Annotated in this window: 50 protein-coding genes and 1 pseudogene; 29 read left to right on the top strand and 22 right to left on the bottom strand. The window is 63.6% G+C overall.

The window, feature by feature from the left end; genetic code table 11:
* Nucleotides 1-467 precede the first annotated feature (467 nt).
* A complete protein-coding gene (locus DIE15_RS23900; protein WP_124834515.1) occupies nt 468-1,418 on the top strand; it encodes a GlxA family transcriptional regulator in 951 nt (316 codons plus the stop codon).
* Between the two features lie 152 nt (nt 1,419-1,570).
* Nucleotides 1,571-2,560, top strand: coding sequence for an SLAC1 anion channel family protein (locus DIE15_RS23895; protein WP_057927641.1), 990 nt, complete (start codon nt 1,571-1,573; stop codon nt 2,558-2,560).
* A gap of 308 nt (nt 2,561-2,868) precedes the next feature.
* Here DIE15_RS23895 and DIE15_RS23890 read toward each other — a convergent pair whose 3' ends face one another.
* The 3 genes from DIE15_RS23890 to DIE15_RS23880 form a co-directional block, all read right to left on the bottom strand.
* Nucleotides 2,869-3,132, bottom strand: coding sequence for a hypothetical protein (locus DIE15_RS23890; protein WP_124834514.1), 264 nt, complete (start codon nt 3,130-3,132; stop codon nt 2,869-2,871).
* 70 nt (nt 3,133-3,202) lie between these two features.
* Nucleotides 3,203-4,417, bottom strand: a complete 1,215-nt coding sequence (locus DIE15_RS23885) for a cyclopropane-fatty-acyl-phospholipid synthase family protein (protein ID WP_057927643.1) — start codon at nt 4,415-4,417, stop codon at nt 3,203-3,205.
* Between the two features lie 79 nt (nt 4,418-4,496).
* Complete coding sequence (locus DIE15_RS23880; protein ID WP_057927771.1) at nt 4,497-4,811, bottom strand: multidrug efflux SMR transporter; 315 nt, start codon at nt 4,809-4,811, stop codon at nt 4,497-4,499.
* 278 nt (nt 4,812-5,089) lie between these two features.
* Between DIE15_RS23880 and DIE15_RS23875 the strand changes: the two genes are divergently transcribed.
* The gene (locus tag DIE15_RS23875; RefSeq protein ID WP_057927772.1) at nt 5,090-6,094 is read left to right on the top strand and encodes a GlxA family transcriptional regulator; all 1,005 of its coding nucleotides are present in this window, start codon (nt 5,090-5,092) and stop codon (nt 6,092-6,094) included.
* Nucleotides 6,095-6,678: 584 nt separating this feature from the next.
* Here the strand turns inward: DIE15_RS23875 and DIE15_RS23870 are convergent.
* From DIE15_RS23870 to DIE15_RS23850, 5 genes are all read right to left on the bottom strand, one after another.
* Nucleotides 6,679-7,713 (bottom strand): DedA family protein/thiosulfate sulfurtransferase GlpE, encoded by a 1,035-nt coding sequence (locus DIE15_RS23870; protein WP_242431859.1) that lies wholly within the window; start codon nt 7,711-7,713, stop codon nt 6,679-6,681.
* Nucleotides 7,710-8,981, bottom strand: a complete 1,272-nt coding sequence (locus DIE15_RS23865; protein ID WP_124834513.1) for a patatin-like phospholipase family protein — start codon at nt 8,979-8,981, stop codon at nt 7,710-7,712. Before DIE15_RS23865 ends, DIE15_RS23870 begins: the two co-directional genes overlap by 4 nt.
* A gap of 10 nt (nt 8,982-8,991) precedes the next feature.
* The gene (locus tag DIE15_RS23860) at nt 8,992-9,774 is read right to left on the bottom strand and encodes a 3-hydroxybutyrate dehydrogenase (RefSeq protein WP_124834512.1); all 783 of its coding nucleotides are present in this window, start codon (nt 9,772-9,774) and stop codon (nt 8,992-8,994) included.
* Nucleotides 9,775-9,789: 15 nt separating this feature from the next.
* Nucleotides 9,790-10,569, bottom strand: a complete 780-nt coding sequence (locus tag DIE15_RS23855) for an acetoacetate decarboxylase (RefSeq protein WP_124834511.1) — start codon at nt 10,567-10,569, stop codon at nt 9,790-9,792.
* A gap of 328 nt (nt 10,570-10,897) precedes the next feature.
* Entirely contained in the window at nt 10,898-11,899 is a 1,002-nt protein-coding gene (locus tag DIE15_RS23850; RefSeq protein ID WP_057927648.1) for a bestrophin family protein, read from the bottom strand.
* Nucleotides 11,900-12,168: 269 nt separating this feature from the next.
* Here DIE15_RS23850 and DIE15_RS23845 point away from each other — a divergent pair, with 269 nt between their 5' ends.
* Nucleotides 12,169-13,377, top strand: a complete 1,209-nt coding sequence (locus DIE15_RS23845; protein WP_057927773.1) for an NAD(P)/FAD-dependent oxidoreductase — start codon at nt 12,169-12,171, stop codon at nt 13,375-13,377.
* A gap of 116 nt (nt 13,378-13,493) precedes the next feature.
* Here the strand turns inward: DIE15_RS23845 and DIE15_RS23840 are convergent, their stop codons facing one another.
* Nucleotides 13,494-13,994 carry an Ohr family peroxiredoxin gene (locus DIE15_RS23840; RefSeq protein ID WP_057927649.1) on the bottom strand — a complete coding sequence of 167 codons (501 nt, stop codon included), beginning with the start codon at nt 13,992-13,994 and terminating at the stop codon, nt 13,494-13,496.
* 313 nt (nt 13,995-14,307) lie between these two features.
* A complete protein-coding gene (locus DIE15_RS23835) occupies nt 14,308-15,828 on the bottom strand; it encodes a PLP-dependent aminotransferase family protein (RefSeq protein WP_124834510.1) in 1,521 nt (506 codons plus the stop codon).
* Between the two features lie 194 nt (nt 15,829-16,022).
* On the opposite strand from DIE15_RS23835, the gene DIE15_RS23830 reads away from it, so the two are divergent.
* The 4 genes from DIE15_RS23830 to DIE15_RS23815 all read left to right on the top strand — a co-directional run bounded on the left by DIE15_RS23830 (nt 16,023) and on the right by DIE15_RS23815 (nt 20,398).
* On the top strand, nt 16,023-16,766 hold the full coding sequence (locus DIE15_RS23830; RefSeq protein WP_057927651.1) for an SDR family oxidoreductase: 744 nt from the start codon (nt 16,023-16,025) through the stop codon (nt 16,764-16,766).
* 84 nt (nt 16,767-16,850) lie between these two features.
* Nucleotides 16,851-17,888, top strand: a complete 1,038-nt coding sequence (locus tag DIE15_RS23825; protein WP_124834509.1) for a LysR family transcriptional regulator — start codon at nt 16,851-16,853, stop codon at nt 17,886-17,888.
* A gap of 378 nt (nt 17,889-18,266) precedes the next feature.
* A complete protein-coding gene (locus tag DIE15_RS23820) occupies nt 18,267-19,319 on the top strand; it encodes a proline racemase family protein (RefSeq protein ID WP_124834508.1) in 1,053 nt (350 codons plus the stop codon).
* 107 nt (nt 19,320-19,426) lie between these two features.
* Nucleotides 19,427-20,398 carry an Ldh family oxidoreductase gene (locus tag DIE15_RS23815; RefSeq protein WP_124834507.1) on the top strand — a complete coding sequence of 324 codons (972 nt, stop codon included), beginning with the start codon at nt 19,427-19,429 and terminating at the stop codon, nt 20,396-20,398.
* Between the two features lie 90 nt (nt 20,399-20,488).
* Here DIE15_RS23815 and DIE15_RS23810 read toward each other — a convergent pair whose 3' ends face one another.
* The 3 genes from DIE15_RS23810 to DIE15_RS23800 all read right to left on the bottom strand — a co-directional run bounded on the left by DIE15_RS23810 (nt 20,489) and on the right by DIE15_RS23800 (nt 22,893).
* On the bottom strand, nt 20,489-21,418 hold the full coding sequence (locus tag DIE15_RS23810; RefSeq protein WP_185734538.1) for a DMT family transporter: 930 nt from the start codon (nt 21,416-21,418) through the stop codon (nt 20,489-20,491).
* A gap of 46 nt (nt 21,419-21,464) precedes the next feature.
* Complete coding sequence (locus tag DIE15_RS23805; RefSeq protein WP_057927775.1) at nt 21,465-21,662, bottom strand: tautomerase family protein; 198 nt, start codon at nt 21,660-21,662, stop codon at nt 21,465-21,467.
* A 310-nt stretch (nt 21,663-21,972) separates the two neighbouring features.
* Entirely contained in the window at nt 21,973-22,893 is a 921-nt protein-coding gene (locus tag DIE15_RS23800) for a LysR substrate-binding domain-containing protein (RefSeq protein WP_124834505.1), read from the bottom strand.
* A gap of 335 nt (nt 22,894-23,228) precedes the next feature.
* On the opposite strand from DIE15_RS23800, the gene DIE15_RS23795 reads away from it, so the two are divergent.
* The 3 genes from DIE15_RS23795 (at nt 23,229) to DIE15_RS23785 (ending at nt 26,757) form a co-directional block, all read left to right on the top strand.
* Nucleotides 23,229-24,488 (top strand): SRPBCC family protein, encoded by a 1,260-nt coding sequence (locus DIE15_RS23795; RefSeq protein ID WP_124834504.1) that lies wholly within the window; start codon nt 23,229-23,231, stop codon nt 24,486-24,488.
* An 8-nt stretch (nt 24,489-24,496) separates the two neighbouring features.
* A complete protein-coding gene (locus DIE15_RS23790; protein ID WP_124834503.1) occupies nt 24,497-25,648 on the top strand; it encodes a hybrid-cluster NAD(P)-dependent oxidoreductase in 1,152 nt (383 codons plus the stop codon).
* A gap of 179 nt (nt 25,649-25,827) precedes the next feature.
* Nucleotides 25,828-26,757, top strand: coding sequence for a GlxA family transcriptional regulator (locus DIE15_RS23785; protein WP_124834502.1), 930 nt, complete (start codon nt 25,828-25,830; stop codon nt 26,755-26,757).
* A gap of 105 nt (nt 26,758-26,862) precedes the next feature.
* Here DIE15_RS23785 and DIE15_RS23780 read toward each other — a convergent pair whose 3' ends face one another.
* Nucleotides 26,863-27,927, bottom strand: coding sequence for a polyamine ABC transporter substrate-binding protein (locus tag DIE15_RS23780; RefSeq protein ID WP_124834501.1), 1,065 nt, complete (start codon nt 27,925-27,927; stop codon nt 26,863-26,865).
* A 416-nt stretch (nt 27,928-28,343) separates the two neighbouring features.
* Between DIE15_RS23780 and DIE15_RS23775 the strand changes: the two genes are divergently transcribed.
* Nucleotides 28,344-29,147, top strand: coding sequence for an N-formylglutamate amidohydrolase (locus DIE15_RS23775; protein WP_124834500.1), 804 nt, complete (start codon nt 28,344-28,346; stop codon nt 29,145-29,147).
* 77 nt (nt 29,148-29,224) lie between these two features.
* Complete coding sequence (locus tag DIE15_RS23770) at nt 29,225-30,235, top strand: LysR family transcriptional regulator (protein ID WP_124834499.1); 1,011 nt, start codon at nt 29,225-29,227, stop codon at nt 30,233-30,235.
* Here the strand turns inward: DIE15_RS23770 and DIE15_RS23765 are convergent.
* Nucleotides 30,214-30,921, bottom strand: a complete 708-nt coding sequence (locus DIE15_RS23765) for a TetR family transcriptional regulator C-terminal domain-containing protein (RefSeq protein WP_124834498.1) — start codon at nt 30,919-30,921, stop codon at nt 30,214-30,216. The genes DIE15_RS23770 and DIE15_RS23765 overlap by 22 nt on opposite strands.
* A 419-nt stretch (nt 30,922-31,340) precedes the next feature.
* On the opposite strand from DIE15_RS23765, the gene DIE15_RS23760 reads away from it, so the two are divergent.
* From DIE15_RS23760 to hutG, 8 genes are all read left to right on the top strand, one after another.
* Nucleotides 31,341-32,489, top strand: a complete 1,149-nt coding sequence (locus DIE15_RS23760; RefSeq protein WP_057927661.1) for a branched-chain amino acid ABC transporter substrate-binding protein — start codon at nt 31,341-31,343, stop codon at nt 32,487-32,489.
* A 73-nt stretch (nt 32,490-32,562) separates the two neighbouring features.
* Complete coding sequence (locus DIE15_RS37775; RefSeq protein WP_260428319.1) at nt 32,563-32,685, top strand: hypothetical protein; 123 nt, start codon at nt 32,563-32,565, stop codon at nt 32,683-32,685.
* 12 nt (nt 32,686-32,697) lie between these two features.
* A complete protein-coding gene (gene pruA, locus DIE15_RS23755; protein WP_057927662.1) occupies nt 32,698-34,308 on the top strand; it encodes an L-glutamate gamma-semialdehyde dehydrogenase in 1,611 nt (536 codons plus the stop codon).
* A 229-nt stretch (nt 34,309-34,537) separates the two neighbouring features.
* Nucleotides 34,538-35,611, top strand: a complete 1,074-nt coding sequence (locus DIE15_RS23750) for an ABC transporter ATP-binding protein (protein WP_057927663.1) — start codon at nt 34,538-34,540, stop codon at nt 35,609-35,611.
* A 215-nt stretch (nt 35,612-35,826) separates the two neighbouring features.
* The gene (locus tag DIE15_RS23745; RefSeq protein WP_260428318.1) at nt 35,827-37,128 is read left to right on the top strand and encodes an ABC transporter permease; all 1,302 of its coding nucleotides are present in this window, start codon (nt 35,827-35,829) and stop codon (nt 37,126-37,128) included.
* Between the two features lie 4 nt (nt 37,129-37,132).
* Nucleotides 37,133-37,963: an ABC transporter permease gene (locus DIE15_RS23740; protein ID WP_082664783.1), complete on the top strand. Its 831-nt coding sequence runs from the start codon at nt 37,133-37,135 to the stop codon at nt 37,961-37,963.
* 86 nt (nt 37,964-38,049) lie between these two features.
* Entirely contained in the window at nt 38,050-41,793 is a 3,744-nt protein-coding gene (gene putA, locus DIE15_RS23735; RefSeq protein ID WP_124834497.1) for a bifunctional proline dehydrogenase/L-glutamate gamma-semialdehyde dehydrogenase PutA, read from the top strand.
* 322 nt (nt 41,794-42,115) lie between these two features.
* Complete coding sequence (gene hutG, locus DIE15_RS23730) at nt 42,116-42,919, top strand: N-formylglutamate deformylase (protein WP_057927666.1); 804 nt, start codon at nt 42,116-42,118, stop codon at nt 42,917-42,919.
* Between the two features lie 125 nt (nt 42,920-43,044).
* On the opposite strand, the gene DIE15_RS23725 is transcribed toward hutG, so the two are convergent.
* From DIE15_RS23725 to DIE15_RS23710, 4 genes are read right to left on the bottom strand one after another with little or no spacing between them, the layout of a single operon-like run.
* Nucleotides 43,045-43,974, bottom strand: a complete 930-nt coding sequence (locus tag DIE15_RS23725; protein ID WP_124834496.1) for an electron transfer flavoprotein subunit alpha/FixB family protein — start codon at nt 43,972-43,974, stop codon at nt 43,045-43,047.
* Nucleotides 43,975-44,724, bottom strand: a complete 750-nt coding sequence (locus DIE15_RS23720; protein WP_124834495.1) for an electron transfer flavoprotein subunit beta/FixA family protein — start codon at nt 44,722-44,724, stop codon at nt 43,975-43,977.
* A gap of 13 nt (nt 44,725-44,737) precedes the next feature.
* A complete protein-coding gene (locus tag DIE15_RS23715; protein ID WP_260428317.1) occupies nt 44,738-45,349 on the bottom strand; it encodes a HutD family protein in 612 nt (203 codons plus the stop codon).
* Nucleotides 45,350-45,356: 7 nt separating this feature from the next.
* Entirely contained in the window at nt 45,357-46,544 is a 1,188-nt protein-coding gene (locus DIE15_RS23710) for an FAD-binding oxidoreductase (protein ID WP_124834494.1), read from the bottom strand.
* Between the two features lie 196 nt (nt 46,545-46,740).
* On the opposite strand from DIE15_RS23710, the gene DIE15_RS23705 reads away from it, so the two are divergent.
* The 6 genes from DIE15_RS23705 (at nt 46,741) to DIE15_RS23680 (ending at nt 53,097) form a co-directional block, all read left to right on the top strand.
* Nucleotides 46,741-46,941: a hypothetical protein gene (locus DIE15_RS23705; RefSeq protein ID WP_124834493.1), complete on the top strand. Its 201-nt coding sequence runs from the start codon at nt 46,741-46,743 to the stop codon at nt 46,939-46,941.
* A 295-nt stretch (nt 46,942-47,236) separates the two neighbouring features.
* Nucleotides 47,237-48,475: an MFS transporter gene (locus DIE15_RS23700; protein ID WP_124834530.1), complete on the top strand. Its 1,239-nt coding sequence runs from the start codon at nt 47,237-47,239 to the stop codon at nt 48,473-48,475.
* Between the two features lie 231 nt (nt 48,476-48,706).
* Nucleotides 48,707-50,380, top strand: a complete 1,674-nt coding sequence (locus tag DIE15_RS23695) for an electron transfer flavoprotein-ubiquinone oxidoreductase (RefSeq protein ID WP_124834529.1) — start codon at nt 48,707-48,709, stop codon at nt 50,378-50,380.
* A 49-nt stretch (nt 50,381-50,429) separates the two neighbouring features.
* Entirely contained in the window at nt 50,430-51,200 is a 771-nt protein-coding gene (locus DIE15_RS23690) for a pyrroline-5-carboxylate reductase (protein WP_124834528.1), read from the top strand.
* A 180-nt stretch (nt 51,201-51,380) separates the two neighbouring features.
* The gene (locus tag DIE15_RS23685) at nt 51,381-52,706 is read left to right on the top strand and encodes an FAD-binding oxidoreductase (RefSeq protein WP_260428322.1); all 1,326 of its coding nucleotides are present in this window, start codon (nt 51,381-51,383) and stop codon (nt 52,704-52,706) included.
* 40 nt (nt 52,707-52,746) lie between these two features.
* Entirely contained in the window at nt 52,747-53,097 is a 351-nt protein-coding gene (locus DIE15_RS23680) for a RidA family protein (RefSeq protein WP_124834492.1), read from the top strand.
* Between the two features lie 207 nt (nt 53,098-53,304).
* On the opposite strand, the gene DIE15_RS23675 is transcribed toward DIE15_RS23680, so the two are convergent.
* Together DIE15_RS23675 and DIE15_RS23670 are read right to left on the bottom strand one after the other, a co-directional pair.
* Nucleotides 53,305-54,054 (bottom strand): creatininase family protein, encoded by a 750-nt coding sequence (locus DIE15_RS23675; RefSeq protein ID WP_124834491.1) that lies wholly within the window; start codon nt 54,052-54,054, stop codon nt 53,305-53,307.
* Nucleotides 54,055-54,066: 12 nt separating this feature from the next.
* Nucleotides 54,067-55,353, bottom strand: a complete 1,287-nt coding sequence (locus tag DIE15_RS23670; RefSeq protein ID WP_124834490.1) for an MFS transporter — start codon at nt 55,351-55,353, stop codon at nt 54,067-54,069.
* 168 nt (nt 55,354-55,521) lie between these two features.
* Here DIE15_RS23670 and DIE15_RS23665 point away from each other — a divergent pair, with 168 nt between their 5' ends.
* On the top strand, nt 55,522-56,445 hold the full coding sequence (locus tag DIE15_RS23665; protein WP_124834489.1) for a LysR family transcriptional regulator: 924 nt from the start codon (nt 55,522-55,524) through the stop codon (nt 56,443-56,445).
* 18 nt (nt 56,446-56,463) lie between these two features.
* Here DIE15_RS23665 and DIE15_RS23660 read toward each other — a convergent pair.
* Nucleotides 56,464-56,718: pseudogene (locus DIE15_RS23660) on the bottom strand (molybdopterin dinucleotide binding domain-containing protein); the annotation flags it as partial.
* 59 nt (nt 56,719-56,777) lie between these two features.
* Between DIE15_RS23660 and DIE15_RS38170 the strand changes: the two are divergent.
* Nucleotides 56,778-56,993, top strand: coding sequence for a hypothetical protein (locus DIE15_RS38170; RefSeq protein WP_409364314.1), 216 nt, complete (start codon nt 56,778-56,780; stop codon nt 56,991-56,993).
* The last annotated feature ends 477 nt before the right edge of the window (nt 56,994-57,470 follow it).

Raw genomic sequence — 57,470 nt, 5'->3', positions numbered from 1 at the left:
ATACGTGCCGACCGGAACGAGAGAGGGCACACGGTCGACAATCCGCCTCAATGCGAACGCTTGGCGCGTCCGCTCTGAAACTCATTGCGTCGATGCGATTCGCAGTCGCCTCGTTGTGGTGATCGGCATTTCGAGCGTGATCGGCATGGTCATCGAGCAGGACCAGTCGTACAACGAACGTCTACGTGAATCAGTTGGCCGTTCTGGGCCGCGATATTCCGTGAGTTTTCCGTGTTTTCGATTTATTCGGCGGGCTGGTACCTGACGCTCATCGGTCTGATGGTCACGCTCCCGACAAAATCACTCGATAAACGGCCATTTCTGCAGGCTGCGAACGGCTCGCCGCGTTCGAGCGGCGTTCCTTGATTTGCAATTCGGGACAAAAAGCGTCATGCAAGCGACACGACCCAAATCGTTCGCTCCAATCGCGCATAGACTGGGTTTGGATCAGAGAAGCAAGACCAACAATGCACATCGGAATCCTTGTTCTTCCGCACCACAGAAGCTCCGACGTTGCCGCGCCCATGGACGCGCTCAGCGTCTTTCGCGGCGACTCGGCGAGTGATCCGTACTCGTTCGAACTGGTCGGCACGACCGCCGGTGCGATCCGCGGCACGAGCGGAGTGGCGCTCATCCCGGATTCGACCACCACGGGCAGTCCGCCCAGCTTCGACACGCTGCTCGTCGCCGGCACGGACGACAGTGCTGAACCGCAGACCCATCCCGGGCTCATCGAATGGATCGCAACGGCGGCAAGGAGCGCTCGCCGAATCGGCGCGATGGGCTCGTCCGTTCACCTGCTCGCCCACGCGGGGCTGCTCGACGGCCGCATCGTGGCCGTTCATCCGGCTGCTGGGCCGGGGTTCTCGCAGCTCTGGCCGAGTGTCAATGCGAACACCATGCACGCGCTGGTCCGCGACGGGAACATACTGACTGCCGTCGGCGGGCAAGCGGGTCTCGATCTCGCGCTCGAGCTCGTGGCCGACGATTTCGGCGTGCCCGCCGCAAAGCAATTGGCCGAGCAGTTGCAGACCTGCCGGCACCGCTGCGGGCCGTGGCGGCTGCCGGCCTGTCTGCGTGTCGGCATGCGCTGGTGCATTCGAGAGATCCAGGCCTATGTGCAGACGAATCTGACTGCCGATCTCAGCGTTGGCGCGCTCGCCGCCCGCGCGGGCATGAGTGATCGCAATTTCGCGCGGGTCTTTTTGCGTGAAACCGGGGTGACACCTTCACAGTTCGTCCGGAACGAGCGCGTTGCCATGGCAATCCAGCTGCTTTCGCAGCCTGCCTATTCAATGGTGCAAGTTGCGCAGCTATGCGGTTTTGCCGAAACGGCGGCGCTGAGACGAAGTGTCACCGCGCGTCTCGGCGTGACGCCGCGAACGCTCAAGGCGAGGTCGATCCGCGAACGACGGTAGCTAAAACGGCCACCGACGCCTGACCGTTTTTGCCCTGACCATGTCCGTAAATTAACGTGTATGCAACTTTCGGCCAACCCATTCCTGCAACAGAATTCAGGCAAGTCCTCGAGCATTCCCGCCCGAGCCCCGCCAAGTTCTGGAGAATTGTCGTGTCTACTCTTTCAAGCCCCAATTCGCAGTCTGTCCGAAATCGCGCGTCGATCAAAAATCTGCCAGTCAACCTGTTCGGCTCCGTGATGGGTATCGCCGGGCTATCGCTCGCCTGGCGCCTAGCGAGCCATGAATTCGGCGCGAGCCCGATCATTTCGGAAGTCGTCGGCACCATCGCCGTGATTGTTTTTCTCGCGTTGGGCGTCGGTTATCTGGTGAAGGGAGTCAAGCATCCCGGTGCGGTCGCGGGGGAGTTCAACCATCCGATTGCCGGGAATTTCTTCGGCACGATCACGATCGCCATCCTGTTGCTTTCTTCGGTTCTCGCTCCGTTGAGCCAGACGCTCGCCGAGGTCGTATGGACGATAGGTATGTTATCCACCGTACTGCTTGCGTTCATCGTCGCAAGTCGGCTGCTCAAAGGTAAAGTCGACGCCGGGCATGCGGTGCCCGCGTGGCTGATTCCAGGCGTGGCGACGCTCGATATCGCCGTTGCCGGAGGCACGATGCCGATGTCGTGGGCTCATGAAGTCAATCTGTTCGCGCTCGCCGTCGGTGCGATGGTCGCTTTGTTGTTCTTCACGATGATCATGTCGCGGCTCATCCATCATGAGCCTCTGCCGACCGGAATGATGCCTTCCATGATCATCCTTATCGCACCATTCGAAGTCGGCTTTCTCGCCTACACGAACTTCACCCAGCACGTCGACATGTTCGCGGGCCTGCTGTTCTATTTCGGCTTGTTCGTGTTCGTGACGCTCGCTATCAAGGTGTTCCGCATGGGCATCCCGTTTGCTGCCGGCTGGTGGGCCATCAGCTTTCCGATGGCCGCGCTCGCGAACGCGTCGTTGAAGTACTCGATGTTTGTGCAGTCCTGGCCTGTGACGGCGATCGCCATCATCCTGCTCGCAATCCTGACCATTGCGATCGTTGTGCTCTTTGTCAGAACCCTGCACATCCTCTTCAACGGCAAGCTTCTCGCAGGCTGAAGCGCTCCAAGAATAGGATTGGCCGCCGCGTAAAACACGCGGCGGCATTTTTTGATTCATCGATCGACGCCGGCTGGCGCGGTGCATGCTGCACCCGCTGATCGAGTCTCCTCCAGCCATGCAAAAGGAGGTGCCGGTCGATGTCTGAGGGGGTGGGGGACGTGGGCAGCCATCGGAGTCGACGCCAGCCGAAACGACCGGTAACCGCCCACGCACATCGACCGACCCGAGTACTGTACCGGGTCATGTCACCAGGGTTAGGATATCTTGATAACAACTACGGACAGGTTCTGCGCTCAACTTCCTGCTTACTCGCGTCGCATCGATGAAGTCACCGGCGTTGACGAGGAAAAGGCAATGCACGCCTGCAATGCATGGATGAAGGGCGTTCCCAATTCAAGTGGAACGACGCACTTGGCCATGCGTGCTGCCATCCCGCTCCATACGAGTTCGCCGTCGAAGCTTTCGACGAGCAGCTCGAGAGTTGCCCAGAAGAACGCGTCTTCGCTCACATCTTCCATCAGGCTCAAGCGGGCGATGAGTTTGGAAGATGTCTGTTCAAAGACGATCAATACGATATGGTGCGAGTGCAATGACATTGAATTGAACGGCCGCCATGAGGCGGCCGTTTTTGCTTGTGCGTCATCGATACATATAACGCCGCGACCATGGGATCGTGCCCGCCGGGCGCTGCGATTTCTGGCAGACGATCTGATAGATCGACACGTTATCGAGCGAAAATGCCTGCGCGCTGCCCGCCAGGTACACCCGCCAGATTCGGTAGCGCGACTCTCCGACCATCTTCCGGATACGCTCGGAATGCGCCTCGAACCGCTCGGTCCAGTTCTCGAGCGTCTTCACGTAGTGCCGTCGCAGATTCTCCACGTCAAGTGCTTCCAGGCCGCCGGACTGCATCGCTCTCAGAGCCAACGACAAGTGCGGCAACTCTCCTGCCGGGAACACATACTTGTCGATGAACGATCCGCCGCCCATCGGCGAGTCGCCGCTATCGGGAGCCGTCGATGTGATGCCGTGGTTCATGGCGACACCGTCATCGGCCAGCAACGTGTGGATGACCTCGAAGTATTGCTGGAGATTGTCGCGCCCCACATGCTCGAACATGCCGACGCTCGTAATGCGGTTGAACGTTCCGCGTACGTCACGATAGTCCTGCAGCCGGATCTCGACGAGATCGGACAGCCCGGCATCAATCACACGCTGCCGTGCCATTTCGTACTGCTTTTCCGACAGCGTGACGCCCATGCAGCGCGCTTGAAATCGCTGAGCTGCGCGAATGACGAGCGCGCCCCACCCGCAGCCTATGTCGAGTAGCGTCTGGCCGCGCTGAAGCCGGATCTTCGAGAGGATATGGTCGATCTTCTTTTCCTGAGCCGCGTCGAGCGTTTCGGATCCGTCTTCGAAGTAGCCGCACGAATAGACCATCCGCTTGTCGAGCCAGAGCTGGTAGAAGTCGTTCGATACGTCGTAGTGGTACTGGATCGATTCCTTGTCTTCCTTTCGCGTATGTGAAAACCGCTTGAAGACTTTCGCGGCGAATCCCGGTTCGCCACCGGAGAGCGAAGACAGTTTGTACGCCATGTCGACGATGTCCGCTATCTTTCCGTCGATGTCGACGCTCTGCTGCACATAGGCCTCGCCGAGCGAGTCCAGGCTCGGGTTGAGGAATGCCGCAATGGCCTTCATGTCGTTGACGCGCAACTGCACCTTCGGCGTGTCGAACTGCCCCAGGTCGTAGCTGTTGCCCGTGCGCAGCGTTACCCGAACCGGAAGATTCATCTCAGTTCGAATGCGATTGATCCATGTGTCCAGCTTTGTACTGATTACCTTGTCGAACATGTTTTGAACCTTGATGAAAAGACACTGAAGTGCTTGGCGTACGACCGATCGATCGCAACAATGGGGCGGAACAGACCATCTATTGCGCGATCTTGAGGCCGATCACGCCGACGACGATGCATCCGAGAAAGAACAGCCGGGCGGGTGACGCGGAGTCGCCGAACAGATAAATGCCGAACACGGCGGTGCCGGCTGCGCCAATTCCGGTCCAGACGGCGTATGCGCTGCCGATAGGCAAGCTTCTTACCGAGGCGGAAAGCAGGATCATGCTGAACAGCAGCGAAAGAGCCGTGCCGACCGTGGGCCACAAGCGCGTGAAGCCCGCGGAATACTTCAGACTTGTCGCAAAGAGGATTTCAAAAACGCCAGCAAGAATTACAAAGAACCAAGCCACTACCAGCACCTATGCTTGTGAGAAGAGAACGGAAAAGGCGAGTCGTAGAGGCAAAATTTTGCCAATACTGGGGTTCCGTCGATAGGCGCGCGCGCGTGCAGAATCGGCCAATTTGCAACGAGGTCGAGACACGGATAGCCGCCGCGCCGCTTGCCTCGCCACTTGTGAAGCATCAAAAACGGCCACACTGCGATGGTTTTCTGCCATACCGCGAAGGGCCAAACCATCGCGCCTTAGAATGCAAGGCAAGGCGCAAACGACGTGCGCCCGGAGTCATGATGCGAATCGCTTTATTGGTGTTTCCCGGTGTGCAGATGCTCGACGTGGTCGGGCCGATGGACGTCTTCAGCGAGGCGAATTGCCAGTTGGGCGATCCGCACGCATATTCGTTGCAGATCGTCGCGCCCACCGTCGAGACCATGACCGCGTCGAGCGGTATGAGGTTCTTGCCTGACGCCTCCATTCACGACACTGGCGCTGAAATCGACACGCTGCTCGTCGCCGGGAGCCCGCGCATCAGCGAATATGAAGAGAATGCCGAATTGATCGCCTGGCTCGTCAGGCAGTCGCGCTACGTGCGACGGCTCGGCTCGGTGTGCTCAGGCGCGTTTCTGCTGGCCCGAGCCGGTTTGCTGACGGGCAGGCGGGCCACGACCCACTGGAATTCGGCGACCCGTCTAGCGCAGACATACCCGAACGTGCGCGTCGAGCCCGATCATATTTTTGTCAAGGACGGACCGATCTACACGTCTGCGGGCGTCACCGCCGGAATGGACCTTGCGCTTGCCCTGGTCGAGGAGGATCACGGACGCGGCGCGGCGCTTCGAGTTGCACGGGAACTCGTCATGTTCGTCAAGCGCCCGGGCGGGCAGTCGCAGTTCAGTCTGCATCTGGCCGCGCAGGTGTCGGAGCGCAGCCCGATGCGCGACATTCAGGAATGGATACTCAGCGATCTCGCGCGAGATCTTTCGGTCGAGGTGCTCGCCAATCGTTTAGGGATGAGCGCGCGCAATTTCTCGCGGATGTTCAAACGGGAAACGCAGGCTACGCCGGGAGATTTCGTCGAGATCGCCCGCGTGCAGGCGGCGCAACGCATTCTCGAAGAAAGCGACACGCCGTTGAAAAAGGTCGCGTACGTTTGCGGCTTCAGCGACCAGAACAGTCTGCGCCGCGCATTTATGCGTCGGCTCAGCGTGACGCCGCTCGAGTACCGGCAGCGATTCCGGTCCGGCAGCCCCACGATCCTCGAAAGCGTTCGCTCGGCGCTGGGGGCCGCTTCCTAAATGTCTCGTTGCATGACCCGACCCCCGCCACGGTGGAGGCGGGGGATCGATGGACTGATCTGACGACTAGGTCATCCCGCGGCGCGACGTGGCGATATCGGCCCGCACGGCATCCATGTCGAGCGCCTTCACGGTTTTGAGTAGGTGGTCCAACTGGCTTGCAGACAGGGCGCCGACTTCGCGATAGATCAGGATTTCGTCTCGAAATACCAGCAATGTGGGGATGGAGCGTATGCCCGCTATCGAAGCGAGCTCCCTGGTGCTCGCCCGTAGACGCTTTTGCTACCCCGAAAAGCGCCATCCGGACGGGAAAGGAGGGGATCGCTCAAGACTCAATTATGAATTTCCGCTGCAAAACATTGCGGCTAGATCAACGCGAATTCGAGACATCCGGCCGATGGGATTTTTTGAGCGCTCCCTGCTCGACCGGTGCGGTCAACGACAACGCGAGCATCGCGTTCGACGCGGCTTGCAGGAGCGACCGTCCCCTTCGGGTCGATCACGCCCCTTGATAAGGCAACATCCAATCAATCTCAGCCCCGATCCAATACTGACCGAGCGATCAGATCCAGACATCCCACATATCAGCCGATTACCGCGTCGTGCATCGCGATCATCGGCTCGACGTCGAAGCCCGCGGCGCGCCATGCATCGATGCCGCCTGCAAGCGGCAACGCCAGCTTGATGCCTGACAGCCGCAACTGCCTGGCCACCGACACCGCGGACACTTCGTTCGGGCACGCACAATAGATGACGAGTGTCCGGTTCGTTCCATGGCGCTCCATGATTTGCCGGGTCTTTCGTTCATCGGCAATCACCGCGCCCGGAATGACGAATGGATCGAGCGTCCTCCGCTCGGCGGAGCGAATATCGATCACGACCGGCCGCGGATTGTTCGCGAGCAATGCATGCAATTCGCCGGCGCTGATCCGAGCCTTGCCGAGCGCGTTTGCCAACATGAGTCTGCGGCAGTAGCGGTACAGGACATACAGCACCGGAACGATGCCGACGAAGATGAGCGCACGCCAGCCAAGACGGGCGACAAACACGAAAATCACGTCGATCTGCGAAGCGAATAGCGTGCCGATCGCCAGTCCGATCGATGCCCACAGTGCGATGCCCGCACAATCGTGCAACACAAACGAGCGCAACCTGACGGCCATCGCACCGCATAGCGGAACGGCAACGAGCGACAGGCCGGGAACGAACCTCGCAACGATGAGCACACGAACACCCCAGCGCCCGAAAAACCGCTCTGTCGTCCTGACGCACGCTTTACGCGATTGCGACAGCTTGCAGACGGTATGAATCGTGCGCTTGCCGTACCGTTTGCCGCCCTGAAACCAGACCAGGTCGCCGAGAAAGCCGCCGATCACGGCGGCGCCCAGTATCGTCGAGAAATGCAGCAACGTCGACGACGCGACATGTGTGACGAGCGCAACGCCTGCCCCGACCGTGATCAACGTCGGGATGGCAGGCAGAGGCAGGCCGAGCGAAGACCCGAGCACATTCAGGAATACGACCAACGTGCCGTACCGTGCAATCATTTCATGCGACATCATGGTGCTCTCCTCGAGGCTCGCACTTTCATACTCACGGAAGGCGTCGCCACGCGTCACTTGGTGGCAGACAACTCCTTCGCCGGCGCGTGTTTCGCTTCCGGCAAAGCGTCCGTGCCCCGGCCCTCCGCTTCGTTGACGTCCTGCCGATAGCGGTGCACGTCCCGCGTGACGAAGCCGATTTCGCGGCTCGGGATATCGAACCAGTCGGGATGGCCGAACGATCGCCGAATATCTTCGAGACCGCTCGCCCAATGCTCGCGCATGGTGCCCTCGCTGAACTCATAGTCCTTGTAGTGCCCCTCGAACGACTTGTTCTTGTAGATCAGATGCACGACGTTCACTGCACTGCCATCGGCCGTCTTCTGCGCTTCCCGCAACAACGGGTGCGCAAGCCGCACGTGTTCGGGAATGTGTTCGAGCAGCGCCTTGATCATTTGCGCATGTTTCTGGTTCTGCGACATGAACGCGGTGATGGCGCGCGTGCGGCTTGAATACTGAATGTCCTTGGTGCGCTCGCTGACATCGAGGAAATCGCTCGGCAACTTGCCGCGCGAGCTCCACAGATCGATCTGGAAAACGAGCGTGTCCTTGTGCTGGCTTTCCCTGATGATTTCGGTCAGCGGCGTGTTGGACACCAGTCCGCCGTCCCAGTAGAACTCGCCGTCGATCTCGACGGCCGGAAAGCCCGGCGGCAGCGCGCCGGAGGCGATGAAATGTTCCGGCGCGAGACGCATTTTCGCATTGTCGAAATAGACGAGATTACCCGTTCGAACATTGACTGCGCCGACGGATACGCGAATGTTTCCGTCATTGATGCGATCGAAGTCTGCGTATCGCAACAGCGTTTCACGCAACGCCGACGTGTCGTAATAGCTGACCTGATCGGGGCGCTTCCTGCCGAACCCGGAGAAGGACATATGCGAGCGCGGGGAGAAGAAACCGTCCTGGCCTTCCATCAACGTGCGCGTTGCGGCCCATGCGCTCGACCACCTGCGTCCCATTTCTTCCAGCCCGGACCACGCCGACATGTAATTGCCGAAGTGCGAGAGCGGGTCGGTCGGCTGACTGATGGTGCTCCAGAAGCCGCGCAGTGCTTCCGTTCGATCCGCGGGCGCATTGCCTGCGATGATCGCCGTGTTCAGCGCACCGATCGATACCCCGGCGATGCGCGTCGGTTCCACGCCGACCTCGGCCATACCCTCGTACACGCCGGCCTGGTACGAGCCGAGTGCGCCGCCGCCCTGCAGCACGAGCCCGATTTCGTCATAGGCGGGAAGCTTGATGCGATGGGGCTGCTTCAGTTTGTTACGCTGGCTCGAATACATGGTGTTCTCCTTACTGCATGAACCAGCCGTGGCTGACGACGATCGATTGCCCGGTGAGCGCGTTCGACTCGAAGCCGGCCAGGAAGGCAACCGTGTTCGCGACATCGGCCAGCGACGTGAATTCGCCGTCGACCGTCTCTTTCAACATGACGTCCCTGACGACCTGTTGTTCTGAGATGCCGAGGACCTTCGCTTGCTCGGGGATCTGCTTGTCGACCAGCGGCGTTCTGACGAAACCGGGGCACACGACATTGGCACGCACGCCACGCGGTCCACCTTCTTTCGCGACAACCCGCGCGAGACCGAGCAACCCGTGTTTCGCGGTCACATAGGCGGATTTGAGCGGCGACGCCTCGTGCGAATGTACCGAGCCCATGTAGATCACCGTGCCACCCTTGTTCGACGCATACATATGCCTGATGGCGGCCCGGGTCGTCAGAAACGCACCGTCGAGGTGGATGGCCAGCATCTTCTTCCAGTCCGAAAATGCGTAATCCTCGATTCGGTTGACGATCTGGATGCCTGCGTTGGACACGAGCACGTCGATTCCGCCCAATCGATTCACCGTTTCGGCCAGCCCCGCGTCGACGGCTTCCTCGCTGGTGACGTCCATGGCGATCGCCAACGCCTTCCCGCCGTTGCCGACGATGTCGTCGGCAACCTTGCGCGCCGCCTCGAGATTCAGGTCCGCGATCACGACCGTTGCGCCGTCCATCGCGAGCTTGCACGCGCACACCTCGCCGATACCGCTTGCCGCGCCCGTCACGAGCGCGATCTTGTCGTTCAGTGCCATAGGTCCTCCGGGAGCTTATTGGTTGACTGCGATTTTCAGCGGCTCGGCAGGGGCGAGATAGTCATAGGCCACTTCGCCGATATCGAGCGTGAGATGTGCAATGACGTGGCGTGCGCCGATCACGCGGCGAACCGGCAGATCGGCAACCGATGCGAGTGCATGGGGATGCAGCTCGAGCGCGGCAGGTCCCTCCCATGCGCCGATCACGTCGACATCGCGCAGGAAGAAGCGCACCAGTTCGCAAATGCGGGCCGAACCGTCGACGTGCGGAATGATCTTGAGCAGGTAGTTGGGCGTGTCGGCGAGCTTGCGGCGCTCGGCCGCCGTGTCGAGGGCGCGATACTTGTAGCCCATCGTTCCGGTGGCGACGCGTTGCGTGCCATAGTCGAGCGTGCCGAGCAGCGTGTCCTTGCCGTCGACGCAGAGCTTCGGCGACGCCAGTTTCTTGGGGAATCCCCAGATTTCGCGTCCGGCTGCGATCGGGCCTTCGTCGTCGAGGTACATCGCGTGCGTGAAATTGGCTCGATTGCCGTCCTCATCGAGGACGGAAATCACCTGGCCGCTCTCCGTGTAGTCGCCGAATCCGGACGAATCGGGCATGCGAATGAATTCGTAATGAACGACGGGCCGGTCGACCGTCAGCGGTTCCGGAACGACGGCCCGAAGGGCGTCCATGTCCGTCTCGTACGAAATAATAAAGTACTCCCGATTGATGAAACGGAAGGGCGGACGCGGATACGCCGGGTTATGCACGGGCATTGCAAACGCGTTGTCGCGGATGTCTTCTTCTGTCACGGATCGTTCCTCGGTTGTAGAGGGGCTGTGTCACACCCATCGCGCCAGCCTCGGCTGGCATGGCCAATGACGTGCGAGGACGCAGCGCGGTGCGGACTTGCCGCGCGCGCTCGCACGTTGCTCTTGCGGTGCCGTGTTGGTTTCCCGGATGCATCAGGCAGCATCTACGGCCACCGTCATCGCCAAGCGTAGGCGATGCGGCCTTGCGGCAGTAGCGTCGCAAACGACCTCACCATGTTGTCTTGACGACAACAATCGACGACGGGAGGTGTGGGAAGCAATGATCGAGGGTCGGCAATCCGGTACCGACCGGAAAACGCCGGATTCGCTATAGCGCGATGATGGCGTGGCTCGACGAACCGGCTGCATGTTCTCCGAGCATCGCTTTCAGATCCCGCTCGATCGTGCCGCACAGCGTCGAAATGGGAACATCGTTCGCGCCGCCTTCGAACGGATTCTCCGTGCTTTCGCCAACTTGATCGAGCGACGTGTACATCCACGACACCGCGACGCTGCATGGCACCACCAGCCAGACCATGTTGCCGTGCATGAAGCCGCTCACGCTATCGTTCAGCCGGTTGAATTCGTTCAGAAGACCGAACGGAAGCGACAGGCAAAAAAATCGGACGAACAGGGAGCTGACAGTCGCGTACTGACGCGGATAGGGGAAATTCTTGAAACGTTCGGATCGCGACTGGAGATCAATGAAGTCTCCAATGGTTTTCTGAAGTTCCATATAGAAATTCGAATTCAGATGGCCGGCCATGTGAAGCATTTTCAGCGAGGTACCTTGCAGTCCCAGCACGCATGTCGTGATGGAAGCAGAGGAGAGCGCCTGTTCCGCTTCAGAAGGAGACAAGTATGTCGGCAGTATTTCCTTGATGTCTTTTTCCCATTCCGGCACGCGATAGAAGCGACGATACTCCGCGTTGTGGCGCTTGTCCGTGCTTTCCCAGACACGAGGACGGCGCAGGTCGTATCGCAGCGCGGTGAGCCAGGCGAGGTGTCGATAGATCAGCTTTCGGGCCACCTCTTCGTCCGTCACGAAGTCGCGCGTGAATTGCCCCCAGCGACGGCTTTTGCTCTGGATGTCGGTCCATATGTCGAGCGCATCCATTGACCGGTTGTACGTCTGGACATTCTTGAAACCAACGATAAAGGATGTCGCGGTTCCGAGGAGGGCCACGATCGTCAGGGGTATCGACAGCCATGTGACTGAAAAGAATTTATACAGAACAACCGGTACGGAACCGAAAATGAGAAGCTCGTAAATCTTCCAGCGAGTCCAGATCAGAAATTCCGATAGCTTGTACGATTTGCCGAGATGCATTTTATTTGCCTCGTCGATAACTCAGGTGGGTGATGAACAGGGCGCCTTGGGCACGCGCGATCTTCCGTCACGCATCATGCCTGCGATCGATTCGGCCGGGATGGGGTCGATTGGTGCCCAAGAGGCAACATCGTGAGAACGCTTGAGGATCTACTGCGCAATGCTGTGTCGACCTAGGATGACCTCGCGCGACGACGTTTTCGTTTTGCCTGTTTGGCTTGCAGCCGGCGTCCGTCGACATCGCCAATTTCCAACCGAGGACAATCATCATGTCGCAGAAAATCCTGATAGTGGGTGCCGGTTTCGCCGGCGTATGGGGCGCACTCGGCGCGGCTCGTGTGCTGGATGGTGCCGGTGTGACGAGCGGCGACGTTGAAATCACGTTGATCTCGCCGAAACCGGAATTGCAGATCCGGCCGCGGCTGTACGAAAGCGAACCGCAGCAAATGGCCGCGCCGCTGCTGCCGCTGCTCGACGCCGTCGGCGTGAAATTTCTCGAGGGTAGCGTCGAAGAGATTGCAGTCGACGAGAAGACGGTCAGTGTGGCGTGCGCCAGCGGCCAAAAGCGTTTGCTCGCGTACGACAGGCTGTTGTTGACCAGTGGCAGCAAGTTGAGCAGGCCGCCGGTGCCGGGGCTGGCTGATCATGCGTTCTCGGTCGATCGTATCGAGGACGCGGTAGCGCTCGATGCGCACTTCGCGGCGTTGGCCAAACTTCCGGATTCGCAGGCACGCAATACCGTCGCGGTCGTCGGCTGCGGCTTTACGGGTATCGAGGTCGCCACCGAATTGCCCAGGCGATTGCGCGAGCGGTTCGGCCCGGACGCGGCGATTCGTGTCGTCGTGATCGGTGCGCAGGCCGAAATCGGCCCCGATCTCGGCCCCAATCCTCGGCCTTACGTCGCTGAAGCCTTCGACTCGCTGGGCGTCGAGGTCGTGCTTGGATCGCGCGTCGTATCGGTGGGGACGGACGGCGTTCGTACCGCGTCGGGCCAGCATATCGAAGCCATGACCGTGATCTGGGCCGGCGGTATGCAGGCCAGCCCGCTGACGGCGCAAGTCTCCTCGCATCTCGACCCGCTCGGCCGTGTCGAGGTCACGCCCGATCTTCGTGTCGCCGAAGCACCGCATGTGTTCGTGGCGGGCGATGTGGCGCGAGCGCGCAGCGACCATGACGGGCACTATGCATTGATGTCGTGCCAGCACGCGATCGTGATGGGGCAATTCGGCGGGCACAACGTCGCCGCGGACTTGATTGGTGCGCCGACGCTGGAATACACGCAGCCGTTCTATGCAACCTGCCTCGACCTTGGCGAATGGGGTGCTGTTTACTCGGAAGGCTGGGACCGGCAGATCAAACTGACGCATGCCGAAGGAAAGGCGCGCAAGCAGATGATCAACACGCAGTGGATCTATCCGCCGGCGCCGAATCGCGCCGAGGCGCTGGCAGCAGGTAATCCGCAGGCTTCCTTCGGCTGATCTGCCGCCGCCCCCGCACGTGTCGCGCGATGCACGGTGGGGGCGGCCCGGCACGTCGCAGCGACGGCACACGTGATCGTTGGACAAGACGCCGCCGCCGCGCGAAAGGCGTTGAGTCAGTCGACGACGGTTACGATATTGACGGTGCCTTGCTTGGCCATCTTTGCATACGGACACAAGCGCTCCGCGGTTCGAACCATCTCTTCCGCGATGTCGCGATCGATACCGGGCATCCGGACCCGGACATCGACAAGCAATGCATAGCCGCCGTCCATGGGATCGCGGCCGAACGAAACCTGCACCTCCACGACCGTATCGGCGATCTCCATGTCGGCGCGTTTTTCGAGCAGGTTCAGCGCACCGTGGAAGCACGCGGCGAAGCCCGCCGCGAACAGTTGTTCCGGATTGGTCCCGTTGCCGGGTCCGCCGAACTCGGTGGGCAGGCGCAGATCGACAGCGAGATTTCCATCGTCCGAGCGGGCCACTCCGGATGCACGGCCGTGTCCTGTCTCGCCGCCGGTGACGGTGACGCTCGTTGTATAGAGAGGCTGAAAATCCCGGCCCCGATACCTGTCGAGGAGGGAAAGCGGAGGGGCCTGCAGCTTCTTGTCATCCATGATGCATGCTCGAGTTCGACGACGCGCTCCGACCGTTGGTCATTCGTCGAAGCGTCTTGCAACCGGAGCACTGCCCGGGCAGATGGCGTCTTCAAGAAACGATGCGGAGCGAACTATCGTATGAGGAATGCGGCAATCTTCCGGTGCGGCCCGATTTGTGGTTTGTCTACGGGAGAAAGACGACTCCATGCTAGAGGAGCGCGAATGATGCCGGTATAGCCATCAAAGGCGAATGTATGTTTCCCGTTGGACACCAATCCGGACGCTGCCGGGGCGCACTGATGCAATACGCGCAGTTGCCGTGTGCCGCGCATCAGCGATCCAGGCAAGCGCGTAGCGTTTTGGCATGACGTCGCGCTTCGTCCGCATCGGCGATGTTCGCGAACCCGATGATGAGGCCGCGCGGCGTTTGCTGCGTGTGGCTGTTCGTATACCAGATCGACAGCGGCAGGACCGCGAGCCCGGCGTCGCGCGCGCGCGCGGCGACCGCGACGTCGTCGACCGGTCCTTCCGGCCCGTCAGTGAATCGCACGGCGAACTGAATGCCGCCGGCCGGCAATTCGACGATCAGCCGCTCGCCGAACGCCTGCCGCAATGCGTGCACGATCAGCGTGCGGCGCTCGCCGTACAGCGTGCGCATGCGCTTCAGGTGCCGGGCAAAGTGACCCTGCTCGATGAAATCGGCGAGGGCCGCCTGCAGGAGCGTCGGCGAACCGGCATTCATGCTGCATGCCACGCGTTCGACGCGCTCCACGGCGCGCTCCGGGACGACCGCGTACGCGAGCCGCAAGCCGGGGTACATCGCCTTGCTGAAGGTGCTGCAATAGATCACGTGATCCCGGCGGTCCAGGCTCTTCAACGCGGGCAGCGGGCGGCCGAGATAGCGAAACTCGCTGTCGTAGTCGTCCTCGACGATCCACCCCGACGTCTTTTCGGCCCAGTCCAGCAAAGCGATGCGACGGGAAAGCGACAGCGTATGCCCAAGCGGGCTCTGATGCGACGGCGTCACGAGCGCGAAGCGCGCTTGGGGGTCCAGCTGCATGCCGCGCCCGACGTCGATCCCTTCGGCATCCACCGGCACGGGAACGAGTTGCACGCCGGTCTCCGACAGGAAGCCGCGGGCGAGCAGATAGCCGGGATCCTCGAACCACACGCGGTCGTTCGCGCGGGCGAGGCTGCGCAGCACGAGTTCGAGCGTGGCGCGGTAGCCGCCGGTGACGAATACCTGTTCCGGCACGCAGGTGACGCCGCGCGACAGGGTCAGATAGGTCGCGATGTGTTCGCGCAGCGGCCGGTAACCGGCCGGATTCGGGTAGCCCAGCAGCGCGCGGTCGCTGCTGCGCGCACGCAGCGACACCAGCCGGTGCCAGACCTTGCGCGGAAATGCATCGAGCGCCGGGAGCCCCGGTTGCAGCGGACGCGGCTCGCCGCTCATCGCGACGGCGATCGGCTGCGGGCGCCGTGGCGGCGGATTGTCGTGCGACATGCCCGCCTCATCGCGCGGGCCGGCGGATTCGGCGCGCGGTGCCGGTGCGCCGCCTCGCGCGGGCGCCGCGCGTGTCAGCGCGACCGGCAGGGACGGCGACACGAACGTACCCGCCGCGCCGCGCATTTGCAGGTATCCCTCGTCGACCAGGATCGTGTAAGCCTGTTCGACGGTGCCGCGCGCCGTGTTCAGTTGCGTCGCCAGGCCGCGCAACGCGGGCACGCGATCGCCGGGGCGCAGGTGACCGGCGGCGATCGCGGCCCTGAAACGCTCGCAAATCTGCAGATAGACCGGCAACTGGTGATGCCGGTCGATTTCGATGGTCAGCGGGGGCGTTTGCGTGGACATCGCGGTCTCCCGGGTAACGCGAACGGATAGGGCATGGACTAGTCCTGTCGACGATTCTTGGCACTTATGGATAGGACATGATTCTTCCACAATTGCGCCACGTGATGCGACGGTTATGACCGGCTTCATCGGATCGGGCACCCGTCGCATCCGCTTCGCATTCCAATGCAATCCATTCGTCAGGAGATTTTGCGATGAAGATCGTTGTCATCGGCGGTTCGGGCCTGATCGGCTCGCGTGTCGTCACGTTGCTCGGCGCAGCGGGCCATCAGGCGCTGGCCGCATCGCCGCGCACCGGCGTCAATACCATCACCGGCGAAGGCCTGGCCGACGCATTGACGGACGCGGACGTCGTCGTGGACGTGGCGAATGCGCCGTCGTGGGAACCGCAGGCGGTGCTGGACTTTTTCCGCACGTCGGCGCGTAATCTCGGCAAGGCCGAAGTGGCCGCGGGCGTGCGCCATCACGTCGCGCTGTCGATCGTCGGCTGCGACCGCATGCCGGAGAACGGCTATTTCGCGGCCAAGGTCGCGCAGGAACAGGCGATCGAAGCGGCGGGCGTGCCGTACACGATCGTGCGCGCGACGCAATTCATGGAATTCATCGGCGGTATCGCGGATTTCGCCACGCAAGACGGCACGGTCCGGATTGGCGACGGATTGTTTCAGCCGATCGCCGCGGAAGACGTGTCGGCGCTCGTCGCGCAGATCGCGCTCGCCGGGCCGCTGAACGGCACGGTCGAGATCGCGGGCCCGGATCGCGCACCGTTCGCGGAGATCGTCGCACGCTATCTGAAGTCGGTCGGCGACGCGCGCACGGTCGTGACCGATCGCGATGCACGTTACTACGGTGGCCGCGTCGAGGAAAAATCACTGGTACCGCTTGGGGAGGCGCGGCTCGGCCGCATCGGTCTCGACCAGTGGCTCGCGGAAATCTGATTCGCGTTCGCACGTTTGGCGGCTCGCCGGCGCAAGCCGGCGATGGACAGTCAGGAGGAGCGGCATGCGTTGGGGGCAGCGGAAATGAATCAATCGGAACCATCGGAGCAAGGCGCTCGTCGCGACCTGGCTGGTCGCGCCGATGCACTCTCCGCGAGCTTCGGTGCGAGCTATGCGGGCATTCTTGCATTCGTCGCAGTGGCGAGCGAGGGGAGTTTTACCAAGGCTGCCGAACTTCTTGGCGTCGGCCGGCCGGCCGTGAGCCGGAACGTCCAGAAGCTGGAGGCGCAGTTGAGTACGCGGCTGTTCCAGCGGACCACGCGCATGACCGAACTGACTTGCGAAGGCCAGCGATTCTTCGAGAACTGTCATCAGGGCGTGGCGCAGATCGTGGAAGCCATGAACGACATGCTCGAGTTGCGACAGGGGCCGCCGCGCGGCCTCATTCGTATCAGCTCGGCGGTGGGATTCGGCAGGAAAATCGTCGCGCCGCTGCTGGAAACGTTCGCGGAGGCCTATCCCGACATCGTCATCGACCTGTTGCTCGACGACCGGCCGATCGACCTGGTGTCGGAGCGGATCGACGTGTCGTTCCGCAATGGACGCATCGAGGACTCCAGCATCATTGCCCGGCAATTGATTCCGATGCAGGTGGCGCTCTGCGCGGCACCTTCGTATGTGGCCAGGCACGGGCTCCCGCAGAGTCTGGAGGACCTCGGCCGGCACAAGTGCATCAATTTCCGTTTTGCCAGCGGTCGCATACTCGAATGGGAGTTCAATGTCGACGGCCGCGTGCAAAAGTACCTGCCGACGTCGCGCCTCACGTTCAACGACACGGATCTGGTGTTGCGCGCCGTGCTGAACGGGTCGGGCATCGCGCAGATGGCCGGCTACCAGATCCGCGACCATCTCGCGTCGAACGAACTCGTCGTCGCGCTGGCGAAGCACGTGCCGGAGGATCGCGGCCACTACATCTGCTACCTGAGCCGGCAACATCTGCCGACGCGCATTCGAATCTTCGTCGACTTCATGACCGAGCAGATTCGTGCGCTCGATCTGAACTGCATGACGCGGTTCAATCCGGATGTCCCGGGGGCTTCGTCGGCGGGGCTGGCGGCTTGAAGAATGCGTGAGGACGGACTGGCCGTCCGACCGGATGGTGCGGACGCTGTCTGCACGGTCCCCACCGCTCGAATCGAGCCGGGAAGGACATTTGATCTCCTCTTTCCGATTGCGCCGCGGCGGATCGCGGACCTCCGCGAAGCTGCCGATCGTGCCTACTGCCGGTTGCCTAAGCGCGGCTTATGATCAGCACAACCTCGGCTAAATCAGATCGGCCGGTCATTCGACCGGAGTATGTTGCCTCATCGGATCGATGACCATGACCAGGACGCGTTAGAGCCGTTTGGTCGCGGGGACGACGTTGCGCGGTACAGGGAGACGTTCGCGCCACGCCGAGCACGATCATTTTCGGTAAAGACGTAGGCAAACAGGACGATCATGACCTTCAAGCGCACTTTCCATGCCGTCGAGACTCACTCGGGTGAGCCGATGCGCGTGATCACCGGTGGCGTTCCCCATATCCCGGGCAACACGGTCTACGAGCAGATGAAGTGGCTCGAGCAGAACGACGACCAGATCCGCATGCTGATGCTTCGCGAGCCGCGCGGCTATCCGCCGCTCTGCTGCAACCTGGTGGTGCCGGCAAAGCATCCGGATGCGGCGGCGGGCTACATCATCATGGAGCAGGTCGAATATCCGGTGATGAGCGGCGGCAACACCATTTCGGTTGCGACCGTGCTGCTGGAAACCGGAATGATCCCGATGCAGGAGCCCGTGACGGAGTTCCAGCTCGAAGCGCCGGCGGGGCTGATCGGCATCCGCGCGGAGTGCAGCAACGGCAAGGTCACGTCGGTCACCTTCAAGAACGTGCCGGCGTTTGCCGCCCACATCGAGCAGGTCATCGACGTGCCGCATCTCGGCAAGGTCACGGTGGACGTGGGCTGGGGCGGCATGTTTTACGTGATCGCCGACGTCCGCCAGTTCAAGGGACTCGAACTGAAGCCCGAGCACGCCCGGGAAATCACCCGCGTCTCCGCGCTGATCCTGAAGGCTGCCCAGGAGCAGTTGCCCGTCGCGCACCCGCATTACCCGGGCTACGGGATCACGATCGCGCAGCTGTCCGGTCCGACGGAGAACCCGAACGCGGACTGGAAGAACGTCGTCACGGTGGCCAGCGGCGCAATCGACTTCGACAAGCCGGCGACGTGGACCGGCGCCGTCGACCGATGCCCGTGCGGCACGGGCACGTCCGCGAAGATGGCCACCCTTCATGCGAAGGGCCAACTGGACCTGAACCAGCCGTTTCGACACGAAGGCGTGCTGGGAACGGTGTTTACCGGCAACCTCGTCGAGCGGGCCAGCATCGGCGACATCCAGGCGGTCGTGCCGACGATCTCGGGCCGTTCGTGGATCTACGGCTACAACACCTATGTGCTCGATCCCGACGACCCGTTCGTCAACGGCTTTACGATGGGCGACATCTGGGCATGACACGGGGCGGCCTGGCAGGCCGTCGGTCGGCAGGACAGGCAGGCATGCGGGCGACCCGGGCACCTTGAAACGGCCCGGGTCGTCGATTGCATTTGGGGAGCGAGACGATGAAATACGAGCGTGAAGCAGCGCGGCTGGTGGCGTTCGACGCAATCAAGGCGGTGGGTGCGAACGATGCAATCGCGCATTCGCTCGCCGAGGCGGTGATATCGGCTGAACTAGCCGGAAGCAAGGCGGTCGGTTTTGCCCATCTGCCGGACTACCTGGACGGTTTCGCAAAGGGCAGAATTGCTGCGAGTGTGGAGCCGGCGGTGAGCTTTCCGGCTCCGGCCGCAGTACGGGTCGATGCACGAGGCGGCATCGCGCAACTGGCCTACGACTGCGTGTTCGACGAACTCGTCGACCGAGCGAAGACGTATGGCGTCGTCACGCTGGCCGTGTCGAACAGTTTCACTGTCGGCGAGCTCGGCTACTACACGCGCCGGCTCGCAGAGTCGGGCCTGGTCGCGCTCGGTACCTGCAACGCGACGGCGCAGATGACCACGCAGGAGAGCGGCAAGGCGGTGTTCGGAACCAATCCAGTGTCGTTCGCCGCTCCGGTCGCGAACGAGAGGCCTTTCGTGATCGACCAGGCATCCAGCGCAACCGCATTCGTCAACGTTCGCAAGGCTGCGGAAGCGGGCGAGGCGATTCCCGACGGGTGGGCGGTGGACGGGCAAGGAATGCCGACCACTGACGCGCGTGCGGCCATCAGCGGCCTGCTGTTGCCGTTCGGCGGCGCGCGCGGCGCCAACATCGCGATGATGATGGAGATCCTGGCCGCGGGCGTGACCGGCGCCAACTGGTCGATGGACGCGCCGCCTTATGCACGAGGGAGCGAGACGCCGGGCGTCGGGCTGTTCGTCATGGCCGTGAAGGCCGATGTGTTCGCCAGCGATTTCGAAGCGCGCCTGGTCGCGCAGATCGCCAGGCTGGCGCAAGCCGGCGTGCGGATTCCGGGCAGTCACATCAAGGTGCGCGAGATCGACGTGCCGGACGACGTGATGAACCGGGTTCGTGCGTTCGGAACGGCCGGTTGAACCTGAGGCCGCCCGGCCGGCGGGGTGGCAGAACGCGCGGGCGGTCGTAGTCGGTAGTCGATCCGGTCGCGCTGCAACTCCGCAGCGACGTCACTCGGCGGGTGCCGCGCCCTGGATGAATCGTGACTGCTGCCGCGTGCGGTATTGCCGGCCCGCTTCGAGCATGGCGATGCTGCCGAGAATGAGGACGGCAGCCAGAATCTCCGTCAGTCCTACTGCTTCACCGCTGCCCCACCCGATGAGCAACGCGACCACGGGCGTGATGTACACGGCGCCCGCAGCCGCCACGGCGCCGAGTTTCTGCAACAGGTAGTAATACAGAATAAACGCCGAGCCGGTGCCGAGCAGCCCGAGCCCGATCGCGATCCCGGCCATCGCACGGCTGTCCTCGAAAATCCGTCCGATGCCGTGGACGTCGGTCAGTGCGGCAAGCATCAGCAATGCAATACCCATCTGCCAGGTCACGATGGCCAGCGGCGCGAGGCCGGTCGGCGACAGGAAGCGCCGGGCGTAGATGTACGAGAAGCCGAAGAGTGCCGACCCCGACATCATCCATGCGACGCCCGCCAGGCTGATGGCGTCGCCATTACCCAGGCCGGCCCACGGCCGCGCGATCAGCATGATGCCCGCCATGCCCAGCGCGACACCGTATTGCGTCGGGCGGTTCATCTTCTCGTTGCGCAGGAACAGGCCCGATGCCAACGATGTGAAGATCGTCGACGATCCGCCCAGCACGCCGGCAATACCGGACGGGAGCAGCGTCGTCCCCTGTGCCATGGCGAAGTAGGGGAAGGCCGCGGCCAGCGCGGCCATCACGGTGAAATGATGCAGGTGGCGTAGCTGGCCGAGCCGGATCGCGCGTTGATGCCAGGCGAGCGCGGCTAGCGGCGCGAAACCGAACAGGACGCGCAGCAGCGATATCTGACCCGGGCTGATATAAGCCCCCGCCCATTTCATGTAGATGAAATTGGATCCCCAGAACACGCCGAGGAGGACGAAGGCGCAATAGGTTCGTATCAAGATGGATCCGGTTCGGCGGGTTGGCGATCGGCGCGGGCGCGCTTCGTCAGGCGGGACGCGATGGTTCGGCGCACAGCTCGCCCGCAATGGCCCAATCGCTGGCGGGAACGTCCTCGAAGATGACGAAGGTATGCCTGGGTTCGATCCCGGCATGGCGAAACAGGCTCTCCGTGATCTCGGCAGCGACGGCCTTCTTGGCGGACGCCTCCTTGCCCGCGAGCCAACTGACGCGAACGACCGGCATGGGTATCTCCTTTCCGACTGTCTGAAGCAGGGTGTTGTCGAGCGCGGCGCAGCCGGCCGGTTGCGCCGACACGGGCCCGGCGCCAGCGTACGTTTCAGGCAAGTATCGAAAGGATGAAAAGGCGGGTCAACGGACTATTTTTTCCTGGTCGCATTACATTAGGTTATGCGAGCGAAACCGTAGGCAACGACGCGCAGGAAACGACGGCAACGCGACGCAGCGAATGGGCACCGGCGGCGCGAAGCCGACCTGCGTCGCGGACGTGATGCCGGCCGATCAACGACGAGTGCGGAAAGTCGAACGGCGCGGTTCAGCGAACCGGGAGATCCTCGCGCAGCCAGTCGATCAACTGGTTGACTGCCGGCGTGATCGAGCGGCCGTGAGGCACGACGACGAAATAGGCATCGGTCATCTTGCAGGACGCGACCGGCAGACGGACCAGCTCGCCGGTCGCCAGCAGGTCGTGGACCATCCGGCTCCAGCCGAGTGCGACGCCTTGCCCGTATCGCGCCGCCTGGACGGCGTCGGTATAGAGGCTGCAGCGAAGGACGTAGTTCAAGCGGCTCGGGCGGTGACCCACCGAGTGGAACCATGCGTCCCAGCCCATCCATCCCTCGTAGGTCGAATCGGATTCGACGAGCGGCAGCGCGGCGAGCGCCTGGAGCGATTCCGGCATGCCGTTCTCCTCGAGGAATCGCGGCGAGCAGACGGGAAATACTTCCTCGTCGAACAAGAGGATCGACGTGCCGTCCGCCCACCGGCCATCGCCATAGCGCACCGCGACATCGACCTCGACGTGCCGGAGGTCGGCCGTGAACATCTGGGTGGTCAGCCGCAACTGCAACGGCGGATTCAGTTGCTTGAGCTTGGGAAGCCGCGGCAGCAGCCGAAATTGCGCGAACGGCGCGGTCGACGCGAGGACGAGTTCCTGCTGCTCGGCGCCGGTCGACAGGCGATCGAATACGCCGGCGATCTTCTGCATGGATTCGGCCACCGTCAGGTACAGCATTTCCCCCTCGGTCGTCAGCGAGATCGAGCGATGCAGGCGATGAAAGAGACGGACATTCAGCGTTTCCTCGAGGAACCGTACTTGCCGGCTCACGGCCGCCTGCGTCACACCCAGTTCGGTCGCGGCAAGCGTGAAGCTCGCCAGGCGCGCGACTGCTTCGAACTCGACCAGCGCCGTCAACGACGGGACGATGCGTCGATACCCTTTGGTTCGTTTCGTCATGTTCATCAGGTTGGTGTCATGCGGGGTGCAGGCTCGAGGCCGGATGGCGTCCGGCCATCGGAAACGCCATGGCGGCGCCCCATCGTTCGGCGCGCCGGCGCGACATCCTGAGCCTACAAATTGTAGGGGTCAAGTCGGTGCGCCGCGGCGGTCGGATGGCGCCGGATTCCTTGCGGGCCAGTCGAATCAGGGTAAATCAGGGCGGGGCAAAGATCGCATAACTTAAAGTAATGCGAAGCAGAAAATAAGGCGCGTTGACGCTACGAATCGGCACTCCAATACTTCGGGCAAAGCGCAATGGAGGCATTGCGAAAGTCAACCCATTGGAGGAGTACATGTCTGCGATCCCGCTCAAGACCCATCGCGAGTTGCTCGACAGCCGCAAGCCCGGACACGGGATGCCGGCCGAGCTTTTTGGCCGCCAGGACGTGTTCGAGACGGACGTCGAAGTCTTCTTCGAGAAGCTGTGGATCTTCGTTGCCGTGACGGCCGACGTGCCGGAACCGGGCGACGTCTACGCGGTGGACATCGGCAAGTCGTCGATCATGATCGTGCGTGACGACGACGAGAACATCCGCGCTTACCGGAACGTCTGCCGGCATCGCGGCGCACGCCTGATGAAGGGCGGCGCCAAGGCGACCGTCGGCATGGTGGTGTGTCCGTATCACCAGTGGACGTACGACCTGGACGGCAGCCTGAAACATGCGACTCACATGGGCAAGGAATTCGACACGACATGCCGGAGCCTGATCCCGGTGCACGTCAAGGTGGTCGGCGCGCATGTGTTCGTTTGCCTTGCCGACGAGGCACCGGACGATTTCTCGACGCTCGAGACGGTGATGGCGCCGCGCTTCGCGCCGCACGACATGCAGCGCACGAAGATCGCGCACGAGATGACGATCGTCGAGAACGGCAACTGGAAACTCGTGATGGAGAACAACCGCGAGTGCTACCACTGCGGCGGTACGCATCCGGAACTCACGCAATCGTTCCTTGCGCACGACTTCGGCTTCTGTCCGGACGGGCAGAGCGACGAATCGCTGCGCGAGTACGACGCGTACCTTGCGCACAATGCGGCCCGCAAGGAAGAGTGGGAGGGAGCAGGCTATATCTGCGAAGCGTTCGAGTCGCTCGACGAGAGCGTCGACACGAATTTCCGTTCGCAGCGGCTCGTCATTGCCGGTGCCTGCGAATCGCAGACGATGGATACGAAGGTGGCATGCACGAAGCTGCTCGGCGGCCTGGAGCGCCGCGATCTCGGCGACGTGCACATGTGGGGCCATCACTCGTGGACGCACGTGATGAGCGATCATGCGGTGGTCGCGTACATCCTGCCGCTCGCGCCGGACAAGACGGTGGTGCGTACCGTGTGGCTGGTGCATGCGGATGCGGTCGAAGGCGTCGACTACGACCTGAAGACGCTGACCGAAGTGTGGGAAGCCACGACGCGGCAGGATGCGGATCTGGTTGCGATCACGCATAGCGGAACGCAGGACCCCGCCTATGTGCCCGGCCCGTACTCGACCTACACGGAAGCCGCGCTCGATCAGTTCGCACGCTGGTACGACGCACGCCTGAAGGCTCACGGAATCTGAGTTTCGCCATGACTGTCAGAGAGAATTCTTGCGTGGCCGGTCCGGCTGCGGAAGCACGGGATCGCTTCTCGGACCCCGACACCTGGGAGCGCGCGGAGCCGCAATGGTCCAGCGGCGAGCGCAAGACGCTGGTGTGCTGCAGGGTGCGGGCCGAAACGCACGACGTCCGCACCTTCGTGTTCCGCGCGAAAGACGGCCAGGCCTTCGCCTTCGAGCCCGGCCAGTTCATCACCGTATCGGCGGACATCGACGGCGTGCCGGTCAGCCGCTGCTATACGATCTCGTCGCCGCCAACGCGGCCGTACACGTTGACGATCACGGTCAAGCGCACGCCCGGCGGGATCATGTCGACCTGGTTGCACGACAACATGCGGCCCGGTGTCGAGCTGGATGCGTTCGGCCCGTCCGGCATCTTCACGCCGGCCGCCGCGCCGGCCGTGAAGATGCTGTACCTGTCGGCCGGCTCGGGCGTGACGCCGCTGATGTCGATGACGCGCGCGGCGATCGACCTCGGCCTGAATCTCGATATCGTGTTCGTTCACAGTGCGAGAACGCCCGAGGACATCATCTTTCGCAACGAGTTGAACCGGCTGCGGGAGGACGCGGACCATCTCCAGGTGATCCACGTGTGCGAAGCGCCGGGGGCCGAGGCAGGCTGGCGCGGCCCGATCGGCAGGCTGAGCGTCGAACTCCTGCGCGAGCGCGTCCCGGACTATCGCGACCGCGAGGTGTTCACATGCGGCCCGTCGGGCTATATGAACGCCGTCAGGGATCTCCTCGTCCAGGGCGGCCACGACCCGGCCCGCTACCATCAGGAAAGCTTCAACTTTGCCGAAACGGTGGAGCCGCTTGCTGACGTTGCCGATGGATCCGGCAACGCGGAGCAAGTGGCGGACGGCACCTATACGGTCCGGCTGGCCAAGTCGGGCAAGACGTTCGCGATGAATGCGTCGGAGACGGTGCTCACTGCCGCGCGCAAGAACGGCGTCGCGTTGCCGTCCTCGTGCAGCCAGGGCATTTGCGGCACGTGCAAGACCGCGGTGCTCGAAGGCACCGTCGACATGCATCACAACGGCGGCATTCGTCAGCGCGAAATCGACAAGGGCCTGCGCCTGATGTGCTGCAGCCGGCCGACGTCGGATCTCGTGCTGGATCTGTAGTCCGCGCCGAACCTTCGGGTTCCGGTTTCCCCACCTTCAGTCGGACGGCGTCCCGGGCCGCTTCTCCACGAAGCCGTCCCGGGGCGCCTTCATCCAGGTCCGTTCACTTTCCTTGCGTTGCAATCGTGCACGACGTCTCGCCTGTCCCGGATTCGAAACCGCGCCATTTCGGGTTTCTCATGCTTCCGTCGTATTCGATGATTGCATTCACGAATGCGCTGGAAGCGTTGCGCATCGCCAATTACGTGGACCGTATCGAGCACTATCGCTGGACGGTCTTCTCCGTCGACGGCGTCCCCGTCGAAGCCAGCAACGGCATCTCGATCCGGCCCGTGCAGGCGCTGGAGTCATCCGGCGATCTGCCGGACGTGATGATCGTATGCGGCGGCACGCACATCCGGGAGACCGTGGACGCGCGGCTGCGGCAGGCACTCGTCGCGCTCGCGAGCCGCGGGATCGCACTGGGCTCGCTGTGCAGCGGTGCGTATGCGCTGATGTCGGCGGGCTTGCTCGACCACTACCGTTGTGCGGTGCACTGGGCGGATCTGTTCAGGCTGCGCGCCGAGTTTCCGGACGTCCGGATCGCACGCGAACTGTTCGTCGTCGATCGCGACCGCATGACCTGTACCGGCGGCACCGCCCCGCTGGACATGATGCTCAATCTGATATCGACGCATCTCGGCCCACATCTGGTCGTACGCGTGTCGCAACACCTGCTGCTGACGAGGCTGCGAAGCGCGAGCGAGCACCAGCCGATACCGGTCGGCGCGCGGCTCGAGTCGGCGCGTGCGGAGCTCGTGGAGGCGGTGACCCTGATGGAGGCCAACGTCGAGGAGCCGCTTTCGTTCGACGAAATCTCGCGGCTCGTCGGACTGTCGGAGCGCCAGATGCAACGCATGTTCAAGCAGTATCTGAACGCGTCTCCGCGCGAGTATTACCTGAGTGTTCGCCTGAAGCACGCGCAAGGGCTATTGCGCACCGGTAACGATTTCGTCGCGCACGTATCGAGCCGTTGCGGATTCCCGTCGGCGTGCAGTTTCAGCAAGGCGTATCGACGGGAATTCGGCCATGCGCCGATTGCCGAGCGTCGCATTCCGCGTCAGGCATAGATGGCCATCGAGATCGAATCGGCACGATCGTCCGGACGACAGGGCGGGGCGGGCCATTCGCCATCCGGCGCACGGCCCGCCCCGCTTCATGGTTGCGTCGCTCGCTTACTTCTGGCCGAGCCAGACCGCGAACTTCTGGTTCAGGTCGTCGGAATGATCGGCCCAGAATGCGATGTTGGTGTCGATCGCGTTCTTCTGGTTCTGCGGCGCGGTCGGCAGGTACGGCGCGACCTTGGGATCGACCAGCTTGACCGACGACTGGCGCAGCGGCCCGAGCGCCGTGGCCGTGGCCAGCTTCGCGAGGGACTCGGTCGAGGTCGCGTGGCGAATGAAGTCCTGTGCGGCCTTCTGGTTCTTCGCCCCCTTCACGATCGCATAGCCTTCGATGTTCTTGACTTCACCATCCCACAGGAATCCGAACGGTTTCTTGTCCTGCGTGGCGGCGACGTAGATCCGGTTGTTGTAGGCGCTCGTCATCGTCACTTCGCCGTCGGCCAGCAGCTGTGGCGGCTGCGCGCCGGTTTCCCACCAGACGATCGACGACTTGATCGTATCCAGCTTCCGGAATGCGCGCTTCAGGCCGTCGGGCGTCGCGAGCGTCTTGTAGACGTCCGCGGCGGGGACGCCGTCGGCGAGCAGCGCCCATTCGAGCGCGGCTTCCGGCGACTTGCGCAGCCCGCGCTTGCCGGGGAACCGCTTCAGGTCGAAGAAGTCCGCGATCTTCGTCGGCTCGCCGCCCTTGAACGCATTCTTGTTGTACGTGATCACCGTGGACCATGCGACGTTGCCGACCAGGCAGTCCGACAGGCCGCCCGGCATGAAGTCGGACTTGGCCGCGGCACCCGTCGAGGCTGCCGGCAGGGACGCGGGATTGATCTTCTCGAGCAGACCTTCGTCGCACGCGCGCGTTGCGTCGGCGAGCTGCATGTCGACCACGTCCCACGTGACGTTCTTCGTCTCGACCTGGCTGCGGATCTGGGCAATCCCGCCGTTGTACGTATCGGTCTTGACGTTCGTTCCCGATTGCGACGCGAACGGACGCACGGCGGTCGCGTTTTGCGCGTCCTGATACGAGCCGCCCCATGACGAGAAAACGAGTTCGGCGGCCGTGGCCGGCAGCGCCGCCATGCCGATCACGACGAGTGCCAACGCCTTCAAAGAGTGATTCATTTAAAGCCTCACCAAGAAATGTGCAGAAGTCTCCGCGATAGTTTTCGAGCGGCAGGCGGCCTTCGGTCGAAGCCGGAAATGGCGCGTCTGCCGCGGTCGGCACATCCATCTGAATCTCCGCCGCGCGCCCTTTCGCGTGATCGGGCTGGCGGCGGGTACTCATACGTCGTGCTTGCGAGCTGCCTTCGATGATGCCGCGATCCGCAAGCCCGCGTTCCGGTCGCGAATCGATCTTGGGGTGGACGAAATTGCACCGACGCTTCGCAACAGCCGCTTATGCATAGATAAAGGCGCGCTTACGATATCGCGCCGACCGGGCGCGACGCGTAGTGTTGACCGACGCGCGAACATGAACACGCGTGTCACCGGTTCGTGCCGCGTGACGTGCGTGCGGACACCAAATCGAGGGCGACGCTATGTACGATGAGGCCAGCGGTCAGATCTATCGCGGCGACGGGCCGATACTGGTTGCGGCGCCGCATGTCGGGACGGCGATTCCGGAGGCGTTGCAGGCGCTGCGCGCGTGGCGCGCCGTGCAGGAGATGCCGGTGGATCCGGGCGGCGCAAGACTCCGGGAAGCCGCCGCGGCGCGCGGGATGTCCTGCATCGCCGCGCGCATGCATCCGTGCGTGATCGACGTCAACATGGCCGCCGACCCTCAGTCGCTTGCGTCCGAACTCGGCCGCAGCGCGCTGTGCCGGCCCCATTCCCCATCGGGGGAGCGCCTTTACGGCGGGATGGCCGAGCTGTCGGAAGTCGAAGTGATGCGGCGCGTACGACAGTACTGGCAGCCCTATCACGACGCACTCGCAACGGAGTTGAAACGGCTGCGCGAGATCCATGGCGACGTGCTGCTCGTCGTGCCGCACGCCAGCTCGCGGCTGTCGCCGTTTCAACACCCGTCCGGCGCGTCCGATTGCAACGTGGGAACGAACCGCGGGGCATCGTGCGACAAGCTCCTCGTCAGCACCCTGACGAAGTCGGTCAAGCGCAGCGGACGCTCGTGGGTCGTCAACGGCAAACTGGCCGACGCCTTTGCGGCACAGCACTATGGAATGCCTGCGGCCGGCGTGCACGTCGTCGAACTGGAGGTCGCCGGCAAGTGGCGGGAGGCGTGCGAGGCCGCACCTGTCGCCAAGTCGACCGCCAACGAGTTCGACGGGCTGCTCGGCCATCTGCTGGACGCGTTGTCGACGCTGGCGAACGCCGAGGGTGCGTGAGCAATGCATCGCGAGATCGATTCCCGTCGAGGGCTTCAGGGCGACACCATCCCGTGCTACAGTCATCTGTCACTTTGATGCCCATCATGAAAGATAGCGGACCTGAACGGTATCCCGACTGGGATCTCCTTGCGAGCTGGCTGGCGGTCGTGGAAGCGGGGTCCATCTCCGATGCCGCCGATCGACTGAACATCTCGCAAGCGGGCGTGTCGCAGCGCATCAAGGCGCTGGAGACGCTGCTCGACACCACGCTGCTCGACCGTGCGACCCGGCCTGCCAGGCCGACCGCAGCCGGCCAGCGTCTGTTCGAGCACGCCGCGTCGCTGCTGCAGAGCGCGGACCAGATGGTGGAGAGCGTGCGCAACGTGTCGCGGGCCAAGCGCGTCGTCGTGCGGCTCGGATGCGTGGATTCGTTTGCCGCGACGATCGGCCCGATCATCATCAAGGCGCTGTCGGGCGCATCGCACCAGATCCGGCTCTGGTCCGGCATCACGCCGACGCTCGACGCGCAACTGGAAGCCCGTCAGCTTGACGTTGCCGTGACGACGAGCGGCACCACGCCGGCCATGGGCATTCGCAAGCAGAAGCTGTTTTCCGAGCCGTACTTCGTCGTGTTGCCCAAAGGCTTCGAAATCGATCGTTTGACGACACTGACCGAGTTGGGCAAGCATCTTCAATTCATTCGCTACAGTGCGCGATCGGTCATCGGCCAGCATGTGGATGCGTACCTCGCCGCGCATGCCGAGCACATCGAGCGATCGTGCGAATTCGATGCGACGGATCCGGCGCTGAGCCTTGTGGCCGCCGGGCTCGGCTTCGCGATCACCACACCGCTGTGCGTGTGGCAATCGCGTCACTATGTGCCGGACATCACCGTCGTGCCGCTCACGGCGTTCTCGCGGCACGGCCGGCCGTATACCGGCCTCAGCCGTTCGTTTTACCTGTCGTACCGCGAGAACGAGCTGGGCCATCTGCCCGCGGATCTCTACGACCTGCTTCGCCGTGCTTACGAACGCCAGGTGTCGCGCGATATCGCGAGGACGCTGTCGCTGAAGCCGGAAGACGTCTACCTGCCCGAAGCCGATTGATTCCCGTGCGCGCCGGCGCCGTCCGGCGTCTGTCGCCGGGATGTGCCGCGCATGTTCAGCCGCCAGATCTGCCCGGTCGCATCGTCGATCATGCCGTGGAATATCCCGATCACTTCATCGATCGTGATGGTGCTGGCCACACGGTGCTCGATCCACAGCCCGTGCACCAACGCCATCGCCTGAATGGCCCAGATCGTGGCCATGGTCCTGTCGCACCCGGCGTTTCGCAGGTCGTGAATGAAGTTCGATCGCAGGCGCCTGGAAAAGGCGGTGCATAGCCGCCGCACTTCGTCGTCGTGGGCGGACGAACTCCACATGTGCGGCCAGACGTTGGCCGCGCCGGGGCTCAGGACTTCATCGCTGAAGCACATGTCCGCCGTGAATTTCATGCGCTCGACCGGGTCGGCGATGCCTCGCCGTCCGGCGGTGAGCTGTTCGCGCACGCGCCTGATCAGATACACGAACGTCTTGTAGACCAGGTTGTTCTTGTTCTCGAAATGGTGGTGCACCAGGCCGACCGACACACGGGCGTATTCGCTGACTTTGCGGATCGTCAGGTTCTCCAGCCCGACTTGCCCGACGACTTCGAGCGTCGAATCGATCAGCTTGAGGCGCATGCCCTCGTATTGTGCGGATTCGTCCTTGCGGCCGTCGGAAACGGTTCCGCGGCGGCTGCCATCTTCCATGATCGTGCTCCGTGCCTTCCAGATTGAACGCTGCTTGCCGTCATTCCGTGCGGAGCAGTGAGGGGTTCGCACGATGATAGCGCCGAATGCGCGTGACTGAACAAGCGTTCATGCCGATCCGGTGGGGATCGATGCTTGCATTTTTCAGTGTGATTGAACGGATGTTCATGCGCAGTCGAGCCGAATCGGCGGGCGCATAGCAGAAAACGACAAATTATTAGTGTTAACGTGCATGCAGACCGTGCGTTTTTATTTTTGATATCAGGCAGGCCGGTTATATAGTACAGCGAGCCGTGCATGTACTGAACAAACGTTCAGATTCATTGGTCGATATGTGACCCTGATAATCGGGGCCGGATGTCGAGCCAAGCCGTCACGGCGATTGATCTCTCCTTTCCTTTCTCTGCGGGACTGAACCCATGCTCAATTTTTCGCACAAGGCGCTCGCCACCGGCCTGAGCGCCATTGCGTTGTCCGTCGCCTGCGGTGCGGCCTACGGGCAACAGGTCGTCAAGATCGGTGTCTCGAGTCCGCTCACCGGGCAGAGCGCGGCAAGCGGCAAGGACATCGAGAACGGCGTGCGCCTCGCGATCGAGGAGGCGAATGCGCAGCACATCAAGCTGGGCGGGCAGGAAGTCCGTTTCGAGCTCGATGCGGTCGACGACCAGGGCGACCCGCGCATCGGCGTGCAGGTCGCGCAAAAACTCGTCGACGACGGCGTGGCCGCGGTGGTCGGCTACTACAACTCCGGCGTGGCGCTGCCGTCCGCGCCGATTTTCGCGAAAGCCGGCATTCCGCTGATCGATCCGGCGGCGACCAATCCGGCCATTACGCGCCAGGGGTTGAAGACCGTCTTCCGCATCATTGCGACCGACGCGCAGAACTCCGGCAATGCCGGCAAGTACGCGGTGACCGTCACGAAGGCGCGGCGCATCGCGGTGATGGACGACCGCACCGCGTTCGGCCAGGGCGCGGTGGAGGAGTTCAAGAAGGCCGTCGCCGCGGCCGGCGGCAAGATCGAGCTGGCGGAATACACGAACGACAAGGCCGTCGAATTCAACGCGCAGCTCACGAACGTGAAGGCCGCACAGGCCGATCTGCTGTACTTCGGCGGTCTCGACGTCCAGGGCGGCCTCATCACGAAACGGATGCGGCAACTCGGCATGCGCACCCAGTTCGTCGGCAGCGGCGGCATTGCCGATCGCATCTTCATCAACGACGCGGGGCCGGCCGCGGAGGGTGCGATGGCGTGGGAATACGGGCGGCCGATCGACTCGCTGCCGCAAGGCAAGGCGTTCGTCCAGAAATACAAGAACCGGTTCGGTTCCGACATGCTGACCTATGCGCCGTTTGCGTACGACTGCGCGTGGGTGGCGATCAACGCGATGAAGCAGGCCAATTCCGCGAAACCCGCCGACTTCCTGCCCGCGCTGCGCAACACGCACTACGAAGGCATCACCGGAAAGATCGCGTTCGACGCGAACGGCGACCTCAAGAACCCGACCTCGACGCTCTATCAGGTGAAGGGCGGCCGCTGGGTTCCGGTCACGACGATCGGGGCGGAGTAAGGCCTGTTCACGCCAGTAACGGGCCCGGGCGTCGGCGTTCCATAACGATGTCCGATTCTTTGCATAAGTCGACATGAAGAAGCACGGGGCTTTTTTGGCAGCCACTACTCTCGAAACTGAAGTGACCGATTCGGGAAACGCTGCCGAAAACCGCGCCGATGCGCCATCCCCGATCGGTTTTATCGAAACGATTTGACAAGGAGTTAGCGTGAGTTCAGGTGCACAATTTCCGCTGCCGGCCAACGAACCGGAAGTGTCGTTCCGCCCGGGAACCGAAGCCGCAGACGCACTGAGCAAGGCCCTCGGGCAACGCGAAGTCGTCGACATCCCGACCGTCATCGGCGGGAAGAAGTATTTCTCGAACGATACGGTCGAGGTGCGCGCGCCGCACGATCATCAACGCGTGCTGGCCCGCATCCACCGCCCGACCGAAGCGCAGGTGTCGGAAGCCATCGCGAGCTCGAAAGCGGTGGCGCGCGACTGGGCGAGCCTCACGCACGCCAGCCGCGCGACGATTCTGCATCGGGCCGCCGAAATCATCGCGACGCGCCTGCGCGTGAAGATCAACGCGGCGACGATGCTTGGCCAGAGCAAGACGATCGACCAGGCCGAGCCGGACAGCGCGTGCGAGCTCATCGACTTCCTGCGCTTCAACGCGTTCAATGCGCAGCGCGTGTACGCCGAACAGCCGCTGTCGGTGCCGAGCGCGGTCAACCGCGCCGACTGGCGTCCGCTCGAAGGCTTCGTGTATGCGGTCTCGCCGTTCAACTTCACGGCCATCGGCGGCAACCTGACAACCGCGCCGGCGATCATGGGCAATACGGTGCTCTGGAAGCCGTCCGAAAAGTCGGCGCTCGCGAATTACATTTTCTACGAAGCGCTGGAGGAGGCGGGCCTGCCGCCGGGCGTCATCAACTTCGTGCCCGGCGACGCCGAGATGACCACGCGCGTCGCGCTCGCTTCGCGCGATCTGGCGGGCATCCATTTCACGGGTTCGTCGGCCGTGTTCCAGTCGCTGTGGAAGGGCGTGGCGTCGAAGGTCGACGCGTTCCGCACGATTCCGCGTCTCGTCGGCGAAACGGGCGGCAAGGATTTCGTGCTGGCGCATGCGTCGGCGAACCCGTCCGAAGTGGCGATCGCGCTGATTCGCGGCGCATTCGAGTACCAGGGCCAGAAGTGCAGCGCCGCATCGCGCGCCTATGTTCCGAGCAGCCTGTGGCCGGCGGTGAGCAAGGAACTGCGCGAGCGCCTGGCGGAACTGAAGGTCGGCGACGTCGCCGACGCGAGCACCTTCATGGGTGCGGTGATTTCGCAGGCGTCGTACCAGAAGCTCGCACGCGTGATCGGTGCCGCCAAGGAAGACAGCGCGGTGACCGTCGTGTCGGGCGGCAAGACCTGGTCGGATCCCGGCTACTTCGTCGAGCCGACCGTGCTGCAAGTCTCGGATCCGAAGCACGCGCTGATGACCGAAGAGCTGTTCGGCCCGGTCCTGTCGGTGTTCGTCTACGACGACAACGCGTGGGCGGACACGCTCGAGCTCATCGATGCGACGAGCCCGTACGCGCTGACCGGCTCGATCTTCAGCACCGACCGCTTCGCGCTGCACCAGGCCGAAGCCGCGCTGATCAACGCCGCGGGCAACCTGTACCTGAACGACAAGCCGACCGGCGCGATGATCGGCCAGCAACCGTTCGGCGGCGGTCGGGCGAGCGGCACGAACGACAAGGCGGGCTCGTACCTGAACCTGCTGCGCTGGGCGTCGCCGCGCGTGGTCAAGGAAACGTACCTGCCGCCGCGTGAGTGGCGATTCGGCGAGTAAGCCCGGGCAGGTTTTCCGCGAAGCTTTGCATGAGGTCAGGGTGCGAAGCATGGGACCGGAGCCGATGCTGAAGCAAGGCTCCGGTCGACGCAGGCGCACGTGCGCCGACTCTGATCAATCGTGAAGCATGGGATCGGATGCGAAGCATGGGGCCGGAGTAAGTGCTGAAGCACTGACTCCGGCCGACATAAAGCGCTGAAGCGCCAACTCTGACCCACAGGAGAATACGATGTCGACGATCGTCTCATTCAAGAACGTCCAGAAGACTTACGACGGCGAAACGCTGGTCGTGAAAAATCTCAACCTCGAGATCGAGCAGGGCGAATTTCTCACGATGCTGGGGCCGTCCGGGTCGGGCAAGACGACCTGCCTGATGATGCTCGCGGGCTTCGAAACCGCCACGCACGGCGAGATTCTCCTCCAGGGCAAACCGATCAACCGGATCCCGCCGGAGCGCCGCAACATCGGCATGGTGTTCCAGAGCTATGCGCTGTTTCCGCACAAGTCGGTCGCGGAGAACCTCGCGTTTCCGTTGAAGGTCCGGAAGGTCTCCAAAAGCGAGATCGACACGAAAGTGATGCGGGCGCTGCGGATGGTCAACATGGAGAAGTTCGCGAACCGCATGCCGGCGCAGTTGTCCGGCGGCCAGCAGCAGCGCATTGCCGTGGCACGCGCACTCGTGTTCGAGCCGGCGCTGGTGCTGATGGACGAGCCGCTCGGCGCGCTCGACAAGCAACTGCGCGAGCAGATGCAGTACGAAATCAAGCAGATTCACGAGCAGAGCGGACTGACCGTCGTCTACGTCACGCACGACCAGGGCGAAGCGATGACGATGTCGGACCGGATCGCCGTGTTCAACAACGGGATCATCCAGCAGCTCGCGTCGCCGTCGGAGCTCTACGAGAAGCCCGCAAACGCGTTCGTCGCGCGCTTCATCGGCGAGAGCAACGAGCTCAACGGCGTCGTGTCCTCGCTCGACCATCCGCGCTGCGTCGTTCGCCTCGACGGCGGTCAGGCGATCCATGCCAGCGCGAACGGCGGGATCCAGCTGTCGGGCAACACCAGCGTGTCGTTGCGTCCCGAGCGCATCGCGGTGGGCGAGCAGGCGCGCGGATGCGACAACGTGTTCAACGCCGGCGTGAAGGACCTGATCTATTACGGCGACCACCTGCGCATCGTCATGCAGGTGTGCGGCCGTGGCGATTTCATCGTGAAGCTGCCCAACGACGGCGCCGCGCGCAACCTGCGGATCGGCGACGCCGTCGATATCGGCTGGATGGCCGACGCGTGTCGAGCACTGTAACGTCGATGTAGCAGGGCCGGCGTCTCGCCGGAACGCCGGGGAAATTCAGCGTGGAGACCACGGAGCGAACCGGAGTTAATTATCTGGATTCCTTATCGTCATGCTCTGCGCGGACCGAGCCGGCGACCTGAACCAGAAGTTTGCGGTCCGGCCGGCCCGGCAGTAACCGGACCGACCACTGTCCATACCAGGAGGCGCGGTTGCAACCGCCGAACATGATGATTCTTCCCAGTGATATGACGGTCATGACACACGGGATCGAGAACGTTGCCGTTCCCGATTCGAAGGCGCTCAAAGCCAGATTGCGCAGGACCGAACGTGCGGGTCAGATCAAGGCGATGCTGCTGATGTTTCCGCTGCTCGCCTTCCTGCTGGTGACGTTCCTCGTCCCCATCGGCAGCCTGCTGCTGAAAAGCCTGCGCGACCCGACGGTGTCGCAGGAACTGCCGCATACCGCGGCCATGCTGCGCGAATGGGAACCGAAGGCCGGCAAGCTGCCGGACGAGCAGCTGTATGCGACGTTCGGGAAGGAACTGGTCGCGAGCCGGGCCGGCGAAGGGCTCAGCCGCATCGCGTCCCGCCTGAACTACGACGAGACCGGGATGCGCGGCCTGCTGATGAAAACCGCCCGGCATCTGGCGGACGGTACGGGTGACGCGGGCGAGACGGGTGGCGCATGGCGCGCGCGGATGGCGGCGATCGACCCTCGCTGGGATGAGCTTCGCACGTGGTCGACCATCAAGTACGCGGCGTCGCCCTGGACCTTCGGCTATTACCTGAAGGCCCTCGACTTCAAGCGCGACGAAACGGGCGAGATCGTCCGTCAGTCGCCGGGCGAGCGGCTGTATATCGGCGTCTTTCTGCGCACGGCCTGGGTCAGTATCGCGGTGAGCCTGCTGTGTTTGCTGTTCGGCTATCCGGTCGCCTACTTCCTGGCCAACATTCCGGCGCGATACAGCAACGTCCTCATGATCATGGTGCTGTTGCCGTTCTGGACGTCGATCCTCGTGCGCACGACCGCATGGGTCGTCGTGCTGCAGACCAACGGTGTCCTCAACGACTGGTTGATCCGGCTCGGCCTCACCGATTCGGCGCTGCCGCTGATCTACAACCGCTTCGGGGTGCTGGTCGCGATGACGCACATCCTGCTGCCATACGCGATCCTGTCGCTCTACAGCGTGATGAAGGGCGTGCCGAACCTGTACATGAAGGCGGCGCGCTCGCTCGGCGCCGGCCCGATCCGCTCGTTCTTCCAGGTGTACTTCCCGCAGACGCTGCCCGGGGTCGGCGCGGCCGGCATGCTGACCTTCATCCTCGCGGTCGGCTACTACATCACGCCCGCGATCGTCGGCGGCCCGGAAGACCAGCTGGCCAGCTACTACATCGCGAACCACGTGAATTCGACGTTGAACTGGGGGCTCGCCAGTGCGTTGGCCACGATCCTGCTGGCAGGCGTGCTGATCGTGTACGGGATGTTCGTTCGACTGACCGGCGGTGCCGGCGTGAAGCTGGGGTGAAACCATGTTCAATTTTCCTGCCTACGTGACGATCTGGGGCCGCGCGGGACGCTATGCGCACGTCGCGATCTCGCTGCTCGTGCTGCTGTTCCTGGTGCTCCCGGTACTGGTCGTGATGCCGCTGTCGTTCAATTCGCAGCCGTACTTCACGTATCCGATGCCCGGCTTCAGCTTCCGCTGGTACGCGGAGTTCTTCGACAGTGCCGAATGGATGTTCGCGCTTCGCAACACGCTGATCGTCGGCGTCGGCTCGACGCTGCTCGCGAGCCTGCTGGGCGTGCTCGCGTCGCTCGGCCTCATGCATCCGCGACTGAAGGGCAAGTCGTTCATCACCGGCGTGCTGGTCTCGCCGATGATCGTGCCGGTCATCATCACCGCGGTCGGCGTGTACTTCGCGTTCAGCCCGCTCGGACTGACCAGCAGCCTGCTGGGCCTGACGTTCGCGCACGCGGCGCTCGGCGTGCCGTTCGTCGTCGTGACGGTGACCGCCACGCTGGCGGGCTTCAACGAGACCCTGACGCGCGCCGGACGCAGCCTGGGCGCATCGCCGATGCGCGTGTTCTGGCAGGTCAAGCTGCCGATCATCGCACCGGGCGTCGTGTCGGGCGCGCTGTTCGCGTTCGCGACGTCGTTCGACGAGATCGTCGTGGCGCTGTTCCTGACGGGCCCGGACCAGCGGACCATCCCGCGGCAGATGTGGGCCGGCATCCGCGAGCAGCTGAGCCCGACCATCCTCGCCGTTGCAACCGTGCTCGTGGTCGTCTCGACCCTGCTGCTCGTCACGCTCGAGTGGCTGCGGCGCCGCACCGAACGGCTGCGCGGGCAGGCCGGTTGAGTATCGCGTGTTTCGACGCAAGCGAAACACGACACATAGTCGAAGCAATCAGTGGGTCTATCAAAATGCTGACGGAATTCAAACCAATGCAAACGGTATCGACGGATTTGAGCGCGCTGCGCCGTAGAATCGTCGACGCTTCCTCGCTGGACGAGCAGGTCGTCGTGCAGGCGCTGATGCAGGAAGCCAGAATGGATGGCCCGACGCTCGCGAAGGCGCAGGCGCTCGCGGGCAAGCTCGCACAGGGCGTTCGCGATGCGCGCATCGACGCGGGCGGCGTCGATCTGCTCACGCAGGAATTCTCGCTGGACAGCCGCGAGGGGATCGCGCTGATGTGCCTCGCCGAAGCGATGCTGCGCATTCCGGATACGGAAACGCGCAACCAGCTGATTCGCGACAAGATCGTCGATGCGGACTGGCGCGCGCATCTCGGCAAATCGCCGTCGTTCTTCGTCAATGCGACCGCGTGGGGCCTGCTGATCACCGGCAAGCTGCTGAAGAAGCCGGACGATGCCGCGTTGACCGAGGCGCTGATGAGCGTGCTCAGAAAGGGCGGCGAGACCGTGGTGCGCGCGGGGGTGGCCTACGCGATGCGGATGCTCGGCAAGCAGTTCGTCACCGGGCAGACGATCGAGGAGGCCATCGGGGTCGCGAAAAGCCACGAAGCGAGCGGGTATCGCTATACGTACGACATGCTCGGCGAAGCCGCGCTGACCGACGAGGATGCGCTCGCGTATTTCAATTCGTACAAGCATGCGATCGAAGCGATCGGCAAGGAGGCCGGCGGGCAGGGGCCGATCGAAGGCCCGGGTGTCTCGGTGAAGATCTCGGGCCTGCACGCACGCTATGAACTGCCGCAGCGCGAGCGGGTCATCGCGGAGCTGTATCCGCGGCTGCTGCAACTGGCGGAACTCGCCAAGCGTTACCAGATCGGCTTCCACCTCGACCAGGAAGAGTCGGCGCGCTTCGACCTGACGCTCGAGATGCTCGAGCGGCTTTGCCGCGAACCGAGCCTGCGCGGGTGGAACGGCATCGGCATTTCGCTCCAGGCGTACCAGAAGCGCGGGCGCGCCGTGGCCGACTGGATCATCGCGCTCGCCCGCGCGACCGGCCGGCGCATCAACATTCGCCTCGTGAAGGGCGCGTACTGGGATACCGAGATCAAGCTCGCGCAGGACGCAGGCGCGGCCGGGTACCCGGTGTTCACGCGCAAGGTGCATTCCGACGTCAGCTATATTGCCTGCGCGAAGGCGCTGCTGGCCGCGCCCGATGCGATCTTCCCGCAGTTCGCGACGCACAACGCGTTCTCGCTCGCCGCGGCGTTCACGCTGGGTGGGAACCAGGAATTCGAGTTCCAGTGCCTGCACGGGATGGGCGAAACCGTCTACGACCAGGTCGTCGGCAAGTCGAAACTCGGCCGTGCATGCCGCATCTACGCGCCGGTCGGGCCGCACGCGACGCTGCTGGCCTATCTGGTCCGGCGCCTGCTCGAGAACGGTGCGAACTCGTCGTTCGTGAACCAGATCGTCGACGAGGCGGTCAGCATCGACGACATCGTCGAGGATCCGGTCGCGCGCGCGGCGCGCACCGGTGGCCGGCCGCATGCCGGCATCGTCGCGCCGACAGGCGTGCTGCCGGGGCGCGTCAACGCCGCGGCGCTGAGTTTCAGCCAGTCGGCGGAGTTCGATGCGGCCATTGCGGAACTGCGCGCGAATCGGCTGAGCGCACAGTCCATCGTCGCCGGCGTATCGGACATCCATTCCGATGCGACCGCGCTGGTGTTCGGTGCGAGCGATTCGTCGGAAGTCATCGGCAGCGTGACCGCATGCAGGCCGGACGCGGTCGCATCGGCACTCGCTGCCGGCGTGCATGCGGCGGCCGCGTGGCGTCAGCAGTCCGTGGCCGATCGCGCCGCGTGCCTTGATTCGGTAGCCGAACGAATCGAGCAGAGCGCGTGCCGGCTCGGTGCGCTGCTGGTGCTGGAAAGTGGTGCGACCCTGGCGGAAGCGGCCGACGAGATTCGCAAGTCCGTGAACCTTTGCCGTCTGTACGCCTATCAGCTGAGAACGGACAGCCGTCTCGAAGCGGCGGAGCCGCTCGGTACGGTCGTGAGCATCACGCCGTCGGCGTCGCCGCTGGCAACCGCGGTCGGTCAGATCGCCGCCGCGCTCGCGGCCGGCAATACCGTGATCGCCAAGCCGTCGTCATCGGGCGGTTCGCTGGTCGCCCATGCGGCAGTCCGCCTGTTCCTCGAGGCCGGTATGCCCGACGGCGTCGTCCAGCTTCTGCTGGGCTCGGGACAGGAGGTCGGACGCGCGCTCGTCGCCGACCGTCGCGTGGCGGCCGTTCTTTTCACGGGCACGTCGCGCGTGGAGAAGGCGATCGCGTTGCAGCTCGCACAGGCGTCGAGCGCGGCGAAGCTCGTCACGATCGTCGGCAGCGTGAACGCGCTGGTCGTGGACAGCTCGGCGTTGCCCGAACAGGTCATCTCCGACGCGATGGTGTCGGCTTTCAAGCATGCCGGGCAACTCGCGTCGTCGCTGCGCATCCTGTGCCTGCAGGACTCCACGGCCGAGATCGTGCTGCGGATGCTCACGGGGATGCTGAGCGAGCGGCGCATCGGCGATCCGCTGGATTCGGCGACGGACATCGGGCCGGTGGCGACACGCAAGCTTCGCGACCAGCTGGATGGCCACCTCGCACAGATGGCGCGCCGCGGATTCAAGGTGATCCGTGCCCGTGTATCGGGCGACTGCGCGAAAGGCCAGTTCGTCGCGCCGGCCATCGTCGACCTGGGCACGCTCGACGCGTTGTCGGGCGTCGATCTCGCGATCGCCGGCCCCGTGCTGCACGTCGTCCGGTGGAAGACGGGCGAAATGGACCGGCTGATGGACCGCCTGAACGCAATCGGCTGCGGTGTAGTGGGGCTGCATACCCGCATCAACGAGGCCGCCGGCATGCTGCTGTCGCGTTCGACCGCCAACAGCGTGTGCGTCAATCGCGCGATGCACAGCGCGTTTGTCGGCATGCAGCCGTTCGGCGGCGTGGGTGCGTCGGGGACGGGACCGATGATGGGCGGTCCGCTGACGCTGCTTGCGCTTACCCGGCAGATTCCCAATGCGTATGCGGGCGCGAACGGTCCGTTCGCGCCGTCTTCCCGGCTGAACAGCGAGAAGTTCTACGAGTTTCCGATGCAGACCGGCGACGGCCGCTTCGTGGCGCGGCAGGCCGCACTTCAGCAAGCGAAACAGGCGAGCCGCGCTCGGGTCGATGCGCTGTTCTCGCTGGCATCGGAACGGCGCCTGGCAGCGGCCGACGTCATCGCGAATGCGAGCACGAGGCTTTCCCGCCTGATTGTCGACACGCTTCCGGTCGGCCTGCCGGCCCTGACGGGCGAAGAGAACACGACGGAGGTGCTCGCCCGCGGTCAGGTCCTTTGCGCGGGTGCATCGATGAGCAGCGTGATCGCGCAGGCCGTCGCGGCGACGGCATTCGGTAACGAAGTGATCCTGCTGAAGTCGCCGATGGCGGGTGACGTGGCCGCGCGTCTCGCCGGATATTGCCGGATCGTCGACACGGACGATGTGCAGCGTGTCGTTCGCGGCGACATCGCGGGCGTTCGCCCGGCGGTCGTGCTGGTCGACGGCGACGACGCGCAGGTGGCGTCGATTCGTACCGCCGCGGCGGATGCCGGCGCCGTCGTGCTCGCGCCGGACGTTCACGGCATGTACGACTGGACCCGCCTCGTTCGCGAACGCGTGACGACGGTCAACGCGAGCGCTGCCGGTGGAAACACGCAGCTCATGGTGTTGAGCGAGGATTTCGCGTAGCCGATCGCTTCTCACCTTCATTCGGCGTTCGGGCAACGCCGATTTCCCGTCAGCCGTTCGACGTGTCCAGCCGGAAGTCGATCGAGCGCGAGGCGGGCGGCGCGACGGGATTCGAACGGATCCCGTCGCGTCGTTGCTTGGCCGCGTGCCGAAGTGGCGCTGGCCGTTGTCGCTGCGACGCATGCGGAACCGCACCGGCGACCGGGCCTGGCGTCCGGCTTGTCCGGCTCGTTCGACCGGCCACGCGCGACCGACTACGCGCGACCGGGCGCCCGGAAGCAACCCATCCATCCCGGCCTCATTCCTCCATGGAGATTCCATCTTGACCGACGCCGTATTCCACTTTCATCAGGGGGAATTGCCGCTCCTGATCTCGATCCCGCATCTCGGCACCGACATCCCGCCGCAGGTCCGAAGTCAATTGACCGACGTGGCGGCACACGTCGCGGATACCGACTGGCATCTCGACCGGCTCTATGCGTTCGCAAAGAATGCGGGGGCGTCGATACTGGCGGCGCGCGTGTCCCGCTACGTGATCGACCTGAACCGGCCGGCCAGCGGTGAAAGCCTGTATCCGGGACAGACGACGACCGGGCTGTGCCCGACCGAGACGTTTCGCGGCGAGCCGCTCTATGCGAGCGGTGCCGCGCCCGACGCGGCCGAAATCGCGCGGCGCCTGGATGCGTACTGGCAGCCGTATCACGCGCGGCTGCGCGCCGAGCTCGCGCGCCTGAAGGCGGCGCACGGCGCGGTGTTGCTATGGGAGGCGCACTCGATCGCGAGCGTGCTGCCGCGGCTGTTCGACGGCAAGCTGCCGGACCTGAACCTGGGCACGAACTCGGGCGCGAGTTGCGATGCGCGCATTCTCGACGCGGTGACCGGCACGCTCGATCGCCAGCCGTTCACCTGGGTGGCGAACGGGCGTTTCAAGGGCGGATACATCACGCGCGAATATGGCCGGCCGGCTGACGGCGTTCACGCGATCCAGCTCGAGATGTGCCAGTCGACCTACATGGACGAGACGCCGCCGTTCGACTATCGGGTGGACCGCGCCGATCGGGTCGGGCCGGTTGTGGCGCGCATGATGCGCGCGGCGGTCGATGCATTGCGGAGCGTCGATCGTTGAGTGATGCCGCTCGCGGGGCACGTGCCGCCGCGTGCCTGCAAGCCAAAAAAAACCGCCATCACGGAGATCCGGTGATGGCGGCAAACGCGGGAGCCGGCCCGGCTACCCGCGTGTCGAAGCAGTGCTCAGAGCCCGTTCGTCAATTGCGGGACGATATCGAAGAGATCGCCGACCAGACCGTAGTCGGCCACGCCGAAGATCGGCGCATCCGCGTCCTTGTTGACGGCCACGATGATCTTCGAATCCTTCATGCCGGCCAGATGCTGGATCGCACCCGAAATCCCGATCGCGACATACAGCTCCGGCGCGACGATCTTGCCGGTCTGGCCGACCTGCCAGTCGTTCGGCGCGTAGCCGGAATCGACCGCCGCGCGCGATGCGCCAACCGCCGCGCCGAGCTTTTCCGCGAGCGGGTCGAGCAGCGCGAAGTTCTCCGCACTGCCGAGGCCGCGGCCGCCGGCGACGACGACGCGCGCGGCCGTCAGTTCCGGCCGGTCGCTGCTCGCCACTTCGCGGCGCACGAAGGTCGACAACCCGGTATCCGCGACCGCGGGCGCGGTTTCGATCGGCGCGCTGCCGCCGTGCGCCGGTGCCGCATCGAACGCCGTGGTGCGAATGGTGGCGACCTTCACCGGGTCGGGCGACTGCACGGTGGCAATCGCGTTGCCCGCATAGATCGGGCGCTGGAACGTGTCCGCGGAATCGATCGCGATCACGTCGGAAATCTGCGCGGCGTCGAGCTTGGCCGCGACGCGCGGCGCGACGTTCTTGCCCGCGGCCGTGGCGGGGAACAGGATGTGCGTGTAGTCGCCCGCGAGCGCCAGCACCTGCGCGGCCACGTTTTCCGCGAGCGCGTCGGCGAAATGCGGCGCGTCGACGTGGATGACCTTGTCGACGCCCGCGACCTGGCTCGCCGCTTGCGCGACCGGCTGCGCGGCGTGGCCGGCGACAAGCACGTGAACGCCGTTCGACAGCGCACGGGCCGCGGCAATGGTGTGGAGTGTCGCGCTCTTCAGTTGAGCATTGTCGTGTTCGGCAATAACAAGCGTCGTCATTCAAATCACCTTGGCTTCGGATTTCAGTTTCTCGATCAGCGTCGCAACGTCGGGCACGCGCACGCCGGCCTTGCGAACGGGCGGCTCGACGACCTTCAGCGTCTTCAGCCGCGGCGACGGATCGACGCCGAGGGCGGCCGGCGTGACGGTGTCGAGCGGCTTCTTCTTCGCTTTCATGATGCTGGGGAGCGTGACGTAGCGCGGCTCGTTCAGTCGCAGGTCGGTCGTCACGATGGCCGGGAGTTTCAGCGAGATCACTTCGAGGCCGCCGTCGACCTCGCGCGTCACCGTCGCGACGCCGTCGCCGATCTCGATGTGGCTGGCGAACGTCGCCTGCGGCCAGTCGAGCAGGGCGGCCAGCAACTGGCCGGTCTGCCCGGCGTCGTCGTCGATCGCCTGCTTGCCGAGGATGACGAGCTGCGGCTGCTCGTTGTCGATCACGGCCTTCAGCAGTTTCGCGACGGCCAGCGGCTGGAGTTCCGCGTCCGTCTCGACGAGCATGCCGCGATCGGCGCCGATCGCGAGCGCCGTGCGCAGCGTTTCCTGCGACTGCGCGATGCCGCACGACACGGCGACGACCTCGGTCGCGTGGCCGGCTTCCTTCAGCCGAGTGGCGGCCTCCACGGCGATTTCGTCGAACGGGTTCATCGACATCTTGACGTTGCCGATTTCCACGCCCGTATGGTCGGACTTCACGCGCACCTTGACGTTGTAGTCCACCACGCGTTTCACGGCTGCAATAACTTTCATTTCACACACCTTTTCATGACGTTTCAGTGATGTTGGTCGCCAGCACGGGTTCGATGGTCACGAGCGCCGCGTACGACGCCGTGCCGGTTGGGCCGGCACACGCGGCCCGCGGAAAGAGCCGCAGCGTGCGGGCATGGTGTTCCGATACCAGTACGCTGCCTGGCGGCAGTGCGCGCCGGTTCGCATCGGGCCCTTCGGCGAAATCGCATCCGCCGCCCAGCGCGACGACGATCGCCGGACACCCCGGCGCGATGGCGATCGGTTCGTCGACCAGCCGGACGTTCGCCCGATATCGACGCTTCGCGGTCATCGCGTTGAGCGCGACCGACGGGCCATCGACCAGCGTCGCGCCCCAGTCCGCGTCTCCGTCGTACGCCGTCACGCGCATCGGCCGCAGCGGGACGACCGCTGCGTCGTTGCGCAACACGACGCCCTGGCCGCCCAGGATGAGCGACACGCGCGACATGCCGGCAAACCGCGAGTACGGGCCATCACGCTCGATCGACGCGAGACTGACGCGCCAATCGGCGCCGCCGGTCGCGATCGTCCGCGTCGTGCCGCCGCCATTGCGCCAGGGCTCGGGCGCAATGGAGTCGATCGGATACACGTCGATCAGCGACACCATGGTTTCCTCAGGACACCGCGCCGAGACCGTACTTGCCGCTCAGCAATTCGCCGGTGGCGAAGCGCTCGATCGAATACGGCTTCAGCGACACCTCGGTCGGCAGCCCGAGCGCTTCCTGCGCGAGCACGAGACCGACGGTCGGCGACAGCTTGAAGCCGTGCCCGGAAAATCCGTAGCCGACCACCAGGCCTTCGATGCCCGGCAGCTTGCCGAGCACGGGGTTCCAGTCCGGGGTCACGTCGTACACGCCGGTCCACGACGACGCGATGCCGGCCGTTTCGTAGTTCGGGAAGCGCTCGGCGACCTGCGCGCCGACATCGACGATGTAGTCCATCGGGATATCGCCCTGCTCGACGTCAGCCGCATTGAGCTTCTCGCCGACCACGCCTTCGCTGACGAGCATCTGGTTGCCGCCGTAGCTGCGGTAGTACAGCATGCCGGGCGACGCGAGATCCTTGAAGACGGGCATCGAGAACGTGTACTTGGCCGCATCGCACTCGAGCGCGAGCACGGCATGCCGCTCGGGCATGATCGGCAGCGTCTTGCCGGTCCAGCCGGCGAGTTCCGGCGTCCAGATGTTCTGCGTGCTGATGACCATCGACGTCTTGAATTCGCCGATATCGGTCGACACGCCGACGACCTTGCCGTTCTCGATCAGCACCTTGTCGACGTTGACGTTTTCCTTCACGGTGACGCCGCCGCGCCGGGCGGCACGCGCGAAGCTCGTCGCGACGAGATAGGCGTCCGCGAAGCCGGCTTCCGGCTCGTAGCCGATCAGCGCGCAGTCGTCGAAGCGGGCGATCGGGAGCAGTTCCGCGGCCTGTTGCCGGTTGAGGAATTCGAGCGGAATGCCTTGTTCCTTCTGCTGGTCGAGCGACGCGCGCAGCGGTTCGAGCTTGTCGCCTTCCGACGCGACGATCATGTAGCCGCATTTGACGAGGCCGCACGATGCTTCGTCGTCGCCGAGATACTCGGGGAACGTATTGAAGACGTGCCACGACTTGCGGGCCAGCTCGACGTTCTCCTTGACGGAGTAGTGCGTGCGCAGGATGCCCGAGGACTGCGAGGTCGTGCCGGCGCCGATCGTGCCCCGGTCCAGAACGAGCACGTTCTTGGCGCCGAGCTTCGACAGGTGGAACGCCACGGAGCTGCCGATCACGCCAGCACCGATTACGACGACGTCATACGAGTTCATGATTCCGTTTCCTTCTGGTCAGGGTGTGAACGAGTCTGACTCGGAAAAAAACGGAGCCCGGCAATATAAGCGCGGGCAATTTTTAGCAAAAGGCGCAGCGTGGCGAGCGGGCGCTGCCGGTATCGAGCGGAAGGATCCGGTCGCGTGCGCGGCAGGGAAAATCAACGCATGATTGTGTCGAGCATAAGGGGGCCTTATGTCGACCGATATGTCGGACGTCAAACCATACGATCGCTTCGACGCCGAACCGGACGCGTTGCGGAAGCGGTCGAAAAACGACCGGAAAACGGTCGATTTGCCGCGGAAGGACGGTCCGATCCGGCCGATTCACGGCGCACGCCATGTATCCGGCGGCAACGCCTTCGTGCAGCGTATCGCAATGTCCGGGTGGCGGTGACTGCTCGACGCGGTGGTCGACGCGTCGGCCCGGTTGCGCGGCGCATGCCGCGCAAAACATCAACTTACCAAGGAGACTGGCCGCCGATAGCGCTTGCGGGTTGATCGTCCAGTGCGGCAGTTCGGGCCGGAATATGCACTGACGTTGCCTGTCGAGCCTGAAGGTGTCCACGTGAGACATCATCGTGTCAAAGGCATTTTCTCGTACCGTTCCCGCTCATTCCCTGCCTGCGGCGGCACTATCCGGCAAACACCGAAAATTCCTCACGAAACTGACCGCCGTGATTTCCGGCGGCATGTTCATCGATGGATTCATCCTCGGCTGCATCGGCATCGTGATGCCTGCGATCACCCGCGACCTGCACCTGTCGCCGGTCTGGCAGGGGTTGATCGGCGCATCGGCGCTGATCGGCATCTTCATCGGCGGCCCGCTCGGCGGATGGCTGGCGGACCGGGTCGGACGCCGGCCGATGTTCACGGTCGACCTCGCCATCTTCCTGGTCGGCTCCGCGGCCCAGTTCTTCGTTGCCGAAGCGTGGCAGCTTTTCGTCGTGCGTCTGGTGATGGGGATTGCGATCGGCGCGGACTATTCGATCGGATGGCCGTTGCTCGCCGAATTTGCGCCGGCGCGCCTGCGCGGAAAATTGCTCGCGATGCTCGAGCTGGTCTGGTATGTCGGCTATCTCGTGTCGTATGCGATCGGCTGGGGGCTGACCGAATCCTCGATGGCCAGCTGGCAGGTCATTCTGGGCCTGAGCACGGTGCCGACGGTCGTTGTCTTCCTGATGCGCCTCGGCACGCCCGAGTCGCCGCGCTGGTTGATGAGCCAGGGCAAAGTCGCCGAAGCGAAGGCGCTGGCGAAGGAATACATGGAGCAGGACGAACTCCGGGAACTGCAACCGGGTGGCGCGGCCGCAAAGTATGGATTCCGATCGTTGTTCTCGCCCGGATACTTCAAGACCACCTTCTTCGTGTCGATGTTCTGGGTATGTAACGTCACGCCTTACTTCGCCATCGGCGCGTTCGCACCGATCGTTCTCGAGCGGCTGGGGCTCAAGGAGGGAATGACGGGCGGCCTGGTGCTCAACGGCGTCGCCGTGCTGGGGACGATCATCGCGGTGATGCTGATCGAAAAGGTGGGGCGACGCGTGCTGGCCATTCCGCCGTTCTTCGTCTCCGCCATCGCGCTGATGAGCGTGGCGCTGTTCTCCGACGTTTCGTCGGCGCTGATCCTCGTCTGCTTCTTCACGTTCTCGTTGGTCAACGCCATTTCGACGGTGCTGACCGGCGTGTATCCCGGGGAAGTGTTTCCGACGGAAATCCGCGGGATCGGCGTCGGCGTCGCCACGGCCGTTTCGCGTGTCGGCGCGGCCATGGGCACCTTCCTCCTGCCGGTGATCATCGAAACGTATGGTGTGGGTGCCGCGATGATGATCGCCGCGGGCATCAGTCTCGTCGGCGGCGTGATTTCCTATGCATTGGCGCCGGAAACGAAGGGCAAGTTGTTGAGCGAGGCATCCGCTCCCCGCAAGTGAGTCGGATCGATTCGAGGGCGGCGCTCCCGACCGCTGCATCCGCTCGCCAATCCAAGCGGCGGTTGTTTGGAGCATCACGTCCGTTTATATCGCGTGACGTCGCTTTCTCGATGGGTAGGATGGGCTCGACGTGTCGTGCGAATCATGGCGGGGACGCCACGCGCGAGCGGGCCGCGACCAGGGTCGCGGTTGGCCGGTGACTACCCATTTGAAAATTTGCGATATTCAGACATGAACACACAGAATCTCGTCGAGCAATTCGGCCCACGCGAATCCATGGAGTACGACGTGGTCATCGTCGGCGGCGGGCCGGCCGGACTGTCGGCCGCGATACGGATCAAGCAGCTGGCACTCGAGAGCGGCGGGGACGTCAGTGTTTGCGTGCTCGAAAAAGGCTCCGAGATCGGCGCGCATACGCTTTCCGGCGCGGTCATGGATCCGCGTGCGCTTCAGGAGCTGATGCCGGACTGGCGCGAGAAGGGCGCGCCGCTCGACGTCGAGGTGACCGAGGACCGGTTCCTGTTCCTGTCGCAACGCGGTGCGAAGCAGGTTCCGAACTGGCTGCTGCCCGACAATTTCAAGAATCATGGTAACTACGTCGTCAGCCTGGGTAACGTGACGCGTTGGCTCGGTCAGCAGGCCGAGTCACTGGGCGTCGAGATTTTCGCCGGGTTTCCGGCGGCCGAGATCCTGTACGGCGAGCGCGGCGAAGTCAAAGGCGTCGCGACCGGCAACATGGGCGTCGGCAAGAACGGCGAGCCGACCGAGAATTTCCAGCTCGGGATGGAACTGCACGCGAAATACACGCTGTTTGCCGAAGGCGCGCGGGGCCATCTCGGTCGTCAGTTGATGGATCGCTTCAAGCTTCGCGACGGTGCCGATCCGCAGGTGCATGGCCTCGGCATCAAGGAGCTGTGGGAAATCGACCCGACCATGCACAAGCCAGGGCTCGTCATTCATACGGCCGGCTGGCCGCTTGACAGCGACACGTACGGCGGGTCCTTCCTCTATCACCTCGACAACCATCAGGTGGTCGTCGGTTTCGTGGTCGGCCTCGGCTACTCGAACCCGTACCTGTCGCCGTTCGAGGAGTTTCAGCGATACAAGACGCATCCCGAGATTCGCAAGTTCCTCGAAGGCGGCAAGCGGGTGTCGTACGGCGCCCGTGCGATTACCGCAGGCGGGCTGACGTCGTTGCCGAAGCTCACGTTCGCGGGCGGCGCACTGATCGGCTGCGACGCGGGTTTTCTCAACGCGTCGCGCATCAAGGGCAGCCATGCGGCCATTGCGAGCGGAAAGATGGCCGCGGAGGCCGCCCATGAAGCGCTGCGCGCCGGCCGACAGCGCGACGAGCTGGTCGAGTATCCGCAGGCGTTCGAGCGTTCCTGGTTGAAGGACGAACTGCATCGCGCGCGAAATTTCAAGCAATGGATGAGCAAGGGGCTCTACGTGGGCACGTTCATGGTAGGCCTCGAACAGAAAGTGCTCGGCGGCCGCGCGCCGTGGACGCTCCATCACCGGCACGCCGACCACGAGACACTCAGGCCCGCATCGGCCTGCAGGGAAATCGTCTATCCGAAACCGGACGGGAAGCTGACGTTCGACCGGCTGTCGTCCGTGTATCTGTCGAATACGAACCACGAGGAAAACCAGCCCGCGCACCTGACGCTGAAGGATGCGAGCGTTCCGGTGCGGGTGAACCTGGCGAAGTATGCCGGCCCGGAAGCGCGGTTTTGCCCGGCCGGCGTCTACGAGTTCGGGACGAAAGCCGACGGTACCGAGGGGCTGACCATCAATGCGCAGAACTGCGTCCACTGCAAGACCTGCGATATCAAGGATCCGACGCAAAACATCGTATGGGTCACCCCGGAGGGCGGTGGCGGCCCCAATTATCCGAACATGTAAGCGCGTCGATTCAAGTCGACCCTCCCACCACGAGCCACGAGCGAAAAAAATGAATCTCGGATTTATCGGAACCGGCGTCATCACGAAAGCCATCGTTACCGGCCTGATCCGGTCGGGCTTCTCGTTCGACCGGATCGCGCTGTCGCCGCGAAACGCCGAAACGGCCGCGGAACTTGCCGCGCTGGATGCCCGCATTCAGGTCTGTACGTCCAATCAGGCGGTGCTCGACGCGTCGGACGTCGTCTGTATCGCGGTCGTACCGCAAATTGTCGTCGACGTGCTGAACGCGCTTCGGTTCGAAGCGCGGCACCACGTCATCACCTTCGTCCCGGGAACGTCGATCGAGACGTTGAGTCGACTCGTTCATCCCGCGAGCCGGCTTGCTCGCGCGATACCGTTGCCGGCGGTCGCGGATCTCAAAGGCAGTACGGCGATCTATCCGCCGGATGAAGTCGCCAGATCGCTGTTTGCCGGGCTCGGCGAGGCTGTCGAGGTGGAAAGCGAGAAACAGTTCGATGCGGTGCACGCCGTGACGGCGACGATGGCCAGCTTCTATGCGGTGCTCGAACACCAGGCGACATGGCTGACGCAGCAAGGGCTTCGATACGACGCCGCGCGTGCATTCCTGTCCGGTTACTGCGTGGGCCTGGCCCACGACACGACCCGCACCGGCCAGTCGTTTGCCGAGATGATCGAGCACTGCATGACGCCCGGCGGCCTGAACGAGCAGTTGCATGCCGAACTCACTGCGCATGGCGCCTATCGGTACTACGGCGAAGCGCTCGATCGCATTCTGGCGCGCGTGGAAGGCCGCGCCTGAACGTCCAGTCCGGTCAGGACAAGTTCCGCTGAGTTTCGGCATCAGCGATGTTGATGCAAGCACCATGAGAGTGCGGGCGGCGCAAGATGAGAACACGCTGGCTCGTCGGGAAACGCCCGAAGGTCCGGCAACATTTTCGATCGTAGCCAGACACTCATGAATATCGACACTCACCATTCGATGCCCGATACACCCGATACACCCGATACGCCGGGTGCGACGTATCCGGCTTACCGGCAAGGCTCGGGCTGGAACGCGATGTTGCCGGAGCGACTCACGCGCGGCCCGACGACGATCCGCAGCTTCGGATCGATCGTTATCGGAGGCGGATATACGGGCCTTGCGGCCGCGCGACGCATCGCGGAGCTGTGTCCCGACGAGCAGGTACTCGTGCTGGAGGCGTCGAGCGTTGGAGAAGGCTCGTCGGGCCGCAACTCGGGCTTCATCATCAACCTGCCGCACAACACGAAGCTGGGTGGGCATACTAGTCCGCTCGAGGTGGCGCGCAAGCAGATTCGCATGTATGACGCGGGGCTTCGCTGGCTCGAGCGGCTCGTCCGCGAGAACGGGATCGAATGCGGCTGGAACGCGGCGGGAAAGTTTCATGCGGCGGCGACCGAGGCGGGTGTGCGGAACCTTCACGCGGCGCTTGCCCAATATCGGGAGTGGGGTGTGGCGTACGAGGCGTTCGACCGGGTCGCGCTCGCCGAAAAGCTTGGAACTGCATATTATCGGTACGGCTTTCATTCGCCGAGCAACGTCTTCGTACAGCCCGCGGCGCTGATTCGCGGGCTGGCCGATGCGCTTCCGTCCAATGTCGTTCTCGTTGAAAACGAACCGGTCGTTTCGCTGGATGGCGCGTCGCCTTTCAAGGTGGCTACGGTTCGGGCGGAGTATTCCGCCAAGCGCGTCGTACTGGCCAACAACGGATTCGCGAAGTCGCTCGGCATCCTCCGCGACAGGCTGATCACGATCTTCACGTATGCGGCCGTCACGCCGCAGTTGCCGGAGTCCGAACTGAAAAAGCTCGGCGATGCAGCGGAATGGGGCGTCATCCCCGCCAACCGGCTCGGGACTACGCTGCGTCGCATTCAGGACGGGCGTTTCATGGTGCGAAGCGCGTATTCGTACGAGCGCGAGCAATCGCCGGCCGATACCTTGGCGCAACTGACCGCCAGTTACCGGAATCGCTATCCGGACATGAAGTCTCATCGCTTCGAACACGTATGGGGCGGAACCACGGCATTGACGCGAAACGGTGCGACGTTCTTCGGTGAATTGCGCCCGGGCCTGTTTGCGTCGCTGGGATGCAATGGCGCGGGGGTGCTGAAGGGCAGCACCTACGGCAAGTTGCTGGGTGAAATGGCCATGGGCGCACAGTCGTCGCATCTGTCCGACGCGCTCGCCATGGAGAGGCCCAGTTGGTTGCCGCCCGAACCGTTCCGCCGCATCGGCGTTGTTTCCGCGATCAAGTACCAGGCTGCAGTGGCCGGCCTGGAACGCTGATCATTGTCGAATCACTCATCTGGAATCTGGAAATCGAAAGATGCCCGAAATCAAACGCAGTCACGTAGGAAAACGCCTGTCCGAGGCCGCTGTGCACCAAGGTGTCGTTTATCTGGCCGGCCAGGTGCCGAGCGACGTCACCCAGGACATGGCCGGCCAGACCCGCCAGGTACTGGCTTCGATCGATGCATTGCTCGCGGAACAGGGTTCGGACAAGTCGCGCATCCTGTCCTGCCAGATCTTCGTTTCCGACATGTCGCAGGTCGCGAAGATGAACGAGGTGTGGGATGCATGGGTGGCGCCCGGGCAGGCGCCGCCGCGCGCGACGGTGGGGGCGCAACTGGCTTCGCCTGAAAAGCTGATCGAGGTCGTGATCGTGGCGGCGACCTGAACGCTGCCATTGCCGGTCGTGCGCTGCAGCAACCGTTCTCCCAACGGTTTTTCCTGCTCGGAGACCGCGCGCGTGACGGCAACGGGTGAAATACCCAGTTGCCCGGATTCCGGGTCAGCCTCAGTACGTTTGAATGCATGGTGCTGGTCAGTGGCAGTCAAGGCAGTTGGCGCCAGAGAGAATCACAATGGCGCCAGCGGGTCGGATTCAGGCTGGCATCGGCTCGCGGCCGAAGGCTTCGAGTTCGCGCGCTAGGGACTGCGCGGCCAGTTCAACCAGTGCGCGGCCTTTTTCGCGCGTGGCCAGGCCGGGATTGGAACCGACGCGTCCGTCCGGGAAGCGGGCGCGGAAGTCGAGGGCTTCGCGGATCGGGCCGGTCCCGGCGATCGGCGGCGCGTAGTCGGCCGACTTGATCGAATCGGGGAAGGCCCACTGTGTAATCGCAATCTCGGACGGGGTGGCATGCGCGCCGTGGCCCGTCGGGAACTGGTCCCGCGCCAGTTCGCCCACGCCTTCAAGATCCCACCAGTTGCAAAGCTTCAGCGCGAAGCCCGCACGGCGACGCGCAAAGCTGGCTTCGGCATAAAGCTCGGAGAACGCAGCATCGATCGATGAGACATTGCCGCCGTGACCATTGAGGAACAGGATTTTCTCGAAACCGTGTGCCACCAGTGAGCGGGTCCAGTCGCCGATCGCGGCGATGAACGTGGACGGGCGCAGCGAGATGGTGCCAGGAAAGCCAAGGTGATGCTGTGCCATGCCGATATTGAACGTGGGTCCCACGAGGATATCGGCGGATTTTTCGGCTTCACGTGCGATGATTTCGGGACACAGCCAGTCCGTGCCAAGCAGTCCGGTGGGCCCGTGCTGTTCGTTGGAGCCGATCGGCACGACGATCGTGCGACTGCGCATGAGGAACTGCTCGATTTCGGACCAGGTGGAGAGATGTAGAAACATGACGACTCCTTGTTACGGCTTTGCGGGTAGCTTGTTGGCGAGAATGATCAGTGCGGCGATGATCGGCAGCGTGGCCAGGATCAGCACACCGAGGTGAAGGTTGCCGGTGGCCGTCTTGGCCCATCCGATGATGGCCGGGCCCCAGAAGCCGCCTGAAAGCCCGATCGTGTTGATCAGCGCGATGCCGCCTGCTGCCCCGGGGCCCTTGATGTATTCGGAGGGCATGGCCCAGAACACCGTGTAGGTCATCCACAGTGCGCAGGTACCGAGCGTGAGCAGCACCAGCGATGCGGCGAGATTGCCGTCGACGAGGGGGGACGCGGCCAGCAGCAGGCCACCGATGGTTGCGGGCACCGCACTATGGAAACGGCGTTCGCCCGCCCGGTCGGACCGGCGACCCATGTAGTACATGCCGAACGCCGCCGCAATATAGGGCAGGGCCGAGTACCAGCCGAGTTGTACGGTGTCTCCCACGCCCTGGGCCTTGATGAGGGTCGGCAGCCAGAAGCTGATGGCATAGATGGCGGCGATGATGCAGAAGTACGCGAAGGCCAGCACATAGACCCGGACGTCACGTGCCACGGCCAGGAAAGAGTGATTGTGCCCCGCCGCGGATCCGATCTCGCTGGCGAGCAGGTGCTTTTCCCGCTCGGTCAGCCACGCCGCATCGGCCGGCCGGTTCGGCACGAAGTACAGTGCGAGCACGCCGAGCAGGATACAGGGCAGGCCCTCGACCAGGAACATCCATTGCCAGCCGGCCAGTCCGCCGGCGCCCGACAGCGCGGTGATCAGCCACGCTGATACCGGTCCACCGACAATGCCGCCGAGCGGGCCGGCAAGGAACACAACTGCGATGGCGCGCGCCATGCGCTGCGGGCCATACCAGCACGACAGGTAGTAGATCATGCCCGGCGCAAAGCCCGCTTCGAAGATGCCGAGCACGAAGCGCATCGCATAGAACATCGGCACGTTACGCACGAACAGCATGCAGGCTGAAGTAATGCCCCACAGCACCAGGATGCGGCAAAAGGTCTTGCGCGCGCCGATGCGCGGCAACATCAGGTTGCTTGGTATCTCGAACAGTACGTAGCCGATGAAGAAGATCCCGGCGCCCACGCCGTACGCGGCATCGGAGAAACCGAGGTCGCCTTGCATCTGGAGCTTTGCAAAGCCGATGTTGACGCGATCGAGGTAGGCGAACAGGTAGCAGCTCAGCAGGAACGGCAGCAGCCGCCAGTTGATCTTGCTGTAGAGGTTTGAGGTGTCGCCTACCGCACTTTCGCTCGGGATTGCCAGCATGACTGTCTCCAATGTCTTATGTGGTGCCGCCTTGATGCATCGGATAGTGGCAGCGCGAAGCGCAATCACCAACAGCAACCATGTGCACACTTCGTTGCCTGCAGGGCAACGCATCTGGTATGGTGGGTCTGTCCGAAGTGACGGTAATCACCGGGTGGATGGTTCGACATGCGTGAAATCAATCAGCAGCGGCTGCGTTACTTCCGCGAAGTGCTCGAGCAAGGGACCATCCGCGGTGCCGCCGAGAGCCTGAACACATCGCCATCGGTGATTACTCGGCAGATCCGGCTGCTCGAGGATGAACTTGGCACGACGCTGTTCGAGCGCCAGGCGCGCGGCGTCAGGCCGACCGAAGCCGCCGCGCACCTGCTCGAGTTCTGGCGCGGCTACCGCTCGCATCAGGAGAGGCTCGAGGACCAGCTCCACGCGCTCAAGGGCTTGAAGCAGGGGCAGGTCCAACTGGTCCTGAGCGAGGGATATGTGGATGCGCTGGTCAACGAGGTGCTGGCGCCATTCTGCGCGCAGTACCCGTTGCTCGACATCGGAATGGAGATCCTCGGAGTGGATCAGGTGCTGGAAGCCGTGGCGGAAAGCCGCGCGCACCTTGGGCTTGCCTTCAACCCGCCGCCGCACCCGCGTATCGAGTATCTGGCGAGTTCGTCGCAGGCGGTCGGGCTGCTGGTGCGACCCGACCATCCGCTAGCATTGCGCGGCGGCGCGGCCAGCGTCGAGGACATGTTGTCGTGGCCGCTGGCCATGATGCCAGCATCGTTCGGTGTCGGACATGCGGCCAAGATGCTCGAATTCGCCGAGAACATTACGATACGGCCGACGCTGGTCACCAATTCGCTAACGGCGCTCAAGCAGTTCGTCGCCTACGAAAACTACATGACGCTGATCGGCGGCGAGTTCGCGGCGTATCGGGAAATCGCCGCCGGCACGCTCACGGTGGTCCCGATCGATCATCCGCTCTTCAAGGGCACCCAGGCGCGGTTGCTCGCGAAGGCCGGGCGGCCGTTACCGGCGGCCGCCCTCAAGCTCCTTGAACATATTCTGCGGGACATGCCAATGTTCGCACAGGGCGGCGAGTAGCCGCGCCACGTATCCGGGCTAATGCTCGCGCGATATCTCGACCAGACAGCTCATCGCATTCGGTCCCTGGATCGGACCCGATGTGCCGATATCGAGCGTCAGTGTGTTGGCCGCCCTGGCACGATCCACGCCCTTGGCGCCGGGCGCATACCGTGCGCCGGTTGCCATGACGGCGACGCCGCGCGCCACGCGATCGCTGACCGCCAGCCCCGCCGCGATCACGCCGTGCGCGTTGTGCACGCGCACTCGCATGCCCGGCCGCAGGCCATGCGCCGCGGCATCTGTTGATTTTCGAAGTTTCTGCTACCCGTGACCACGGTTACTGCTAACGCGTGAAGGAGCTTTGGACCATGCTTGATCACGCGATAGCAGAGAATGTATTTGTTGGCGGAGCGAACCCGGGGGTTGCGGACTACTCGCTCGGCGCGGCTGCGCACCGCTGGGTGTCTATTCAAGAGCATTCGGTCGGCCCTGGTATCGCCCGATGGTACCGCGCGCTTTCGGACAGGCCCGCGTTTCAGCATCGAATTATCGCGGCCCCGCTTTAAGTTGGCGAGCGAACGCAGTGGAACTGCTCGACCCAACGATAGCCGTCTATGAGCGACGCTCGGCTGTGGTCAATACAACCGTCTCTAGCAGGTTCTTCCTGCATAGGTGATATGGCGGTCGGCGTAAACCGACCGCCGCTATCGTCAGGCCTTCCCCAATCCCTCGGCCTTCTTGGCCGCGGCGAGCCTGCGACGCTGCTCCCACCGATCAACCATAACCATGTGTGACTGGCGAATCGGCCCTGCACTCGAGATGGGCGATTAACGAAAATTAATTGATTTTCATTAAACTTTCCTTGATGCGACGAAGGCGCGACGCCTCGTTGTCTTGCCAGCGAAGCATTGAGTACGAACGGCAGGTCGGCCACGACGACGCGGCGTTCAGGCGCGCATCCGCAGGCCGGAGCGCTGAGCCTCTGCCGGGTACATTAAAAATGCACGCGTTATCGCGGCGAATTTCCTGAAACAGTGATGTGC

The sequence above is a fragment of the Burkholderia sp. Bp9031 genome, from assembly GCF_003857965.1.
Taxonomy (GTDB): domain Bacteria; phylum Pseudomonadota; class Gammaproteobacteria; order Burkholderiales; family Burkholderiaceae; genus Burkholderia; species Burkholderia ambifaria_A.
The sequence above is the reverse complement of the archived record's forward strand: the minus strand, read 5'-3'. Positions and strand labels throughout refer to the sequence as shown.

Excerpts from the sequence above, each read along its gene's own strand:
- DIE15_RS23900 (WP_124834515.1), top strand. The coding sequence starts at position 468 with ATGCACATCGGAATCCTTGTTCTTCCGCACCACAGAAGCTCCGACGTT.
- DIE15_RS23885 (WP_057927643.1), bottom strand. The coding sequence starts at position 4,417 with ATGTTCGACAAGGTAATCAGTACAAAGCTGGACACATGGATCAATCGC.
- DIE15_RS23875 (WP_057927772.1), top strand. The coding sequence starts at position 5,090 with ATGCGAATCGCTTTATTGGTGTTTCCCGGTGTGCAGATGCTCGACGTG.
- DIE15_RS23865 (WP_124834513.1), bottom strand. The coding sequence starts at position 8,981 with ATGTATTCGAGCCAGCGTAACAAACTGAAGCAGCCCCATCGCATCAAG.
- DIE15_RS23860 (WP_124834512.1), bottom strand. The coding sequence starts at position 9,774 with ATGGCACTGAACGACAAGATCGCGCTCGTGACGGGCGCGGCAAGCGGT.
- DIE15_RS23850 (WP_057927648.1), bottom strand. The coding sequence starts at position 11,899 with ATGCATCTCGGCAAATCGTACAAGCTATCGGAATTTCTGATCTGGACT.
- DIE15_RS23845 (WP_057927773.1), top strand. The coding sequence starts at position 12,169 with ATGTCGCAGAAAATCCTGATAGTGGGTGCCGGTTTCGCCGGCGTATGG.
- DIE15_RS23840 (WP_057927649.1), bottom strand. The coding sequence starts at position 13,994 with ATGGATGACAAGAAGCTGCAGGCCCCTCCGCTTTCCCTCCTCGACAGG.
- DIE15_RS23835 (WP_124834510.1), bottom strand. The coding sequence starts at position 15,828 with ATGTCCACGCAAACGCCCCCGCTGACCATCGAAATCGACCGGCATCAC.
- DIE15_RS23830 (WP_057927651.1), top strand. The coding sequence starts at position 16,023 with ATGAAGATCGTTGTCATCGGCGGTTCGGGCCTGATCGGCTCGCGTGTC.
- DIE15_RS23825 (WP_124834509.1), top strand. The coding sequence starts at position 16,851 with ATGAATCAATCGGAACCATCGGAGCAAGGCGCTCGTCGCGACCTGGCT.
- DIE15_RS23820 (WP_124834508.1), top strand. The coding sequence starts at position 18,267 with ATGACCTTCAAGCGCACTTTCCATGCCGTCGAGACTCACTCGGGTGAG.
- DIE15_RS23815 (WP_124834507.1), top strand. The coding sequence starts at position 19,427 with ATGAAATACGAGCGTGAAGCAGCGCGGCTGGTGGCGTTCGACGCAATC.
- DIE15_RS23805 (WP_057927775.1), bottom strand. The coding sequence starts at position 21,662 with ATGCCGGTCGTTCGCGTCAGTTGGCTCGCGGGCAAGGAGGCGTCCGCC.
- DIE15_RS23800 (WP_124834505.1), bottom strand. The coding sequence starts at position 22,893 with ATGACGAAACGAACCAAAGGGTATCGACGCATCGTCCCGTCGTTGACG.
- DIE15_RS23795 (WP_124834504.1), top strand. The coding sequence starts at position 23,229 with ATGTCTGCGATCCCGCTCAAGACCCATCGCGAGTTGCTCGACAGCCGC.
- DIE15_RS23790 (WP_124834503.1), top strand. The coding sequence starts at position 24,497 with ATGACTGTCAGAGAGAATTCTTGCGTGGCCGGTCCGGCTGCGGAAGCA.
- DIE15_RS23785 (WP_124834502.1), top strand. The coding sequence starts at position 25,828 with ATGCTTCCGTCGTATTCGATGATTGCATTCACGAATGCGCTGGAAGCG.
- DIE15_RS23780 (WP_124834501.1), bottom strand. The coding sequence starts at position 27,927 with ATGAATCACTCTTTGAAGGCGTTGGCACTCGTCGTGATCGGCATGGCG.
- DIE15_RS23775 (WP_124834500.1), top strand. The coding sequence starts at position 28,344 with ATGTACGATGAGGCCAGCGGTCAGATCTATCGCGGCGACGGGCCGATA.
- DIE15_RS23770 (WP_124834499.1), top strand. The coding sequence starts at position 29,225 with ATGCCCATCATGAAAGATAGCGGACCTGAACGGTATCCCGACTGGGAT.
- DIE15_RS23765 (WP_124834498.1), bottom strand. The coding sequence starts at position 30,921 with ATGGAAGATGGCAGCCGCCGCGGAACCGTTTCCGACGGCCGCAAGGAC.
- DIE15_RS23760 (WP_057927661.1), top strand. The coding sequence starts at position 31,341 with ATGCTCAATTTTTCGCACAAGGCGCTCGCCACCGGCCTGAGCGCCATT.
- DIE15_RS37775 (WP_260428319.1), top strand. The coding sequence starts at position 32,563 with ATGAAGAAGCACGGGGCTTTTTTGGCAGCCACTACTCTCGAAACTGAA.
- DIE15_RS23750 (WP_057927663.1), top strand. The coding sequence starts at position 34,538 with ATGTCGACGATCGTCTCATTCAAGAACGTCCAGAAGACTTACGACGGC.
- DIE15_RS23745 (WP_260428318.1), top strand. The coding sequence starts at position 35,827 with ATGATGATTCTTCCCAGTGATATGACGGTCATGACACACGGGATCGAG.
- DIE15_RS23740 (WP_082664783.1), top strand. The coding sequence starts at position 37,133 with ATGTTCAATTTTCCTGCCTACGTGACGATCTGGGGCCGCGCGGGACGC.
- putA (WP_124834497.1), top strand. The coding sequence starts at position 38,050 with ATGCAAACGGTATCGACGGATTTGAGCGCGCTGCGCCGTAGAATCGTC.
- DIE15_RS23725 (WP_124834496.1), bottom strand. The coding sequence starts at position 43,974 with ATGACGACGCTTGTTATTGCCGAACACGACAATGCTCAACTGAAGAGC.
- DIE15_RS23720 (WP_124834495.1), bottom strand. The coding sequence starts at position 44,724 with ATGAAAGTTATTGCAGCCGTGAAACGCGTGGTGGACTACAACGTCAAG.
- DIE15_RS23715 (WP_260428317.1), bottom strand. The coding sequence starts at position 45,349 with ATGGTGTCGCTGATCGACGTGTATCCGATCGACTCCATTGCGCCCGAG.
- DIE15_RS23710 (WP_124834494.1), bottom strand. The coding sequence starts at position 46,544 with ATGAACTCGTATGACGTCGTCGTAATCGGTGCTGGCGTGATCGGCAGC.
- DIE15_RS23705 (WP_124834493.1), top strand. The coding sequence starts at position 46,741 with ATGTCGACCGATATGTCGGACGTCAAACCATACGATCGCTTCGACGCC.
- DIE15_RS23700 (WP_124834530.1), top strand. The coding sequence starts at position 47,237 with ATGTTCATCGATGGATTCATCCTCGGCTGCATCGGCATCGTGATGCCT.
- DIE15_RS23695 (WP_124834529.1), top strand. The coding sequence starts at position 48,707 with ATGAACACACAGAATCTCGTCGAGCAATTCGGCCCACGCGAATCCATG.
- DIE15_RS23690 (WP_124834528.1), top strand. The coding sequence starts at position 50,430 with ATGAATCTCGGATTTATCGGAACCGGCGTCATCACGAAAGCCATCGTT.
- DIE15_RS23685 (WP_260428322.1), top strand. The coding sequence starts at position 51,381 with ATGCCCGATACACCCGATACACCCGATACGCCGGGTGCGACGTATCCG.
- DIE15_RS23680 (WP_124834492.1), top strand. The coding sequence starts at position 52,747 with ATGCCCGAAATCAAACGCAGTCACGTAGGAAAACGCCTGTCCGAGGCC.
- DIE15_RS23675 (WP_124834491.1), bottom strand. The coding sequence starts at position 54,054 with ATGTTTCTACATCTCTCCACCTGGTCCGAAATCGAGCAGTTCCTCATG.
- DIE15_RS23670 (WP_124834490.1), bottom strand. The coding sequence starts at position 55,353 with ATGCTGGCAATCCCGAGCGAAAGTGCGGTAGGCGACACCTCAAACCTC.
- DIE15_RS23665 (WP_124834489.1), top strand. The coding sequence starts at position 55,522 with ATGCGTGAAATCAATCAGCAGCGGCTGCGTTACTTCCGCGAAGTGCTC.